49 protein-coding genes are annotated in these 55,051 nt (G+C 59.9%); 23 read left to right on the forward strand and 26 right to left on the reverse strand.

Translation table 11 applies throughout. From position 1 onward, the window contains the following. Window positions 1–204: 204 nt before the first annotated feature. Window positions 205–1,374 carry an ATP-binding protein gene (locus tag D8U60_RS24025; protein WP_130901097.1) on the forward strand — a complete coding sequence of 390 codons (1,170 nt, stop codon included), beginning with the start codon at window positions 205–207 and terminating at the stop codon, window positions 1,372–1,374. A gap of 475 nt (window positions 1,375–1,849) precedes the next feature. Here D8U60_RS24025 and D8U60_RS24030 read toward each other — a convergent pair whose 3' ends face one another. From D8U60_RS24030 to D8U60_RS24045, 4 genes are all read right to left on the reverse strand, one after another. Continuing rightward, window positions 1,850–2,227 carry a hypothetical protein gene (locus D8U60_RS24030; RefSeq protein ID WP_122699566.1) on the reverse strand — a complete coding sequence of 126 codons (378 nt, stop codon included), beginning with the start codon at window positions 2,225–2,227 and terminating at the stop codon, window positions 1,850–1,852. Next, entirely contained in the window at window positions 2,215–2,670 is a 456-nt protein-coding gene (locus D8U60_RS24035; RefSeq protein ID WP_071173469.1) for a hypothetical protein, read from the reverse strand. Before D8U60_RS24035 ends, D8U60_RS24030 begins: the two co-directional genes overlap by 13 nt. A 301-nt stretch (window positions 2,671–2,971) precedes the next feature. After that, entirely contained in the window at window positions 2,972–5,383 is a 2,412-nt protein-coding gene (locus D8U60_RS24040) for a glucose/quinate/shikimate family membrane-bound PQQ-dependent dehydrogenase (protein ID WP_130901098.1), read from the reverse strand. 222 nt (window positions 5,384–5,605) lie between these two features. Continuing rightward, window positions 5,606–6,967: a carbohydrate porin gene (locus tag D8U60_RS24045; protein WP_130901099.1), complete on the reverse strand. Its 1,362-nt coding sequence runs from the start codon at window positions 6,965–6,967 to the stop codon at window positions 5,606–5,608. A gap of 300 nt (window positions 6,968–7,267) precedes the next feature. Here D8U60_RS24045 and D8U60_RS24050 point away from each other — a divergent pair, with 300 nt between their 5' ends. Together D8U60_RS24050 and D8U60_RS24055 are read left to right on the forward strand one after the other, a co-directional pair. Further along, window positions 7,268–7,498, forward strand: a complete 231-nt coding sequence (locus D8U60_RS24050) for a VF530 family protein (RefSeq protein WP_016773359.1) — start codon at window positions 7,268–7,270, stop codon at window positions 7,496–7,498. Window position 7,499: 1 nt separating this feature from the next. Beyond that, window positions 7,500–8,129, forward strand: coding sequence for a Pr6Pr family membrane protein (locus D8U60_RS24055; protein WP_130901100.1), 630 nt, complete (start codon window positions 7,500–7,502; stop codon window positions 8,127–8,129). A gap of 93 nt (window positions 8,130–8,222) precedes the next feature. Here D8U60_RS24055 and D8U60_RS24060 read toward each other — a convergent pair whose 3' ends face one another. Continuing rightward, the gene (locus D8U60_RS24060) at window positions 8,223–9,011 is read right to left on the reverse strand and encodes a siderophore-interacting protein (protein WP_130901101.1); all 789 of its coding nucleotides are present in this window, start codon (window positions 9,009–9,011) and stop codon (window positions 8,223–8,225) included. Beyond that, window positions 9,008–9,583, reverse strand: a complete 576-nt coding sequence (locus tag D8U60_RS24065; RefSeq protein WP_016773362.1) for a PadR family transcriptional regulator — start codon at window positions 9,581–9,583, stop codon at window positions 9,008–9,010. The genes D8U60_RS24060 and D8U60_RS24065 overlap by 4 nt, the downstream gene beginning before the upstream one ends. Window positions 9,584–10,078: 495 nt before the next feature. Here D8U60_RS24065 and D8U60_RS24070 point away from each other — a divergent pair, with 495 nt between their 5' ends. From D8U60_RS24070 to D8U60_RS24090, 5 genes are all read left to right on the forward strand, one after another. Next, window positions 10,079–10,570, forward strand: a complete 492-nt coding sequence (locus D8U60_RS24070; RefSeq protein ID WP_024014183.1) for a CS1 type fimbrial major subunit — start codon at window positions 10,079–10,081, stop codon at window positions 10,568–10,570. Between the two features lie 110 nt (window positions 10,571–10,680). Then, complete coding sequence (locus tag D8U60_RS24075; protein WP_130901102.1) at window positions 10,681–13,203, forward strand: CS1-pili formation C-terminal domain-containing protein; 2,523 nt, start codon at window positions 10,681–10,683, stop codon at window positions 13,201–13,203. Window positions 13,204–13,322: 119 nt separating this feature from the next. Beyond that, window positions 13,323–14,066: a molecular chaperone gene (locus D8U60_RS24080; RefSeq protein WP_122611907.1), complete on the forward strand. Its 744-nt coding sequence runs from the start codon at window positions 13,323–13,325 to the stop codon at window positions 14,064–14,066. A 33-nt stretch (window positions 14,067–14,099) separates the two neighbouring features. Further along, the gene (locus tag D8U60_RS24085) at window positions 14,100–14,600 is read left to right on the forward strand and encodes a CS1 type fimbrial major subunit (protein ID WP_073473236.1); all 501 of its coding nucleotides are present in this window, start codon (window positions 14,100–14,102) and stop codon (window positions 14,598–14,600) included. A gap of 47 nt (window positions 14,601–14,647) precedes the next feature. Continuing rightward, window positions 14,648–15,892 carry a hypothetical protein gene (locus D8U60_RS24090; RefSeq protein WP_130901103.1) on the forward strand — a complete coding sequence of 415 codons (1,245 nt, stop codon included), beginning with the start codon at window positions 14,648–14,650 and terminating at the stop codon, window positions 15,890–15,892. 142 nt (window positions 15,893–16,034) lie between these two features. On the opposite strand, the gene D8U60_RS24095 is transcribed toward D8U60_RS24090, so the two are convergent. Next, entirely contained in the window at window positions 16,035–19,178 is a 3,144-nt protein-coding gene (locus tag D8U60_RS24095) for a transglycosylase domain-containing protein (RefSeq protein WP_130901104.1), read from the reverse strand. 1,359 nt (window positions 19,179–20,537) lie between these two features. Further along, window positions 20,538–20,996, reverse strand: coding sequence for a transposase (locus D8U60_RS24100; protein ID WP_130901105.1), 459 nt, complete (start codon window positions 20,994–20,996; stop codon window positions 20,538–20,540). A 472-nt stretch (window positions 20,997–21,468) separates the two neighbouring features. Here D8U60_RS24100 and D8U60_RS24105 point away from each other — a divergent pair, with 472 nt between their 5' ends. Continuing rightward, on the forward strand, window positions 21,469–22,890 hold the full coding sequence (locus tag D8U60_RS24105) for an amino acid permease (protein WP_130901106.1): 1,422 nt from the start codon (window positions 21,469–21,471) through the stop codon (window positions 22,888–22,890). A gap of 77 nt (window positions 22,891–22,967) precedes the next feature. On the opposite strand, the gene D8U60_RS24110 is transcribed toward D8U60_RS24105, so the two are convergent. Together D8U60_RS24110 and D8U60_RS24115 are read right to left on the reverse strand one after the other, a co-directional pair. Further along, on the reverse strand, window positions 22,968–24,587 hold the full coding sequence (locus D8U60_RS24110; RefSeq protein WP_130901107.1) for an FMN-binding glutamate synthase family protein: 1,620 nt from the start codon (window positions 24,585–24,587) through the stop codon (window positions 22,968–22,970). Between the two features lie 109 nt (window positions 24,588–24,696). Further along, on the reverse strand, window positions 24,697–25,497 hold the full coding sequence (locus tag D8U60_RS24115) for a LuxR C-terminal-related transcriptional regulator (protein ID WP_016773377.1): 801 nt from the start codon (window positions 25,495–25,497) through the stop codon (window positions 24,697–24,699). A 124-nt stretch (window positions 25,498–25,621) separates the two neighbouring features. Here D8U60_RS24115 and D8U60_RS24120 point away from each other — a divergent pair, with 124 nt between their 5' ends. From D8U60_RS24120 to D8U60_RS24140, 5 genes are all read left to right on the forward strand, one after another. After that, complete coding sequence (locus D8U60_RS24120; protein WP_130901108.1) at window positions 25,622–26,437, forward strand: carbon-nitrogen hydrolase family protein; 816 nt, start codon at window positions 25,622–25,624, stop codon at window positions 26,435–26,437. Window positions 26,438–26,624: 187 nt separating this feature from the next. Continuing rightward, the gene (locus D8U60_RS24125) at window positions 26,625–27,950 is read left to right on the forward strand and encodes an APC family permease (protein WP_130901109.1); all 1,326 of its coding nucleotides are present in this window, start codon (window positions 26,625–26,627) and stop codon (window positions 27,948–27,950) included. Window positions 27,951–28,018: 68 nt separating this feature from the next. Further along, window positions 28,019–28,429: an NUDIX domain-containing protein gene (locus tag D8U60_RS24130; RefSeq protein ID WP_130901110.1), complete on the forward strand. Its 411-nt coding sequence runs from the start codon at window positions 28,019–28,021 to the stop codon at window positions 28,427–28,429. A 23-nt stretch (window positions 28,430–28,452) separates the two neighbouring features. After that, on the forward strand, window positions 28,453–29,091 hold the full coding sequence (locus tag D8U60_RS24135) for a LysE family translocator (RefSeq protein WP_130901111.1): 639 nt from the start codon (window positions 28,453–28,455) through the stop codon (window positions 29,089–29,091). A 1-nt stretch (window position 29,092) separates the two neighbouring features. Further along, the gene (locus D8U60_RS24140; protein WP_130901112.1) at window positions 29,093–29,590 is read left to right on the forward strand and encodes a GNAT family N-acetyltransferase; all 498 of its coding nucleotides are present in this window, start codon (window positions 29,093–29,095) and stop codon (window positions 29,588–29,590) included. A 153-nt stretch (window positions 29,591–29,743) separates the two neighbouring features. Here the strand turns inward: D8U60_RS24140 and metR are convergent, their stop codons facing one another. Continuing rightward, window positions 29,744–30,661: a transcriptional regulator MetR gene (metR, locus tag D8U60_RS24145; protein WP_016773382.1), complete on the reverse strand. Its 918-nt coding sequence runs from the start codon at window positions 30,659–30,661 to the stop codon at window positions 29,744–29,746. Between the two features lie 216 nt (window positions 30,662–30,877). On the opposite strand from metR, the gene D8U60_RS24150 reads away from it, so the two are divergent. From D8U60_RS24150 to D8U60_RS24160, 3 genes are all read left to right on the forward strand, one after another. Beyond that, window positions 30,878–31,912, forward strand: a complete 1,035-nt coding sequence (locus D8U60_RS24150) for an alpha/beta hydrolase (protein WP_130901113.1) — start codon at window positions 30,878–30,880, stop codon at window positions 31,910–31,912. Window positions 31,913–32,019: 107 nt separating this feature from the next. Further along, the gene (locus tag D8U60_RS24155; RefSeq protein ID WP_024014168.1) at window positions 32,020–32,715 is read left to right on the forward strand and encodes a hypothetical protein; all 696 of its coding nucleotides are present in this window, start codon (window positions 32,020–32,022) and stop codon (window positions 32,713–32,715) included. Next, window positions 32,712–33,620 (forward strand): hypothetical protein, encoded by a 909-nt coding sequence (locus tag D8U60_RS24160; RefSeq protein ID WP_130901114.1) that lies wholly within the window; start codon window positions 32,712–32,714, stop codon window positions 33,618–33,620. The genes D8U60_RS24155 and D8U60_RS24160 overlap by 4 nt, the downstream gene beginning before the upstream one ends. Before the next feature lie 18 nt (window positions 33,621–33,638). On the opposite strand, the gene D8U60_RS24165 is transcribed toward D8U60_RS24160, so the two are convergent. From D8U60_RS24165 to D8U60_RS24215, 11 genes are all read right to left on the reverse strand, one after another. Beyond that, window positions 33,639–33,968, reverse strand: a complete 330-nt coding sequence (locus D8U60_RS24165; RefSeq protein ID WP_172834034.1) for a GlpM family protein — start codon at window positions 33,966–33,968, stop codon at window positions 33,639–33,641. 8 nt (window positions 33,969–33,976) lie between these two features. Further along, window positions 33,977–35,302, reverse strand: coding sequence for a sigma-54 dependent transcriptional regulator (locus tag D8U60_RS24170; RefSeq protein WP_024014166.1), 1,326 nt, complete (start codon window positions 35,300–35,302; stop codon window positions 33,977–33,979). After that, window positions 35,299–37,200, reverse strand: coding sequence for an ATP-binding protein (locus tag D8U60_RS24175; protein WP_056790048.1), 1,902 nt, complete (start codon window positions 37,198–37,200; stop codon window positions 35,299–35,301). Before D8U60_RS24175 ends, D8U60_RS24170 begins: the two co-directional genes overlap by 4 nt. A 228-nt stretch (window positions 37,201–37,428) precedes the next feature. After that, entirely contained in the window at window positions 37,429–38,163 is a 735-nt protein-coding gene (locus D8U60_RS24180) for an amino acid ABC transporter ATP-binding protein (RefSeq protein ID WP_016773390.1), read from the reverse strand. Further along, window positions 38,160–38,831, reverse strand: coding sequence for an ABC transporter permease subunit (locus tag D8U60_RS24185; RefSeq protein ID WP_016773391.1), 672 nt, complete (start codon window positions 38,829–38,831; stop codon window positions 38,160–38,162). The genes D8U60_RS24180 and D8U60_RS24185 overlap by 4 nt, the downstream gene beginning before the upstream one ends. Beyond that, entirely contained in the window at window positions 38,831–39,577 is a 747-nt protein-coding gene (locus D8U60_RS24190) for an amino acid ABC transporter permease (RefSeq protein ID WP_016773392.1), read from the reverse strand. The genes D8U60_RS24185 and D8U60_RS24190 overlap by 1 nt, the downstream gene beginning before the upstream one ends. Window positions 39,578–39,778: 201 nt before the next feature. Next, window positions 39,779–40,693: a glutamate/aspartate ABC transporter substrate-binding protein gene (locus D8U60_RS24195; RefSeq protein ID WP_024014164.1), complete on the reverse strand. Its 915-nt coding sequence runs from the start codon at window positions 40,691–40,693 to the stop codon at window positions 39,779–39,781. Between the two features lie 520 nt (window positions 40,694–41,213). Beyond that, window positions 41,214–42,749, reverse strand: coding sequence for a glycerol-3-phosphate dehydrogenase (gene glpD / locus D8U60_RS24200; protein WP_073473179.1), 1,536 nt, complete (start codon window positions 42,747–42,749; stop codon window positions 41,214–41,216). Between the two features lie 249 nt (window positions 42,750–42,998). Then, window positions 42,999–43,754: a DeoR/GlpR family transcriptional regulator gene (locus D8U60_RS24205; RefSeq protein ID WP_007953179.1), complete on the reverse strand. Its 756-nt coding sequence runs from the start codon at window positions 43,752–43,754 to the stop codon at window positions 42,999–43,001. A gap of 95 nt (window positions 43,755–43,849) precedes the next feature. Continuing rightward, complete coding sequence (gene glpK, locus D8U60_RS24210; RefSeq protein WP_024014162.1) at window positions 43,850–45,352, reverse strand: glycerol kinase GlpK; 1,503 nt, start codon at window positions 45,350–45,352, stop codon at window positions 43,850–43,852. Window positions 45,353–45,429: 77 nt separating this feature from the next. Beyond that, window positions 45,430–46,281, reverse strand: a complete 852-nt coding sequence (locus tag D8U60_RS24215; RefSeq protein WP_016773396.1) for an MIP/aquaporin family protein — start codon at window positions 46,279–46,281, stop codon at window positions 45,430–45,432. Between the two features lie 351 nt (window positions 46,282–46,632). Between D8U60_RS24215 and ybaK the strand changes: the two genes are divergently transcribed. Both ybaK and D8U60_RS24225 read left to right on the forward strand, forming a co-directional pair. Then, the gene (ybaK, locus tag D8U60_RS24220) at window positions 46,633–47,103 is read left to right on the forward strand and encodes a Cys-tRNA(Pro) deacylase (protein ID WP_024014161.1); all 471 of its coding nucleotides are present in this window, start codon (window positions 46,633–46,635) and stop codon (window positions 47,101–47,103) included. Between the two features lie 99 nt (window positions 47,104–47,202). Then, the gene (locus D8U60_RS24225; protein ID WP_130901115.1) at window positions 47,203–47,985 is read left to right on the forward strand and encodes a PhzF family phenazine biosynthesis protein; all 783 of its coding nucleotides are present in this window, start codon (window positions 47,203–47,205) and stop codon (window positions 47,983–47,985) included. 108 nt (window positions 47,986–48,093) lie between these two features. On the opposite strand, the gene D8U60_RS24235 is transcribed toward D8U60_RS24225, so the two are convergent. Together D8U60_RS24235 and argF are read right to left on the reverse strand one after the other, a co-directional pair. Continuing rightward, window positions 48,094–49,203, reverse strand: coding sequence for an ABC transporter ATP-binding protein (locus D8U60_RS24235; protein ID WP_039758375.1), 1,110 nt, complete (start codon window positions 49,201–49,203; stop codon window positions 48,094–48,096). Then, on the reverse strand, window positions 49,200–50,120 hold the full coding sequence (argF, locus tag D8U60_RS24240; protein WP_024014160.1) for an ornithine carbamoyltransferase: 921 nt from the start codon (window positions 50,118–50,120) through the stop codon (window positions 49,200–49,202). The genes D8U60_RS24235 and argF overlap by 4 nt, the downstream gene beginning before the upstream one ends. 405 nt (window positions 50,121–50,525) lie before the next feature. Here argF and D8U60_RS24245 point away from each other — a divergent pair, with 405 nt between their 5' ends. The 3 genes from D8U60_RS24245 to grxD all read left to right on the forward strand — a co-directional run bounded on the left by D8U60_RS24245 (window position 50,526) and on the right by grxD (window position 53,496). Next, the gene (locus D8U60_RS24245) at window positions 50,526–50,816 is read left to right on the forward strand and encodes a hypothetical protein (RefSeq protein ID WP_016773401.1); all 291 of its coding nucleotides are present in this window, start codon (window positions 50,526–50,528) and stop codon (window positions 50,814–50,816) included. 135 nt (window positions 50,817–50,951) lie between these two features. After that, a complete protein-coding gene (locus tag D8U60_RS24250) occupies window positions 50,952–53,057 on the forward strand; it encodes a molybdopterin oxidoreductase family protein (protein ID WP_130901116.1) in 2,106 nt (701 codons plus the stop codon). 97 nt (window positions 53,058–53,154) lie between these two features. Next, a complete protein-coding gene (gene grxD, locus D8U60_RS24255; protein ID WP_016773402.1) occupies window positions 53,155–53,496 on the forward strand; it encodes a Grx4 family monothiol glutaredoxin in 342 nt (113 codons plus the stop codon). A gap of 201 nt (window positions 53,497–53,697) precedes the next feature. Here the strand turns inward: grxD and bfr are convergent, their stop codons facing one another. Both bfr and D8U60_RS24265 read right to left on the reverse strand, forming a co-directional pair. Next, window positions 53,698–54,171, reverse strand: a complete 474-nt coding sequence (gene bfr, locus D8U60_RS24260; RefSeq protein ID WP_016773403.1) for a bacterioferritin — start codon at window positions 54,169–54,171, stop codon at window positions 53,698–53,700. 200 nt (window positions 54,172–54,371) lie between these two features. Beyond that, window positions 54,372–54,590, reverse strand: coding sequence for a bacterioferritin-associated ferredoxin (locus D8U60_RS24265; protein ID WP_130901117.1), 219 nt, complete (start codon window positions 54,588–54,590; stop codon window positions 54,372–54,374). 312 nt (window positions 54,591–54,902) lie between these two features. On the opposite strand from D8U60_RS24265, the gene D8U60_RS24270 reads away from it, so the two are divergent. Then, window positions 54,903–55,051 (forward strand): redoxin domain-containing protein (locus tag D8U60_RS24270; protein ID WP_130901118.1); only part of this gene is annotated, 149 nt, incomplete at its 3' end.

A 55,051-nucleotide genomic window follows, 5' to 3' on the forward strand; every position in this document is an offset into this window, starting at 1 on the left:
GTGGGGTGGTTTCAATGGGGCGGGTGTGTTTCTGCGTGTGTGTTCAGGTTTGCAAAGTTTTTGACCTTGTTAACCTTGGCGGCCTTTGGGCGGTGGCGAGATCCTTCAGGTCGGCACGGGTGCCTATTGGAATCTAACAATGTCTTTGCATAAATAGCGAAAAACGCTAGTGTTGGTTAGCTTTAACTATTAAATGGTGTTGTGATGGATCCCTATCGTAATCCGTTCGCCCCCGGGGCTGGTTTTCCACCACCGGAGCTTGCTGGCCGAGACCCTGTTCTCGAAATGGCTCGGATTTCCTGCGGCCGAGCAGTGAGGGGCAAACCTGCACGGTCGCTGATGCTCCTTGGCCTTCGAGGAGTCGGCAAGACGGTACTCCTGAATGAGATCGGCAATATCGCCAGACAAGAGGGGCTGCTCGTTTCCCAGCTCGAAGCTCCGGAGAAAAATACACTTTCCACTCTTCTTTACCCTGAACTGCGACGCGTAATGCGTTCACTGTCGGGATTCGAAGGAGCAAAGCAAATTGCCAGCCGGGGTATGAGCGCCCTGCGCAATTTTGCCTCGATATTCAAAATCGATATCGGTGGCGTTGAGGTGGGCGTTGAGGGTGCTGAACCTGGGCTGGCTGATAGCGGCGATCTGCAACATGATCTTCCAGACCTGTTCGGTGTGATTGGCGAGGGCGCTAAAGCCGCTGGCAAGGGATGGGTGCTGCTCATCGACGAGGTTCAGTACCTCTCGGAAGGCGATCTGTCGGCACTTATCGTTGCGATGCATCGAATGGCCCAGCGCGGGTTGCCTGTGGTTTTGGTTGGGGCAGGACTACCACAGGTTGCCAAATTGGCTGGTGAGGCGAAGTCCTATGCAGAGCGACTTTTCCTCTACCCGCCTGTAGGCGCGCTGGACGAAGAAGCAGCAAAACTTGCTGTTCGAAAACCCGTCGAGGAGGAGGAGCAGACGATCGAAGACGCTGCCCTCCAAGCGATTGTCGCGCGAACGAGGGGCTATCCGTTTTTTCTGCAGGAATGGGGTTCAACTTCATGGGATGTTGCTGCCGGCCCCATGATCACGCTCGCTGATGTCGAACGCGCTTATCCAGAGACTATCGCCGGACTCGATGCCGGCTTCTTCAAGGTTCGTTATGACCGGCTTACCAAAGCCGAGATCCAGTTTGTGATGGCGATGGCCGCCCTTGGTGATGGGCCCTATCCTATGGCAGGTATCGCCAAGGTGATGGAGCGTGATCAATCATCGTTAGGCCCGGCCCGGGCCAATATCATTTCCAAAGGTATGATCTACAGCACCGACCATGGTTACCTTGATTTCACCGTTCCTCTTTTCGCGGAATACCTTCGTCGTCGTGGCGAATGAAAATCAGTGGTAGCGCCTTATGTAATCAGCCGCCGAATTCTTTCCGAAAGTTCTGCCCCGCTTACCTGCCGGTACGCATGGATCAAGAGCATGGGCAGTACTCGATCTTGCGCTCATTGTGGAGCTGCCGAAGGCTGCGATCTTTTGATTTTGATTTTCTGTGGGAGCGAGCCTGCTCGCGAAGGCGGCCTGAATTTGACTAGGTTCCTGGAGTGAATGTAGGTTCTGACCAACGGTTGTATTGATGTCGTATATAGCCCGATCAGGATTCGGATTCGAGAAAGCTCATACCCGGGACGGTAATTTCACTATTGATTTTGATACGCAAGCTGATCATTACAAGATGTCTTTCCATGCGGTTGTTAATGATCCAGTCGCCGGCGACATAGACATTCTCGGGAGTTTTGACCTGCGTATGTAGTAGATATCCTGCAGCCTCGATGTATTGCAACCCGTGGCAGACGTCACTCCTCTATCAATACGCTCCGCTCGGAGTGTTCCTCGTGCTTGAGGTGTATTGGCAACTGACGATCCTTGACTCGCTGTATCGATACAAGGCGGCCAGTCTGGATTTTTCGCAAACATCCATGACCTGCTCAAATTGCTCGGCAGTTGCCTCGACGCGCCACTGTAGTGTTTGGCCTGTCTGACAATTGGATGCGCCAGGCGTGATGTTCATGGATTTCAATTCATTGAGCGCTGCACTACAGTCTTTTGCCTGCTCTGCGTTATTGTCAGCCTGCGCAGGGAGCCAGGCACTGAGTGCGAATATGGCAGCCGGCAGGGCGATACGCAGTTTCGAATAAAGGCTCATACAGAAGGTCCCCACAACCAGCGTTGTCAGATCGGCCACGTCAGTCCCTGAACCACAAAGAATCCATTACAGGTGAGTTCCCGCGTGTCATTCGTGTGCTGTGCTTTGCCGGAAAATTTGTAATCTTTGAGGTCGTATCGGTACACGAAGTTACTGATTTGGGTTACCGCGATAATTGAAGAAGTTGTCGTTTCAAATTCATAGGGACGAGGATCGGCTCGGTCTATGACAATCGTTTCTGAATAGCGCAAAGGGGAAGGATCCTGCGGGTAGCGAAGCGAGATGGAGATGATTCGCGCGCCCGACAAGCCGTCGTTGTGGCGGAAAGAAAAGTCGTATCCCCCTAACGCGTTGATGGAAATGGATGTGCTTGAAGTGCTGTAGCTGGTCAAGTCCAGATAATTACCGCTGATGGTGCCTTTGACATCAGTTTCAATAGAGCCGAACGCGAAGACGGCGTTGGGTACGTTTGGGTTTGCCATGAGAGCTGCCTCTGTATGATCCGAATAATGAAGAGGCAAGTCTGGGTAAAAGCGTGAAAGCTGTGAACTGTAATACCTGACAGTTTTTTATTCTTGTTCGCGATAGTTATTCAGGCCCAGCGCATTTTCCGAACGCTACCGACCCGCCTGTCGGAAAACTCCGGCGCATTGATCAGCGCCTGCAGGACGAACCTGTTCACAGCCGCTTCCACAGGTTTATTCATTGCCTGCCAAGTTGCGCTCACAAAAAAAGGCGATGTCCCTCACGGAACATCGCCTTTTCATTACCGCCAGCTAACGCTTATTCCGGCAGTTTGTACGCAATGATGTAGTCACCCATCTTGGTACCCAGCGAGCCGTGACCGCCAACAACGAGCAGCACGTATTGCTTGCCGTCCTTGCCGGTGTAGGTCATCGGAGTCGCTTGGCCGCCTGCTGGCAGGCGCGATTTCCACAGCTCTTTACCGGTATTCACGTCATAGGCGCGCAGGTACTGGTCGAGGGTGCCGCTGAGGAAGCCGACGCCGCCGGCGGTAACCATCGAACCGCCCATGCTCGGTACGCCGAGGGTGAAGCCGATCGGGATTGGCGAGCTGTCGCGGCTGGTGCCGTTCTTGCGTTTCCACACGACTTTGCCGGTGGTCAGGTCGATACCGGCGACGTAGCCCCAGGCCGGGGCCTGGCACGGTACGCCCAGTGGCGACATGAACGGGTGCATGATCACCGCGTATGGCGCGCCGGTGTTTGGCTGCACGCCCGAGGTTTCGCTCTCGCGTTTGCTGCCGGCTTCGACTTGCTCGCGTGGCACCATTTTCGAGACGAAGGCCATGTAGTTCGGGCTGGTGAACAGCAGCTGGCGAACCGGATCGACCGAGACGCCGCCCCAGTTGAACACGCCGACGTTACCCGGATAGATCAGGCTGCCCTGTTCCGATGGCGGGGTGTACTGGCCTTCGTAACGCAGTTCCTTGAACTGGATACGGCACAGCATCTGGTCGAACGGGCTGGCGCCCCACATGGCTTTTTCGGTCAGTTCCGGGGCCAGCAGGTTGAGGTCCGAACGGGCCTGGGTCGGTGCGGTGTGGTCGCCTTTGACAGCGCCTTGCGGTACCGGGATTTCCTTGATCGGAATGATCGGCGTGCCGTCACGACGGTCGAGGACGTACAGGCTGCCCTGTTTGGTCGGGGCGATCAGCGCAGGTTTCACGCCGTCGGCGGTTTTCATGTCGAGCAGGGTTGGCTGACTGCCCACGTCCATGTCCCACAGGTCATGGTGGGTGAACTGGTAGTTCCAGCGCACTTTACCGGTGGCCAGGTCCAGGGCAACCAGGCCGGCGCTGAATTTTTCCGCGCCCGGGGTGCGGTTGCCGCCCCATTGGTCCGGGGTCTGGTTGCCCAGTGGCAGGTAGACCATGCCGAGTTTTTCATCGACGCTGGCCAGCGACCACATGTTCGCCGAGTTGCGGCTGTAGGTTTCGCCCGGGGCCAGAGGCTCGGTGGCGTCCGGCTTGTCGCTGTCCCAGTTCCACACCAGGTGACCGTCGCGCACGTCGAAGGCGCGGATCACGCCCGATGGCTCATTGGTCGATTCGTTGTCGGTAACGTGACCGCCCATGATCACCAGATCACGGGTAATCGCCGCTGGCGAGGTGGAGTAGTAGCCACCAGCGGTGAACGGGCCGATGCCTTGGGTCAGGTCGACCACGCCGTTGTTGCCGAAGCCTTCGCAGATCTTGCCGGTGTCGGCGTTCAACGCAATCAGGCGCGCATCAGCGGTTGGCAGGTACAGACGACGCGGACAGGCCTGAGCAACGGCCTGGCCGGCTTCGGAGATGACCGCGGAACCGGCGTTTTCAGACTTGGCATAGGCGGCTTCGTCGTAATACGAAACGCCACGGCAGGTCATGTGGGCGAAGCCCTTGAAGCCGACCGGGCTCTTGATCTGTGGATCGAAGCGCCAGATTTCCTTGCCGGTGTCCGGGTCCAGCGCCAGCACTTTGCTGTGCGCGGTGCAGGCGTAGACCATGCCGTTGGCTTTGAGCGGGGTGTTTTCGTTGGTCAGCTCGACCGGGTCATCGGCGGTTGGCAGGTCGCCGGTCTGGATGCGCCAGGCTTCTTGCAGCTTGCCGACGTTTTCCGGGGTGATCTGCTTGAGCGGCGAGTAGCGGTCACCGAACTCGGTGCGACCGTACGCTTGCCAGTCGCCATCCGGCATGGCCGGTGCGGTGCTGGTCATGTCCGCGCTGTCGCGGCCCAGTTCGCCGAAGGTCTCGCCCGGGTGGGTGAAGAGGCTGGCCAGAGCGGTAACGCCGGCCAGGATCACAGCGACGGTCAGGCCGCCAGTGCCGATTTTCGCCGGGCCGTTGAGCAGCAGCGGACGACGGAACCACGGCAGCAGCATCACGAAGCCGAGGACAAACCACAGCGCCAGACGCGGCACCAGTTGCCACCAGTCCAGACCGACTTCCCACAATGCCCACACGGTGCTGGCAAACAGCACGATGGCGTACAGGCCCAGCGCCGCGCGGCGACGCATCAGCAGCAGGATGCCGCTCAAAGCGATGCCGATACCGGCCAGCAGATAGTAAAGCGAGCCGCCGAGCATGCTCAGCTTGACTCCCCCGGCCAGCATGGCCAGGCCCATCAGTAGAAGCAGGATGCCGAGCAGGCCCGGTAGCAGACGGCCCCGACTCGAAGCACTTTCGGTGCTCATAGTGTGATTCTCCGTGACGTTTATGTAGTCCCGCGCTGTAGTCACTTTAGATGACGATTTGGCGCAGGCATGGTTCAGATAAAAACTTGTTCGGCTAACGAATTTCATGGATCCCTGTGGGAGCTGGCTTGCCAGCGATGGCGATTGCACATCCAACAATGAAATTGCCAGACAGATTGCTATCGCTGGCAAGCCAGCTCCCACAGGGCCTTGTGGCGTTTTTTAGAACGACGACTGGATCTTGATCCCGCCAATCAAGGCGTCATCGACGTCGTTCACGCCACCGGGGTGGCGGATGTATTGCAGGTTCGGGCGCACGGTCAGCCAGTTGGCCACGTGCACGCCGTAATACAGCTCGGCGCTGTATTCGGTGTCCTGCGGTGGCAGGAACGCCGGATTGTCGTAGTCGTAGACGGCGTTGGCGCGGTTGGTCATTTCGGCGTTCTTGCGATAGGCCGGGTTGACGTGCACACGAGCGAGGGCAAAACCGATGTCGTCCTTGGCGCGAGCATCGAACGGACCTTTGTAGGTCAGGCCGGCCTGCACGTAGTTGTCGATGGCATTGGTTTTCTTGTCATGCATCGTCGCGTTGGCAAACAGGCTCAAGCCGCGCGAGTGGTCGCTGGCGATGCTGGTCACCTGTTGCTGCACGCCCAGCCATACGCCGTGCTTGCTCGACGCGCTGCGGTAGGCTTCGCCGCTCAGCGCTGCCGGTTGGCCGTTCTGGTCTTTATAAACGTCAGAGGCCTTGGCATTGCTGTAGTAGTAACCGGCGCGGTATTCGCCCGGCAGGCCGTTGAGCTTCGGCGTCCACACCAGTTCGACCGGCAGGATCGCGCCCTGGGTGCCGCTGCCGCTGAGTTTGAAACCGTTGCCGCGATCAAGGTTCGACGGGTTCTGCTCGTAGGCGCCGACCTGCGCGTACAGCTCGGGCGTCAGGTGATATTTGACCCGCAGCGCCCATTGGCTGACCGGCCAGTTGTACCAGATGCCGCCGACCCAGTTGCCGACCTGCGAGCCGCAGAACGCGAGGTTCTGGAAGTCACAAGGGAAGCTGTTGAAGTCTTCGCCTTCGCCGAAGCGGCCGACCTTGATGTCGAGTTTCTGATCGAAGAATTTCTGCTGGTACCACATCTGCGTCAGGCGCGTGGTCTGGCCACGACCCCAGACTTCCTGGGCGGAGGTGAAGCCGCCAACGCGTGGGTCATTGATGCGGTCGTTGCTGATGTTGTTGCCGCTGCGCTTGGTGATGGTCAGCTGAAATTCAGCGTCGTTCCAACCGAGGATCTTTTGCAGATCCAGATGGGTGCCGAGGCCGAACTGGTCGCTGTAGCGGGCAGTGCGGTCGTGATCGTAACCGCCGTGCAGATTGCTGCCCATTTCGCCGGTGTAATCGAGTTTGAAGTCGTAGCCTTTTTCCGCAAGTTCTGTGCGCGTGCCGTTCCAGTCACCGAGCATGTACGGTGATTCACTGTCGAAGGCCGGCGCCGCGTGGGCACAGGTAGCCAGGCCAAGGGCGGTGCAGCCGCCAAGGGTGCGCAGGGCAGAGATAGCGCTGTCTCGGGAGAAAGAAAAGTCAGGCATGAAGAAGTCTTTTTTTGATGTTTTTTCGAGTGCAGGCCGAGCGCTTCAGATTGTCGCAGGCAGTGAAGCGTTTCAGCGGAAGGGCGGCAGGATAATGATCTGTAACAAATTGAGAAAGGGCTTTTGCAGACATGCAGCATTTCGGATTCGGTAACAGTGCGGCAAACGGGCGCATTGTGAGTCGGGCCACAGCCTGCGATCTTCCCGGGTTGGCCTACATTTGCAGGAAGGCCTTCCACCCGCTCTGCCCCTCGGCTAAGGTGCGCGGCTTCTGCACATCACTTCGCCCAAAGGCCCGGCATGAACGAACAATCCCCCGATCCGCTGCACGGCGTGACCCTCGAACAGATCCTCAATGCACTGGTGACTCACTACGAATGGTCGGGGCTGGCCGAGCGTATCGACATCCGTTGTTTCAAGAGCGATCCGAGCATCAAGTCGAGCCTGACCTTCCTGCGTAAAACCCCGTGGGCGCGGGAGAAGGTCGAACGCCTGTACGTGAAGCTGATGCGCACCAAGCGACCGCTCTGAGATGGACAGCGCGAGGCGCCGACGCCTGATCACCGGCCTGGCCGTGTTGGGTTGGGCCGGATTGACGATTCAGCTGTACCTGATCTTCTTCGCACGATTGAGCATCGGCGCCAGCCTGCTGGGCGGACTGGTGAGTTTCTTCAGCTACTTCACCATATTGACCAACACCCTGGTGGCGACGGTGCTGACCTGCGCGGTCACCGAGCGCGAATCCGCCGCGCGGCGCTGGTTTCTGCAACCGTGGGTCAGCAGCGGGATCGCGGTGAGCATCGCCGTCGTCGGTCTGGCCTACAGCATCCTGCTGCGGCACTTGTGGCACCCCGAAGGCTGGCAGTTTGTTGCCGATGAGTTGCTCCACGACGTCATGCCATTGCTGTTTCTTGGCTATTGGTGGTGCTGCGTCCCCAAAGGCACGTTGCGCTTGTGGCACTTGCCGCTGTGGCTGACCTATCCGCTGGTGTATTTCATCTACGCCTTGCTGCGCGGGCATCTGCTTGGCGCCTATGCGTATCCGTTCATTGATGTGGCGGTGTTGGGATATCCACAGGTGCTGGCGAATGCCGGGGGGATATTGGTGGGGTTTGTGTTGGTGGGGTTGCTAGTGATTGGTCTGGATCGATTTCGGCCGTAACGATCAAAAGATCGCAGCCTTCGGCAGCTCCTACATTTGGAATGCATTCCCCTGTAGGAGCTGCCGAAGGCTGCGATCTTTTGCTTCTCGGATTTACTCTTCCTCGGAAGAGCCTTCCGCGCGCCAGTAGCCAACTGCCTTGATGAACTGTTCATCGAGCCCATGCTCATCGATCAGCACCCGGCGGATCTGCCGTGAGACCTTGGTTTCGGTCGCCACCCACGCGTACAGATTGCCCTTGGGCACCTGCAATTGCTTGACGGTAGCCAGCAGGTTGTCCTTGCCACCTTCACGCAGCACCCAGATCACATTGAACTGCGCCGCGCTTTCCAGCACTTGCTGCTCGGCACCGTTTTCCACTTCGATCACCACGAGTGCCCGGCGATTTGCCGCCAGACCCTCGAGGCGGCGGGCGATGGCGGGGAGGGCGGTTTCGTCGCCGATCAGCAGGTAGCTGTCGAAGATGTCCGGCACGATCATCGACCCGCGTGGCCCGCCGATGTGCAGGAACTGCCCCGGTTGTGCCTGCTCGGCCCAGGTCGAGGCAGGGCCGTCGCCGTGCAGGACGAAATCGATGTCCAGTTCCATTTTTTCCAGGTCGTAACGACGCGGCGTGTAGTCGCGCATCTCGGGCATCGGCCCGTTGTCCTTGCCGGCGCCCAGTTGCATCGTCTCCAGCGCCGCCGCTTGTTCGGCGTTCTGCGGGAACAGCAGTTTGACGTGATCGTCCGTGCCCAAGCTGATGAATCCGGCCAGTTCCGGCCCGCCGAGGGTGATGCGGCGCATGCGCGGGGTCAGGTCGGTGACGCGCAGCACTTCAAGCTTGCGCCGTTTGATTTCGTGCATCACGCGGTGAATGGTTTGGTTATCGACTGCAGTCATTCGGCTTTCTCCGTGGCAGGTTGAACGGCAGGGCCGTCGACGATGGCTTTGGCGGTGTCGTTGAGCAGGTCACGCACGCGCAGGATTTCTTCGGCGCTCCAGCGCCCATGGTGCAGCTGCAAGGCATGGCGCAGGTTGTGCACCGCTTCGTGGATTTCCGGCGGGCGATCATGGCCGCGCAGCGAGCGCTTGCTGACGTCGATGCGCATGCGTACACCGTCGAGCGCCACCGCTTGTTCACTTAAAGACAAACGACCGGCGTCGGTGACGCTGTAACGCTTTTTGCCGGCCTCGGCATCACCGGCGATCAGGTCGCTCTCTTCCAGAAACGTCAGCGTCGGGTAGATCACCCCGGGGCTGGGGCTGTAGGCGCCGTCGAACATGCCTTCTATCTGGCGGATCAGGTCGTAACCGTGGCAGGGCTGTTCGGCGATCAGCGCCAGCAACAGCAATTTCAAGTCGCCGGGGGCAAAGACTCGCGGACCGCGGCCGCCGCGTTCGCGACCGGGGCGCTTCTCGAAGCCGTCGCGGCCATCGCCATGCTCGCGGTGGGGGGAATGATGGTCTCTCATTTCGCTTCTCTCTCGTCGTATTTAGATACAACTTAAGATATATCTTAAGCGCTGTGCAAGACGTTTTTAGCCTCTGGCGACGCTCGACGGACGAGCGGTCAGCGTGAAAAAAGCCACAAAACTCTTTCCGATCAAAAATAAAAAGGCGTGACCTTAAAGTTAAAGTTATCGCTCTAGTTGTGCTTGAGTATATATTCTAATTTCTCGCAAGTTGCCGCGTTAAAGCGGTTAAGTTGCTGTATGGTTTTTTGCCTGTAACTGTGTGTAGGGCGCAACTTACAGCGAATGTTGCAAGTATCTGTTTTTTGTTCTTTTTTCTGGCGGGGTGTGGGGTTGTTTAACTACGAGTTTGTCGGAAGTTGCCTGCTTACATTCCAGAGGCAACAGTCGATGATGCCCGGCATTGAAAGTTCAAGTTGCTTCAGCGGTCGACGAGCAAAAGGTTTATGAACTTTCAATGACACCCCCTTATATAAAGCAAACAGGTACTGAACGATGTTCAAGAAAATCGCAATCGCTGCTCCACTGGCTCTTCTGGCAATGTCCTCCACGGCCTTCGCGGCGAATGAAGCGTCGCACTCCATCAGTCTTGTCGCCACAGTGCCAACCACCAGCTTCTATGTGGTGCCGGTCGACCCTGATCTGGTCAACAAAGACCAGGACATGAGCTACAACCCTGCCACCGGCAAGATGACCGAGGTCAAAGGTTACTTTGACGTACGTAACACTGACGGCTCCGTTCACGCCAGCCTCAATGGCATCCCTATGCTGCAATCGGGTGTCGATCAGATTGCCCTGGACGTTGAATTCAACGGCAAGATTCTTACCCAAGTGCCACAAATGGTTGTGGGTGAAGATGAATCCGACAGTACCTACCGCGCATTGCTGAAAATCGCTCCGCGTGCCAGCTCCACATACGCGCCGGGTGATTACACCGGAACTATTGCAATGGTTTTCGATGCGGTACCTCCGGTCGGTTCGCGCTGATCGCATGATCGCCTGCTAGACGCCCACCTTCGCCGTGGGTTTGACCGCGGGGCAAACATCCGTGTTTGCCCCGACGGACTTTCATTGTCTGAAAATCAGAGTACGAGTTCATGTTCCCGATGACACCCATCGCGGCTGCGCTTGCGCTGTTGTTCTGTGCCAGCGCAGTCATGGCTTCCGACGCCACCGGTACCACGCCACGCAGTTTGCTGGCGCAGGCCAAAGGCTTGCCGGCGGATTTCGAGGAGCATTTTTTCGATGTACCGCTGGCGGTGCGGGTCGAAGTCGATCAGCAGCCGCTGGGCGAAGCCATGGTGGTGCTGTCGCGAGATGACCGCATCACGCTTCTCGAATTCACCGATACCAGCGAAAACCGCTTTGGCCCGGCCGAGCGGGAAAAGTGGGCGAGCTACCTCAAACCCGGTGTGCCTCTGGGCGCGTGCCGCGGTTCGTGTCCCGATCAGTTTCTGGCGGTGCACTACAACCTGCAAAGTTCGCTGGTTTCGATCCTCACTGAAAATGCCGAGCGCGATGTTCAGGCCAAGCGTTATTACGAGCAACCCGACGGCGGCAGTCGTGGCCTGATGGTGCGCAATCAACTCAATCTCAATGGCGGCCAGGATCAGGATCTGGGTGGGCGCTTCGGCCTGGAAGCCAGTTCCAGTCTGGGCAACTGGAGCCAGACCCTCAACCTGCAAATGGCCCGGCTCGGCGGTCCTGATACCAAGCTGTATCACGCCGTGCATGAGCTGCACACCCAGCGCGAACTGCAAGGCAGTTTCTTTCGCCTGGGCTATTTCACCCCCAATTCCGAAGGGCTGATGCGTCAGCCGCGCACGTTCGGCACCAGCCCCGACACCGCTGTAGGCCTCATGTATGGCAGTTCCGACAGTCTGGCGATCAACACGCCGATGCCGAGCGTGTATCCGATCTACGTGACCGCCAATCGTCAGGGGGCGGTGGAAATCTGGCGCAATGGTTTGCTGATCAACACGCAATCGGTACCCGCCGGTCTGCAGTCGCTCGATACGCGGCCGCTGCCGGGTGGCATTTACGAAGTGGAGGTTCGCCTGATCGAGGACGGCCAGATCACCTCCACCACGCAGGAACTGGTCTACAAGCCGAGCAACTGGCGCAACCTCGATGAGCGCTGGCGCTACAACCTATTTGCCGGCGAAGAAAGCAAACTGTTGAGTAATTGGGACAAGCAAAGCAGTGGCAGCCCGACCGCCGGTGCATCGCTCAACTATCTGTTGCATCCGCGGGTGATTCTCGGCGCCTCGGCGCGGCAGATTCGCGAAAAGCTGCAGTACGGCACATCCATCGACTGGACGCTGGCCAACCACCTCAGCCTGTATGCCAATGTCTACAAGACCGAGGATTACGGCACCGGTCTGGATCTGCAAAGCCTTTACAACTACGGCGCGGGCAGTCTGGTGATCAGCCACAACCGCAGCTGGCTCGACACCACCAACACCTACGAAACGCTGCCCGACGGCACACGCGTTCGTCCGCGTAACGTGTTCGTCGGCCAGACCAGCAATTCATCGCTGGCGCTCAATCATCGGGTGAGCAGCAAGAGTTCGGTCAATGCCCGGGTTTCGCACAGCGAAGGCAATGTCGAAGGCATGGGCCTGGATCTGGGTTGGACCCAGCGCACGGTGCTGCTGGGCAGTGATGCCAGTTGGCGCCTGTCGGTCTTTGATCGTCCGGGCAGTTTCAGCAGCGGCGATGCGCGCAACCGCGGGATCGATCTGAGCATCAATCTGGCGCTCGGCGCGCCCGGTCAACAGCTCACCGGCAGCATCGGCTCACGCACCGCCCGTGATGGCAAACGCGACAACAACGCCTCGCTCGGCTGGCGCAAGGATTTCAAGGATCACGTGCTGCAAAGCGTCTCGGTCACGGCGCTCACCGATACCTACGGCCTCGGCATGTCGAGCCTGGCCAATTTCCGCACCGATGCGGTCAACGGCGATGGCTTTATTCAACGCTCGTCCTACAACGGCAATTTCACCGGCGGCCTCAACCTCGACAGCACGCTGGTGGTCGGTGGCGAGCAGATGCTCATGACCAATCACAGCGAAGTGCGCGGCGCCGGGATGATCGTCGATGTCGAATCGGACATCGACGACATCGTCCTGCGTGCCGACGACTATAGCGGGAGCAGCGCTGCCTTGAAGCCGGGGCGCAATTTCATCCCGATCACGGCCTATCAGAACAGCTCAGTGAGCTTCGACTTCGAGGGCAACAACGTGCCCGCAGCGACCATCGAGCCGGCGCGCACTCGCTATCACCTGAACAAGGGCGGGGTGGAGTACCGCAAGATCCGTGTGATGAAAACCCTGACAGTGCTCGGTCGCCTGATCGATGAAGCAGGGCGGCCGCTCAAGGGCCATCATGTGATCAACCATGCCAGCCGTGGCGTCACCGAGGTCGACGGGTTCTTTTCAATGGAGATGAACGCCGGTTCGCCGACCCTCGAAATCCGTCGCGATAATCGCTTGCTGTGTCAGTTCCGCCTCGATGCCAACCAGTACCGCAGTGAAAACAACGTCCTGATGATAGGCGATCTGCGCTGCACGCCAGACACCGTGGCCGACGTCGGTGTCACCGCGCAGAAGGCGGGCTGAACCGATGACCAGGTCCACATTTGGGCGACACGCGCACCAGCAATATCAGCGCTATCCGGGAAGCCGACGTATGAACGTGCACGCCGGCGCCTTGTTCCTTTTTTCATGGAGTTGAAGTGATGAACCGTGGTTTTTTGCTGGGCGTGCTCAGCGTGTTTTGCCTGACGGCGCAGGCCGGGCCGCAGATCAATGTCGGTACGGTGTACGACTATATGGATGGCGACAAGAGCACCTATCTGAAACGGGTGTTCAACAGCGGCGATGCCACCGCGTTCGTCAAGGTAAACGTTCTGGAGATTGTCTACGACGCCGACGGCACGCCGAAGGAAATCCCGGTTGAGAACGCTGCCGACGGCGCTTCGCGCAACGGCCTGATGGCCAGCCCGGCGCGGCTGATCGTCCCGGCCGAGGGCATGCAGGGCACCCGCTTGCTGTACATGGGTGAACGCGATCGCGAGCGTTACTTCCGCGTGCGCTTCGTGCCGGTGGTGCCGGAAAAGGAAGACGAGTTCGCTGTCAGCCAGGAAGAACGGGAAGACTACAAAAAGGCACTGACGGCCGGGGTCAACGTGATGACCGGTTTCGGCACGGTGTTCTTCGTACGGCCCAGGGAAACCCGGTTTGCCACGACGATCAATGAAACCGACAGCCGCTACGAACTGCGCAATGACGGCAACACCGTGGTGATTGTCGACGAGTTCAGAGACTGCTCGTTGAGCGACGAAACCGACTGCGGTGTGACCACCAAACACCATGTGCTGGCGGGCAAGACGTTCGCTTTCGACAAGGAGAAGGGTCGTGGGTACCGCTTCTTCCTGATCGAAGGCAGCGAGAAGAAGAACCTGACGGTCAGCAGCCGCTAGGTCTGCTTTTCATTGACGCAACGGGTAACCAACATGATCAAGCAATGCTCCGTCGTCGCGCTGATAGCCGCGGCGGCTCTGGCCAGCGATGCGGCCTGGGCGGCTCGGGAAGCACACACGTTCGAAGTGACAGTGGAAGTGCCGAACCGATCGTTCTACATCATTCCCGCGGTGCCGGACTGGATCCACCGACCGCAGCGGCTCGACTGGAATCACTCGACCTCAAGCCTGAGCAGTGTGCGCAAGTACTTTGATGTGCGTCACGACACCAGTGCGATTGAAGCGCGGCTGGAGTCCGCGCCCTACCTTTCGAACGGTCGGCCGGCAGACGATATCAGTCTGCGCGTGACCTTTAACAAGGTGGAGCTGAGCGCCGAGATGGCCCCGCGTGAGGTGGTGTCGCAGGCCGAGGCCGCTGCGGGGACACGGGTGCTGTTGCAGATCGACCCGATCAGCCCGGAGGGCGGCTACCGCCCCGGGGATTACGCCGGCAACGTGCTGTTGCTGTTCAGTGCCCGAGCGCCTGGCGAGTGAGATGGCTCGCGCAATGCTGGTATCGAAGTATTTTCTGGAGACCACCCATGATTTTTTCTAGCGCCCCGGGCATCCGCCCATGGATCGGATTGCTGTTGACGTTGTTCAGCGCTGCGGCAGTGGCCGAAGTGCACAACATTGATGCCACCTTCGAGCCGGACTTTGCCAATCCGCAAAAAAATCAGTTCAAGAATCAGACCCCATCCGAGGGTTTCTGCCGTCAGGTACCGGCAACGTGCGAGTCTTTGGGGCTGTTCAGCCTGGTCGCGCGCATCCCGTTCGCCGCCAATGCGCCGATTCAGGCCAACCACGCCGATCCGCGCCAGGGTGGCATGGCCAAGGTGCCGTCCGACTGGAGGACTGTTTCGGTGACCAACGCTGCCGGTGATAGCCACGTTGTCGAGGTGAGAATTGCCGGTGTTGGTCACGAGGCGGGCTTCCCGTTGTCGGTCGTCGAGTTGACCGGAGGCGGCTGGTGGGATGACTTGTGGGAAGGCGGCGGCTGGGCCTACGCTCCGCCACCATGTCTGAGTGTCGGTACCCATACAGCGGGATATTATGGTTACAACAGTTTCTGGAGAGTTCCGGAAGGGGCGGGGGTCTGCGCCAAGAAAGCTCTGTTCGATATCCCGCTTGGCATGAACTATCAGTTTTTCGTCTACGCCTACGAACTGCGCACGCCGGATCCGCTGAAAATGGATGCTGGCGACTACACCGGTGCCATTACCTACACCGTCGGTCCGAACATGGATTTCGACATGGGCGATGTGATGATCCCGAACGACTCGATTCTGACCCTCAATTTCAATCTGAGGGTTACGCACACTATGAAGGTCGATATTCCTCCCGGCGGCAACCGCGTGGCGCTGCAACCGGTGGGCGGTTGGCAGTCGTGGCTGAACGAGGGCCGCAAGCCGACCCGGCTGATGCGTGACCAGACGTTCAATATCTCGGCCTCGAGCCGCTTCAAGATGAACATCGAGTGCCAGTACTTCTTCGTCAACGACTGCTTGATACGGGAACCGGGCACCGGCCATGCGGTACCACTGGAAGTCAGCGTCAGCCTGCCCAACGGGCTGACCGATGGCGCCGGACAAGCGGTCAATCGCCGGCGATTGCTGCGCGATGGCACGGGCACCGAGTTGTTTCAGCCGAGCTTTTATCTGGACCGCAAGGTGGGCACGCTGCATTTCGAAGTGGCCCGCGATGCGGTGGAAAGAATGATCAGGGAAGGGGAGGCGCGCACCTATTCGGGCAATGTCACGGTGATCTGGGATTCAGAGGTAGGTTAAGCGCGATTCCGGCCAAGCAGCCCATGCCAGTCTGGCTGCGTTCAGACGCCCGATCGGGCCCCAGCGTCTTGCGCGGCTGCACGGGGCCAGCCTGGCAGGACTCCTCGCGGTCTTTGCGACAAGCAAGAGCAGTAATGCGCTGTCATCCGGACAGGATTGCCAACTGCGCCGGCCCGGTGGTAACCACGGGGGGATTTTCCGCCGGACGACATTGCGAGTCACTGCCCGGTTGCAGATACGGCGTGAGAATCGGCGCCATGCCCTTGAGCACCTGCGTGGGCAGGGCCGAGGTGAACTTGAAGTTCTCCGCCGAGCGCCCCGGGACGAATGCGGTGAGGGTGCCGAAATGGTGATCGCCGATGTAGAACACGAAGGTCGCCGTGCGGTTGATCGACTTCGAACTGATGATCCGCCCGCCGGAGCCGATCGCCGCAATGCGGTTGTCGCCGGTGCCGGTCTTGCCGCCCATGGCCAGCGGCGTGCCGTCGGGCAGTTTGAAACTGCCCGACAACCGTTTGGCGGTACCGGCATCGACCACTTGCGACAACGCCTCGCGCATGGCTCTGGCCACTTCCACCGGCATCACGCGTTTACCCACGTGCGGGTCGTTGACCAGTCTGGTTTCGTACGGCGTATCGGCGGCGAAATGCAGGCTGTCGATGCGCAGCGTCGGCATGCGTACGCCGTCGTTGAGGATGGTGCCGATCAGCTCGGCGAGCGCGGCGGGACGGTCGCCGGAACTGCCAATGGCGGTGGCCAGTGACGGCACCAGGTGATCGAACGGGTAGCCGACTTTCTGCCAGCGCTGATGAATGTCGAGGAACGCTTCGATCTCGAGCATGGTGCGAATGCGGCTGTCGCGCGCGCCTTTGTGCCGGCTCTTGAACAGCCAGCTGTAGACTTCCTGGCGCTCGAAATGGCTGGCCTTGACGATCTCGCTGAAGGTCGCTTCCGGGTGATGCAGCAGATAACCCATCATCCACAGATCCAGCGGATGCACCTTGGCGATGAAGCCCTGATCAGGCAAATCGTAACTGCCGGGGCCATAGGAATCGTAGAGGCGGATCAGGCGGTCATCGGTGAGTTTCTCCTTGAGTTTGGCGCCTTTGAGGTGGGCGCGAACAAAGCTGTTGAAGTCTTCCTGGCTGGCATCCGGCAACAGATAACGGTGCACCGCCGCCATGCGAATCGGCGTCGGGCGGATGCTGTCGAGGAAAGTTTCCAGGCGCGCCTGGGTGTCCTTGTTCTTGTACTTCTTCCAGAACTTGAGCAGGAATGAGGTGCCTTCGCGGTCGGCGAAACTGGCCAGGTATTCCTGGCGGCGGGGGTCGCGGTCATCCTTAAGCAATTCGCCGTTGGGGCCTGAGTAGGTGGTGTAACGGACGATGTCGCGCATCAGCCGAATGAACGGCAGGTTGATCGACTCGCGCAGTGAATCGCGCAGGGTCGGCAGGCGACCGTTGTCCTCTTTGCGGAAGTTGTTGAATCTGTGCAGGCCGCCGCCGGTGAAAAACGCCTCGCCGGGGCTGGCCGAGTATTTGCGATCCAGCGCGGCGCCGAGCAGCTTCGACAGATCGTGATCCTTGTTCTGGATCAGGTAGTCGATGACCCAGCGGCTGAGGCGGTCCTGATCGGGCACTTCGACTTTTTTCAATTCTGGCCCGCTCATCGCGCCGTATTTTTCGTGCAGCTCGGCGACGATTTGCAGGTACGTGGTCAGCACACGCATTTTCGCCGTGGAGCCGAGTTCAAGCTTGCTGCCTTCGTTGATGTCGAACGGCTGATCGGTGCTGTCGGTCTGCACGCGTACGCGCGAGCCGTCCGGGGTCAGTTCGAACAGGGTGAAGCTGTAGCGCACTTGCGTGGTGCTGGTCGGCGTCAGCAGGCGTTCGCCGAGCAGGCCGATTTCGGCAGCGTAGACCGGATCGGCGAGTTTTTTCAGATAAGCCGTGGCCTGCGTTTGCAGGTCGCCCTGCAGGGTGCTGGTGGCTGACAGGTCGAGACGATCGAGGTCGTAAAGCGGCCGGTTGAGCATGCTTGCCAGGCGGCTGCGGGCAACGCTGATGCCTTTGTTGGTTTCAATCGGCTGCATCGTTGGCTGGGTCTGCCAGTCGCGGTAGGACACGGTGCTTGCCAGCGCGGCGTCGGCCAGAGCGCTGTCGATCACGCCGTTCTGCTTGAGCAGGCGCAGGTGGCTGTCGGTGAGGCTCGCCAATTCCTCGCGGCCCTTGGTCAGGTAATGCGAAGGACGGCGCTGGGCGATCATCAGCGAGAGCATTTCACGCAAGGCCAGGCCTTTGGCGGCCATGGTCTGCGGATCGGTCTTCGGGCTGTTCAGTTGCTCGTTGGCCTTGTTGAAATCACTGCCGTACCAGACTCGCAAACCTTCGGCCATGCCGTGCACTTCACCGTGGCCGGGTACCGCCGAGAGCGGCACGCTGTTGAGATAGTCGCGCACGATGTTCTGCCGCGAACCGAGGGTCTGCGGGCCATCCTGATAGGCGCGCACGCTGGCGGAAACCATCTGGCGGATCTTCTCCGCGCCCGACACGGTCAGGCCATCGGGCGAGTGGCGATACTTTTCCAGTTGCGTTGCCAGGGTACTGCCGCCGGCCGATTGCCCGGGCAGGCGCAGCAGTTTCGCCACTTGCGACCACGCCGCCATGCCGAAGCGCGGCCAGTCGACCGCCGGGTTGGCCAGCGGTTGTTTCGGGTCGAGGAGAAAGCGGTTTTCGATGAACAGCAAACTGCTGACCACTACCGGCGGAATCGCCGCGAAGTCGGCATACAGTTGCTGCGGATAGTTGTATCGATACAGCGGCGCGCCTCGGCAATCGGTGATCGACAGCCCGGCCTGAATCTTTTCCGAATACGGCACGAACAGGCCTTTGTCGGTGTAACCGAGCAGGGCAGGGGAGAAGCGTGTCTGCTCGGTGATCACGTAATTGCGCTTGAGCAGGCGCGGCAGGAATTCGTCCAGAGAGCTGTAACCCAGGCGCAGATCGAACGGCCCGTTGCCCGGATAACGAATCGCTTCGCTGGGGCCGGGTTCAAGTTTGTAGGTCAGCGAAGCGGCGTACTGGCTCAGCTCCCGCGCCTGGAAACGCGAGGTGCGCATTTCCTTGGACGCAGCGAGTCCCACCACCACCGCAATGATCAAAAACAGCAACCAGAAAGCCTTCCACCCGTGCCGGTTGCGACGGGGTTTTTCAGGGACAGGCGCTTCATTCACACTTTCAGTCTGAACCACGGTTTTACTCGAATCGGTTTGCCACAAAGCGCCCATAGTCGACTGATCCATTCACGCAGATTGATCGGACTTGTCTGAAGCTTAGACGGTGGTTGAAGCCGGTGAAAAAAATGTGAAGAGCGGAGCCGGTGCTTTATCTGAATAAAACTGGAACAAACACTGTGGCGAGGGGATTCATCCCCGTTGGGCTGCTAGCAGCCCCAAAACCTGCCACCACAGTTTCTACAGGCCCACCGCATGTGAGCAAATTGCGCCTGCTGCGCAGCCGAGCGGGGACTCCCTGTGGCGAGGGGATTCATCCCCGCTGGGCTGCAAAGCAACCCCAAAACCTGCCACCACAGTTTCTACAGGCCCACCGCATGTGAGGAAGTTGCGACTGCTGCGCAGCCGAGCGGGGATAAATCCCCTCACCACAAGGATGCTGTGCACATCCCGGGATGTTGTCTGTGTGAGGAAAGGACTCCCTGTGGCTAGCAGATTTATCAGTCATGCAGGGATTCCTTGTGGCGAGGGGATTCATCCCCGTTGGGCTGCAAAGCAGCCCCAAAACCTGCCACCACAGTTTCTACAGGCACACCGCGTGTAAGGAAGTTGCGCCTGCTGCGCAGCCGAGCGGGGACTCCCTGTGGCGAGGGGATTCATCCCCGCTGGGCTGCAAAGCAACCCCAAAACCTGCCACCACAGTTTCTACAGGCCCACCGCATGTGAGGAAGTTGCGACTGCTGCGCAGCCGAGCGGGGATAAATCCCCTCACCACAAGGATGCTGTGCACATCCCGGGATGTTGTCTGTGTGAGGAAAGGACTCCCTGTGGCTAGCAGATTTATCAGTCATGCAGGGATTCCTTGTGGCGAGGGGATTCATCCCCGTTGGGCTGCAAAGCAGCCCCAAAACCTGCCACCACAGTTTCTACAGGCACACCGCGTGTAAGGAAGTTGCGCCTGCTGCGCAGCCGAGCGGGGATAAATCCCCTCACCACAAAGATACTGTTCACATCCCGGGATGTTGTCTGTGTTTAGGGAAGGATTCCTGGGGCTAGCAGATTTATCAGTCATGCAGGGATTCCCTGTGGCGAGGGGATTCATCCCCGTTGGGCTGCAAAGCAGCCCCAAAACCTGCCTCCACAGTTTCTCCAGGCACACCGCATGTCAGCAAGTTGCGCCTGCTTCGCAGCCGAGCGGGGGACTCCCTGTGGCGAGGGGATTTATCCCCGCTGGGCTGCGAAGCAGCCCCAAAACCTGCCACCACAGTTTCTACAGGCCCACCGCATGTGAGGAAATTGCGACTGCTGCGCAGTCGAGCGGGGATAAATCCCCTCGCCACAAAGAGGCTGTTCACATCCCGGGAGTTTGTCTGTGTGAGGAAGAAATCCACCTATTCCATAGAACTATTGTGCTCAGAGCCAGTAGGCATCCCAAAGCGGGTAATCACCGAGGTTATCGACCAGCCCGGCTCGCAAAGGATTATTGATGATGTAGCGGGCGAAGGGCTCCAGGTCCTCGCCGTCACGGATCGCACGGTCGTGGTAGCCGGTTTGCCACAGCGGTCCGTGACGTCCGGTTTTTCTGTTAACCGCATGCGCACAGCGAGCCTTTACACCGCCAATGACTTCACCAAGTGAGCCGCGTTGCAATTGCATCAGCCAATGAAAGTGGTCAGGCATGACAACCCAGGCGATGGATTGCGCGACTCCTTGCTCATGAGCCCGGCGCAGTTCGGCAACCAGTAATCGGCCGGCCTGCCAATCTGCAAATACGGGCTGGCGTTCGTGGATGACGGCGGTGATGAAATAGGCACGACCGTTTTCCGAGAAACGACCTTGGCGCAGACGGTGGGAGTTGGGACGGACTGGCATGTGAGCTTCCTTGCATGTGCTCCTGGCTTTTTCAAAGGTTAGTGGTTGGCCGCCCCGGTCGGCGCTGCAACTGTTGAGCGAAATTTCTGAATCCGTCGGGCGATTTATCCGTGATCAAGCGAGGCGAGACATCACACAGTGGATCAAATGCCCTAGGGCTGAAACATGACGCTGCACCATCGCTGTGCAATACTTCGCGGCTTTTTCAGTGGCGACTTTTCCTACGTAATGCAGGTAATGCCTCTCCGCGGAACCCACTATTGCCGAGAGTTGTCGCTGAATGTTGTGACTTTTAGAGTGAAAAATCCTGCCCTGAGCTTTTTATACTGCACGCCCCGCTGATCTTTCAGGCCCGCCCTGCAAGACGCGTCAGCCCATGAAGCAGACGCGGTTTCCTGCCCAGCCAAGGCCTATCGGCCGACGCTTCGAAACCCGGTGGTCATATCCAATAACAAGACGAGGTTGTACCCCTATGCCAGTTGGCAATCCTCTGCCGCACGGCGACACCGCTTCGGGCGGTCCGCTCAAACGAGAACTCGGCGAACGGCATATCCGCCTGATGGCGCTCGGTGCCTGTATCGGCGTCGGCCTGTTTCTCGGCTCGGCCAAAGCCATCCAGATGGCCGGTCCGGCGATCATGCTTTCCTACATCCTTGGCGGTCTGGCGATCCTGGTGATCATGCGCGCACTCGGCGAAATGGCCGTGCATAACCCGGTGGCCGGTTCGTTCAGCCGCTACGCGCAGGACTATCTCGGTCCGCTGGCAGGCTTTCTCACCGGTTGGAATTACTGGTTTCTGTGGCTGGTCACCTGCGTCGCGGAAATCACTGCGGTGGCGGTGTACATGGGTATCTGGTTCCCGGATGTACCGCGCTGGATCTGGGCCCTGGCGGCGTTGATCAGCATGGGCTCGATCAACCTGATCGCGGTGAAAGCCTTCGGCGAGTTCGAATTCTGGTTCGCCCTGATCAAGATCGTCACCATCATCGCCATGGTCATCGGCGGCGTCGGCATCATCGCCTTCGGTTTCGGCAATGATGGCGTGGCGCTGGGCATTTCCAACCTGTGGGCCCACGGCGGTTTCATGCCCAACGGCGTGACCGGTGTGCTGATGTCGCTGCAAATGGTCATGTTCGCCTACCTCGGTGTCGAGATGATCGGCCTCACCGCCGGTGAAGCGAAGAATCCACAGAAGACCATTCCTGACGCAATCGGCTCGGTGTTCTGGCGGATTCTGCTGTTCTACGTCGGCGCGCTGTTCGTGATTCTGTCGATCTACCCGTGGAACGAAATCGGCACCCAGGGCAGCCCGTTCGTGATGACCTTCGAGCGGCTGGGCATCAAGACCGCCGCCGGTATCATCAACTTCGTGGTGATTGCTGCGGCGCTGTCGTCGTGCAACGGCGGCATCTTCAGCACCGGGCGCATGCTCTACAGCCTGGCGCAGAACGGCCAGGCCCCGGCCGGTTTCGCCAAGACCTCGAACAACGGCGTGCCGCGTCGGGCGCTGTTGCTGTCGATCGCGGTGTTGCTGCTGGGCGTAGTGCTCAACTATCTGGTGCCGGAAAAGGTCTTCGTCTGGGTCACCTCGATTGCCACCTTCGGTGCGATCTGGACCTGGGTGATGATCCTTCTCGCCCAGCTGAAATTCCGCAAAGGCCTGAGCGCCAGCGAACGTGCCGGCCTCAAGTACAAGATGTGGCTGTACCCGGTCAGTTCATATTTCGCCCTGGCGTTTCTGGTACTGGTGGTCGGCCTGATGGCGTACTTCCCGGATACCCGCGTGGCGCTGTATGTCGGGCCGGCGTTTCTGGTGTTGCTGACGGTGTTGTTTTACGTGTTCAAGTTGCAGCCGAACCAGGTTTCGCAAGACGCGGTGCGTTCGATTTCGTAAGTTCAAGCCGCTGAAAAAAACAAAGCCCCGGTCGCAAGATCGGGGCTTTTTTGGTTCACGCGAGCTGATCGCCAGTCTTAGGCCGCTACCACTTCCTGCGGCTCAAAACTGTCCGCCCGCGCCATCTGCCACATCCGCGAATAGAACTCGCCATTCACTTCGCCGGTAAGCAGTTCCCCCGGTTTCAGAAACACATGCAACTGCGAGAACAGTTTGATCTCGGTTGCCGACATGCGCCGCACCAGATGCTTGGCCGACAGTTGCGATGGATGATCGAGCCCGGCGGCAGCGAGCATCTCCGCCAGCGCTTTGAGCGTGCTGCGATGGAAGTTGTAGACGCGCTGGGCCTTGTCCGGCACCACCAGAGCGCGTTGGCGCAGGGCGTCCTGGGTGGCGACGCCGGTCGGGCATTTGTTGGTGTGGCACGACTGTGACTGGATGCAGCCGATGGCGAACATGAAGCCGCGCGCCGAGTTGGCCCAGTCGGCGCCAATGGCCAATACGCTGGCGATGTCGAAGGCGCTGACGATCTTGCCGCTGGCGCCGAGTTTGATCTTGTCGCGCAGGTTCAGGCCGACCAGCGTGTTGTGCACGAACAGCAAGCCTTCGCGCATCGGCACGCCGATGTGGTCGGTGAACTCGACAGGCGCTGCGCCAGTGCCGCCTTCCTTGCCATCGACGACGATGAAGTCGGGAAGAATGCCGGTTTCCAGCATGGCCTTGGCAATGCCCATGAATTCCCACGGATGGCCGAGGCAGAACTTGAAGCCCACCGGCTTGCCACCGGACAGTTCGCGCAGTTGCTGGATGAACTGCATCATCTCGATCGGCGTGGAAAACGCACTGTGGCGCGACGGCGAAACGCAGTCTTCGCCCATCAGGATGCCGCGGGTTTCAGCAATCTCTTTGGTGACCTTGTGCTTGGGCAGGATCCCGCCGTGGCCGGGTTTGGCGCCCTGGCTCATCTTGATTTCAATCATGCGCACTTGCGGATTCTGTGCCTGTACGGCGAAGCGCTCCGGGTCGAAACGGCCGTCGCTGGTGCGGCAGCCGAAGTAGCCGCTGCCCAGCTCCCAGGTCAGATCACCACCGTGTTCGCGGTGATACGGGCTGATGCTGCCTTCACCGGTGTCGTGGGCGAAGTTGCCGAGTTTCGCGCCCTGGTTCAAGGCGCGGATGGCGTTGGCGCTGAGCGAGCCGAAGCTCATTGCCGAGATATTGAAGATCGACGCCGAGTACGGCTGCGTGCACTGCGGACCACCGACAGTGACGCGGAAACCGTTCGGGTCACTCAACGGCGCCGGGCGCATCGAGTGGCCGATGAATTCGAAGCCGGACTGGTAGACGTCGATCAGCGTGCCGAACGGTTTGTCGGCGGTTTCGTTTTTCGCTCGCGAGTACACTAGCGAACGCTGCGCGCGGGAGAAGGGCAGGGCGTCGCTGTCGGACTCGAGCAGATACTGGCGAATCTCCGGGCGGATACCTTCGACCAGATAACGGATGTTGCCCAGAATCGGATAATTGCGGCGCACTGCATGGCGCGTCTGCAACAGGTCGAACACGCCGAGCAGGCTCAGCACCGCGGTGACGGCGCTGATCGGCCACAGCCAGTCATGTTCGAGAAAGGGCAGGCTGGCGAGGGTGAAAATCACGCAGACGGCAAAGAAGGCGTAGCGGCTCAGCAAAGACAGGCTCATACGGGTTCCTTGGTTCGGAATTCAAATTCAAAAGATCGCAGCCTTCGGCAGCTCCTACAAAGACAATTCATGCACTGATCTGTAGGAGCTGCCGGAGGCTGCGATCTTTTCAGGCGTTCTGCGCCTGCAGAAAAATCGAAAACAGCTCGGACTGGGATTTGATCCCCAGCTTGCTGTACATGTGTTTCTTATGGACTTTCACGGTTTCCACGGAGATTTCCAGCTTGCGGGCGATTTCCTTACTGGAACAACCGCTGAGCATCAAACGCCCGACATCCAGTTCCCGCGCGGTCAGTTGGGCGCCCTTGAGCTGTTGCACCGACGCTTCCAGTTGCACCCGCCAGTCTGCCTGCGCAGGTGCGACGGCGAGGGCCACGGTTTCGTTGATTTCGTAGGGCAGGCGCTGGCGTAGCAGGCCCAGCACCCACGGTTGAATCAAAGACAGCAAAGCGATCTGTTCGCCAGTGAAACGTTTTTCACTGCCCAGCGACAGGCACAGCGTGCGCTCGCCTTCGAGCTGGCAATTGAACTGGATTTCGTCGGCCACCACATTCAGACGAAAGTATCGCTGGTAGTACTCGGTCAGCTCGAAATGCTCCGGCGCGACTTCCGAGAGGCGATACAGGCCGGTGCGCGACTGCTCGCGGCAGGCAATGTAGAACGGATCGAGCAGATACAGCCCGCGCAGATAATCCTGGAACAACGGGTCCGGGCTGCCGTCCTCGCCGGGGCATTCGGCGAAGACTTGCGGATGCTGATCGGCGCTGAACAGCAGCACCACCCAGCTATCGAACGCCACGTACTGCTCAAGCAGGCGCACCAGTTGCGCCCAGAAATTCGGCTTGTCGAGCGCGTCGATCAATTGCCCGACGGCGCGGTGCCAAGTGATGTCATTCAACGAAAGTGTCATCGATCTACCCCTATCGGGTTACCCCGGCCGCGTGATTCCCTGGCCGGTTGCTTGCTGCGCATACTGGCCCACAGACAGGCACCGGGCAATCTTTCCGGGCCGGGCCACATAACAAGGGATAACCATGAAAGTCGAACTCGCCCAACTGGCGGGCCGTGACAACGACACGGCTTACAACCTGCAACGCGCACTGGCGGCGATTGCTGCCTGCGCGGCCGACACGCAGATGATCGTGTTCCCGGAAACCCACCTGATGGGCTTCCCCAACGCCGAAACCGTGGCGCAGATCGCCGAACCGCTCGACGGCCCGACCGTCAGCGCCGTGCTCGCAGCAGCGCGTGAGCGTGACATCGCTGTGGTGATCGGCATGGCCGAAAACGACAACGGCCGCTTCTACAACACCACGCTGCTGATCACCCCCGAAGGCATCGCCCTGAAATACCGCAAGACCCACTTGTGGGCTTCGGATCGCGGCGTGTTCGAAGCCGGCGACCGTTACGCCACCTGCGTGTGGAACGGTGCGCGCGTGGGCCTGTTGATCTGCTACGACATCGAGTTCCCGGAAACCGCCCGCGCCCTGGCGCAACTGGGCGCGGAATTGCTCATCGTCACCAACGGCAACATGGACCCGTACGGCCCGACCCACCGCACCGCGATCATGGCCCGCGCCCAGGAAAACCAGGCGTTTGCGCTGATGGTCAATCGCGTTGATGCAGGGGATGACGGTCTGGTGTTTGCCGGCGGCAGCGCGCTGGTCGATCCGTTGGGTGCGCTGCTGTTCGAGGCCGGACGCGAAGAAGGGCAGTTCAGGGTCGAGCTGGATTTCACGCAACTGGAGATTGCGCGCAAGGATTATCGCTATCTGGATGATCAGCGTTTGAAGTTGCCGGGGGAGGTGGTGGAGCAGGCTTCTGGTCTGCGCGAGCTGCTGATTCCTTGACCTGCTGTACCTGATCGTTCCCACGCTCTGCGTGGGAACGCAGCCCGGGACGCTCCGCGTCCCAAGAGCGGACGCAGAGCGTCCATTGAGGCATTCCCACGCAGAGCGTGGGAACGATCAGCCACACCCGAATTTTCGCCGAACCCGGCTCTGCCATAAATCCAATAACATTCGGAGTAAGTCGCCCATGGCTCGTTTGCAACGCACCCTTTCGCTAGGGTCGGTGGTGCTGTTCGGCATCGCCTACATGACGCCGATCATTGTCCTCGGCACTTTCGGCATCCTCGCCCAGTCCACCGCCGGCATGGTGCCGGCCGCCTACCTGGCCGCGCTGGTGGCGATGTTCTTCACCGCCATGAGTTACGGACGCATGGCCGCCGCTTTCCCGGTCGCCGGTTCGGCTTACAGCTACGTGCGCAAGGCAATCAGCCCGAAACTCGGTTTCATTGCCGGCTGGGCGGTGTTGCTCGATTATCTGTTTCTACCGATGGCGATCTGGCTGATCGGCGCCGCTTATCTGGCTTCGGCATTTCCGTCGATCCCGCAATGGATCTGGGTGCTGGCGTTCATCGGCATCACCAGTGCGATCAACATCGTCGGGCTGAAACTGGCCAACGGCATCAACGCCTTGCTGATGCTGGTGCAGTTCCTCGTGTTGATTGCCTTCGTTGCGCTGTGCGTGCACTACATCGGCGGCGATGCGAGCACGCCGCTGTGGTCAGTCAAACCGTTCTTCAACGGCGACATGCAGATGCCGCTGATCATGAGCGGCGCGGCGATTGCCTGCTATTCATTCCTTGGCTTCGACGCTGTGAGCACCCTGACCGAAGAGACCCGCGATCCACGCCGCACCATTCCCCGGGCGATCATGCTGATCACCCTGATTGGCGGCCTGATCTTCGTCGGCGTTTCGTACTTCGTGCAGATCGCTCATCCATCGTTCCAGTTCGACAGCGTCGACTCGGCAGCCTATGAAATTGCGCGCAATATCGGTGGCGACCTGTTCGTGTCGATCTTCCTGATCGGCCTGATCGTCGGCCAGTTCGCCTCGGGGCTGTCGGCCCAGGCCAGCGGTTCGCGACTGTTGTTCGCCATGGGCCGCGACGGCGTCTTGCCCAAATCGTTTTTCGGCACCTTGCATGCGCGCTTCGGCACACCGGTCAACAGCATTCTGTTGTGCGCGGCGGTGGCGTTGCTGGCGCTGAAACTCGACGTCACCACCTCGACCTCGTTCATCAACTTCGGCGCGTTCCTGGCGTTCAGCCTGGTCAACCTGTCGGTGATCTTCCATTACTGGATCGGCGGCGAGAAAAAAGGTCCGCGCGAGCTGCTGCTGTTTCTGCTCTGCCCGCTGATCGGTCTGGTCGCCGACCTGTGGCTGATGGTCAGCCTTGATCATCTGGCGGTGTGGCTGGGGCTGAGCTGGCTGGCGATTGGTGTGGTGTACCTTGCCGTGCTGACCGGTGGTTTCCGCCGCCAGCCGCCGGAACTGGATTTTCAGGAAGCGACCTGAGCTTCGTGGCTTGGCTTCACTCTGACGGGCATGGGATCCTTGGCGCTTTTGCGCCAAGGGAGTCCTTTATGTCGACCATTCATATCGCCGCTGCGCTGCTGCTCAACCCGCAAGGCCAGACTCTGCTGGTGCGCAAGCGCGGCACCACGGCCTTCATGCAACCGGGTGGCAAGATTGAAGCCCACGAGTTGCCAGTACACGCATTGGCCCGTGAGCTGGAAGAAGAACTCGGGCTGCAGATCGACCCGGCGCAGGCGATTTTCCTCAACAGTTTTTCCGCCCCCGCCGCCAACGAGCCGGGCTTCATCGTGCACGCGGAGATCTTCCAATTGACCATCGATACTTACGTGTGTCCGGCGGCGGAAATCGAGGAAGTCATCTGGGTCGATCCGGCCACTGATCCGGCGCTCGAGCTGGCGCCATTGACACGCGAGCACATCCTGCCGTTTTATCGCCGTTCACTGACTGCACTCGCCTGATCATTCCCGCAAAGGACGTTGCCATGATCCCGCTGCAAGACCTGCTGATCTTCGCCGCCGCTGCATTGCTGATGGTGCTGACGCCGGGGCCGAACATGATCTATCTGATCTCGCGTTCGATCTGTCAGGGGCGCCGCGCGGGGGTGACTTCGCTACTCGGCGTGGTCGGCGGATTCTTCGTGCATATGTTCGCCGCGGCGGCGGGTTTGACGGCAGTGTTTCTTGCCGTGCCGATGGCTTATGAAGTGTTGAAATGGGCCGGTGCGTTGTACCTGCTGTGGCTGGCCTGGCAAGCGCTGAAGCCCGGCGCACGTTCGCCGTTCGAAGCGCAGCAATTGCCGCCGGACTCGTCGCGCAAATTGATCACCATGGGTTTTCTCACCAGCGCACTGAACCCGAAAATCGCCGTGTTCTATCTGTCGGTGTTTCCGCAATTCATCAGCCCTGAGCACGGCTCGGTGTTCACCCAAAGCATCATCCTCGGCCTGACGCAGATCAGCGTCAGCTTCAGCGTCAATCTGTTGATCGCGCTGTTCGCCGCAGGCATCGCCTCGTGGTTTGTGCGCAACCCGACGTGGCTGGCGATGCAGCGTTATTTCATGGGCATGGTGCTCGGCGGCCTCGCCGTACGGCTGATGCTCGAACAACGGCGGACTGCCTGACATGTGGATCGAACGGCTGGACGCCAGTCACGCCCTGGTCTACCGCGAACTGATGCTTGAAGCCTATGACCGGCATCCGCAGGCCTTCACTTCCAGCGTGCGCGAACGCGCAGTGATGCCGTTGAGTTGGTGGGAAGGGCGCCTGACCAGCAAGCTCGATGTGGTGCTGGGGGCATTCGATGCCGGGACGTTGGCCGGGATTGTCGGCTTGGCGTTCGAACCGCGCGAGAAGGCACGACACAAGGCCACGCTGTTCGGCATGTATGTCTCGGCGGATTTTCGTCGCAAGGGTCTGGGCTTTGATCTGGTGCAGGCGGCATTGGCCGAAGCGCAAAAGCATCCGGCGTTGAAACTGCTGCAGCTCACCGTGACTGCCGGCAATGACGCGGCTTTCCAGTTGTACCAGCGTTGCGGCTTCATTCAGTACGGCCTCGAACCGCTCGCCGTACGAGTGGGCGAAGAGTATTTCGACAAGATCCACATGTGGCGCCAGCTCTGACCCAGCGATAATTTCCGCCTGCTGATCGTTCCCACGCTCTGCGTGGGAATGCAGCCCCCGGGACGCTCTGCGTCCCATCCAAAGCCGAACGCAGAGCGTCCGTTGAGGCATTCCCACGCAGAGCGTGGGAACGATCATCTCCTGCACAGCAGATCAGCGTACGGCGCTGACACCATCCAGGGTCGAAAACGAGGTGTCCTTGGCGGTCAGCAGGAAATCGCGCATGTACGGCGCATCAAGCATGTCCGTGCGAATCGCCGCGTACAGCGTCGCGAACAAGCCCTTTTCACCCAACCGTTTGCCCTTCACATAACCGCGCGAGCTGTATTCATGCAGCGCCCAGTGCGGCATTCCGCAGACGCCACGGCCGCTGGCGACCAGTTGCATCATCATCACCGTCAGCTCAGAAGTGCGCACCTGCGCCGGTTCGATGTCGGCCGGTTCGAGGAAGCGGGTGAAGATGTCCAGGCGATCACGCTCGACCGGGTAGGTGATCAGCGTTTCGGTCAACAAGTCTTCGGGAACGATGTACGGCTTGCTCGCCAGTGCATGCTGGTTGGCCACGGCGAGCATGGCTTCGTAAGTGAACAGCGGCACGTAAGTGATGCCGGCAATTTCCAGCGGATCGGAGGTCACCACCAGATCCAGATCGCCACGGGCCAGTGCCGGCAGCGGGGCGAAAGCAAAACCCGAAGCCAGGTCCAGCTCGACTTCCGGCCAGGCATCGCGGAACTGGTCGATGGTCGGCATCAGCCACTGGAAGCAGCTGTGGCATTCGATCGCCATGTGCAGACGCCCGGCGGTGCCACCGGCCAGCCGACCAATGTCCCGTTCCGCAGCACGCAACAGCGGCAGAGTGGCATCGGCCAGTTGCAGCAGGCGCAGACCGGCGCTGGTGAAGCGCACCGGTTTGGTCTTGCGCACGAACAACTGCATGCCCATGCGCTCTTCCAGCTCTTTGAATTGGTGCGACAGTGCTGACTGTGTCAGATGCAAACGGTCGGCGGCGTCGACCAGGCTGTCGGCCTCGCGCAGGGCATGCAGGGTTTTCAGATGTCGGATTTCAAGCACCGGCGGGCTCCATGAAGAAAACTTGTGACGAATGCGGGGAAGGTGAGTTTGTCTCATGACGTTGGCTTTGTCGATCTGCCGGCCAGGTTCCGGCGATGCAATCGACAGCCGACCGCTCGGCACTCTTCATCAAACTGTCATGCAACTGTGGCAGCGCGCTCGCACGAACTTCATCAGACTCGCGCTCTACTGGGGTGCTGCGTTTTGGTGTTTTTCATGTTCAAGAGATTGTTTTCAGTCGCGGCCGCGTTGGCCGCGCTTTTGTTCGGGGCCGGCTCGTTTGCAGCCGGACGCTGCGATGTCAACGTGCCGACCGAGCACGCCGAGCTGGCGCAGGTCAGTCTTGCCTATCAGAGTATCGGCCGTGCGTCAGACCCGGCGCTGTTGCTGGTCATGGGCCTGGGTGGGCAGTTGATCCACTGGCCGGACGAAGTGGTTGTCGCTTTGTGCCAGCAGGGTTTCCGGGTGATCCGCTATGACAACCGCGACGTCGGATTGTCGACTTGGCGGCAGGCACCGATCGAGGCCAATCTGACCTTCGAAGTGCTGCGTTACAAACTCGGTCTGCCGGTGTCGGCACCTTATAGCCTGACTGACATGGCTGACGATGCGCTGGGTTTGATGACCGCGCTGAAGGTCGAGCAATTCCACGTGCTCGGCGCGAGCATGGGCGGAATGATCGCCCAGCACATGGCGGCGATGGCGCCGCAGCGGGTGGAAAGCCTGACGCTGATCATGACCACTTCCGGCGCTGAAGGCCTGCCGGCGCCGAGTGCGGCGCTGGTGCAGTTGCTCTCGCGCCGAGGCGCGCCGAACCGCGAAGTGGCGCTGGAGCAACAGGCCGATCTGCTCGCGGCACTCGGTAGCCCGGCGGTAACCGATGATCGTCAGGCCTTGCTGCAACAGGCGGCGGCGTCCTACGACCGTGCATTCAACCCCGAAGGCGTCAAACGGCAAATCATGGCGATACTTGCCGAACCCAGTCGCGTGGCTTTGCTCAATCAACTGCGCGTGCCGACCCTGGTGGTGCATGGCACGGCAGATCCGCTGCTGCCGGTGATGCACGGCGTGCATCTGGCGGCGCACATTCAGGGCAGTCAGTTGAAACTGATTCCGGGACTCGCGCATCGCTTTCAGGAGGCGTTCAAGGAACCGTTGCTGGCGGCGGTGCTGCCGTATCTGCAGGCGCATCGCGAGGACACTTCGCATTGGGCTCGGGTCGATCCGGCGGCGCCGAACAATCTGCTGTAAGAGTGCGCCAGCATCCTGTCGCCAAAAAAATATCAATGTGCCGCTATTGTTTGCCGCGTTGTTGCCGATAAGGCGCAGGAACGTTTTCAGACATAGGGACTTGATCCATGATTTTTCGCGCTACACGTCAATGGGCCGCGCTGGCTCTGCTCGCCGTACTGACTCTCACCGGCTGCGCCCATGTGCAACCGCCCGTGGCCCTGGACAAACAGTTCTGGGATGCCAAAGAGCCGACCATCGGTGTGGCCATTACCGTCGTACCGTCGCCAGTGCTGGCGCTGACCGGCAATCAGGGCATCCTCGATTACGCCATTAATGCCGGCGTCAACAGCAAGCTCAGCGCCAACGTCGAAACCTGGCAAGTGCGCGATCTGGAAACCCTGCCCGACGCCATCGTCGCCAAGCTGCAAGCCAAGGGCTACAAGGCCAAGCGCATTGATGAAAAGGTCGATCTGAAGACCTTCAAGGAAGTCGATTTCCGCGAGGGCTACATGACCAAGGACCTGTCGCCGATGAAAGCTGCCCACGGCATCGACCGTCTGTTGCTGGTGTCGATTTATGCCACCGGTGCGACCCGCAGCTACTACAGCATCGTGCCCACCAGCGTGCCGATGGCCCAGGTCGGCGGCCAGGGCATGGTGATCGATCTGTCGGACAACAAACTCTTGTGGTACCAGCCATTCGCCGCTGTGCAAGCCGCGCAAGGTGAGTGGGACGAGCCGTCCTACACCAACCTGTCCAACGCGTTTTATCAGGCGATGGATAACAGCCGGCAGCAAATGATCGCCCCGTTCGCGCAATGAAACGTCTGGCGCTGACCATTGCGGTGATCTCGCTGCTGGCGTTGCCTGGCTGTGCGCAGAAACCGGCACCCGAGGCCGGTTTCAAGGATCAGGCCGCCATGAGCTATGTGCAGGCTCACGGGCTCAAGGTCGACGTGCAACTGCCGGCGGAATTCGTCGGCGCCAGCACGGTGATCGACAGCAAGGCGGCAGTGAACGCGGCCAATTCCAGCTACACACTGGTGTCGAGCTCCGGCGCGGGCGCCGGGTTGGCGGGGATTCTGGTGGCCAGCCTGATCAACACGCAAATGGGTTCCGGTACGTTGCAGCGCGATGCCGAAAAAGCCGCGCTGAACGAATCGCGGCCGCTGGCCGACCTGCTTGCTGGCGTGCCGTTGCAGGAGCGCTTGCAACAGCGTTTTCAGGCGGCGTCGCAGGTGTCCGGATTCAAGCAGGGGGAGGGTGCGGTGACGGCACGCTTGCTGATTGAACCGAAGCTGATGCTGACGCCCGATCGCGGCAGTTTCGTGCTGGTCAATCAGGTGCAATTGCAGGATATCGCCGGCTCGCCGCTGTACCGCATGCGCATCGAAGTGGCCAGTCAGCCGATCCGTCGTTGCGGCAAGCAATGCATCGATGACGGCGCCCTTGACCTGGCCAAGGTCACCGCCGCGCTGGATGAATGCATTGACGAATCCATGCGCGTATTGAGCGCCGACCTGATGCAACCGACGCCACCGCCCGCCGCGCAGGAAACCCTGCGTTACGTGCTCGACGGCCAGCGCGTGGTCGAGCGCGGTTATCAACTGGCGCAAAACGGCAACTACTGGCGCTACCGCAATCTCTACGGTGCGGTGAAGTCAGTGCCAGTGCCGTTCGAGGATGCTCTGTCGTCCGCGCAACTGGCCAGAGTCTACGGTCGCTAGAGGCTGATGCGCGTGGGTTCAGGCATGCAGCCGGACCCACACGCTCACCAATACCGTCGCCGCTATCAGCCACGCCACCGCCGCCACCGCCAATGACGCTTCCAGGCGCATGCGGTCGACCATCACATACAGCGTCGCCAGATACACGAAGTAGGGAATGATCGACCACATCCCGAACACGATCGTGGTCTTCAGATCGTCGACCGAACGGCCCTTGCCGACGATGTAGTGCGCAATCAGGGCAAAGGTCGGGAACAGCGGCACCAGACCGGCGATGTAGTAATTTCTGGTCTTGGACAGTGCCGCGAGGATCAGCACCACTGCGGCGCCGATCGCGGCTTTGAGAATCAGATCCATCAGTGGCTCAGCCCGTACTTTTTGACTTTGTCGAACAGCGTGGTCTTGGCCATGCCCAGTTCCTGGCTGGCCTGGGTCAGGTTGCCGCCGCTGCGTTGCAAGGCGTCGACCAGCAGATTGCGCTCGAACGCTTCCACCGCTTCGGCAAACGCCAGACCCTGGCCGGCGCTGGCCCCGGATTTCTTGAAAGCCGGCAGGCCGAGGGCGAAGCGTTCGGCGACGTTGCGCAGTTCGCGCACGTTGCCCGGCCAGTCGTGGCTCATCAGGTTCGACAGGGTCTGGTTGTCCAGCTCCGGCAGCGCGCGGTCGAAGCGCAGCGCCGATTGCTGGGTGAAGTGTTCGAACAGTTGCAGGATGTCTTCGCGGCGTTCGCGCAGCGGCGGCAATTCCAGGGTCACGACGTTGAGGCGGTAGTACAGGTCGCTGCGAAACTCGCCGGCCTTGCTCGACTCATCGAGGTCGGATTTGGTCGCCGCAATCACCCGGCAATCCACTGCCACGCTCTGGTTCGAGCCGAGCCGTTCGAGGGTGCGTTCCTGCAATACGCGCAGCAACTTGATCTGCAACGGCAGCGGCATGCTTTCCACTTCGTCGAGGAACAGCGTACCGCCGTCGGCGTGCTCGATCTTGCCGATGCGGCGTTTGCCGGCGCCAGTGAAGGCGTTGGCTTCGTGGCCGAAGATCTCGCTTTCAAAAAGGTTTTCCGGCAGGCCGCCGCAGTTCAGCGCGACGAACTGTTTGCTGTGGCGCCGACTGAAATCGTGCAGGCAACGAGCGACCAGTTCCTTGCCGGTGCCGGTCTCGCCTTCGATCAAGACGTTGGCCGAAGTGTCGGCGACGTTGGCGATCAGTTCGCGCAGGTTCTGCATCGCTGGTGAACGGCCGATGATCCGCCCTTCAAGGGAGTCGCGTTCAGCCAGTTGTCGACGCAACGAGGAAACCTCGCGGGCGAGGCTGCGTTGCTCCAGCGCCCGTCGCGCGACATCGACCAAGCGTTCCGGCGAGAAAGGTTTTTCCATGAAATCGTAGGCGCCTTTCTGCATCGCGCCGACAGCCATGGAAATGTCGCCGTGGCCGGTGATCAGCACTACCGGCAGGCTGCGATCACGCTGCTTGAGGCGGGTGAGCAATTCCAGGCCATCGATGCCCGGCAGGCGGATGTCGCTGATGACGATGCCGGCAAAGTTGTCGCCGACCTGCGCTAGCGCTTCTTCGGCACTGCCGACGCCGATGCACGGAATGTCTTCGAGGGTCAGCGCCTGTTGGCAGCCGAGCAGCACATGGGGGTCGTCTTCGACAATCAGCACACTGAGTTCGGGGTTCATATTGGCTCGGCAGAAAGAGGGCTTACCAACGGTAAACTGAGGACGAAAGTGGTGCCACCGCCGGCCGGGTGTTCAACACCCAGGTGCCCGCCGGTAGCGGCGGCGAGGCTGGCGGACAGGGTCAGGCCCAGGCCCAGGCCTTGCTCGCCGGGTTTGGTGGTGAAGAACGGTTCGAACAGATGCTTGCGCGCTTCGGCGTCGATGCCGTGGCCATTGTCGCGCACCCGCAGGCGATACTTGCCGTTGAATTCTTCACCCTCCAGCCACAGCTGCGGCTGCGGTTGCGCGTGCATGGCGTCGAGGGCGTTGCCGATCAGGTTGACGAGGATCTGTTCGAGGCGGGTCTGATCGATCAGCAATTGCACATCGGCAAACTGCCGGTGAATCTGCAGCGCGGTGTTTTCCACGCGCGCGCCGAGCACTTGCAAGGCGGCGTCGACGGCTTTGCCGAGACTGGCCTGACCCTTGTTGTCGCCGCGCCGGGCAAACGAACGCAGGCTGGCGGTGATCCGGCCCATGCGGTCGATCAGGTCGTTGATGGTCTTGAGGTTGGTGCTGGCGACGTCGAGCTGGCCGCGCTCGAGAAAGCGCACGGTGTTGCCCGACAGCGTGCGCATCGCCGCCAGCGGCTGGTTCAGTTCATGGGCAATGCTGGTCGACATCTGGCCGATGGCGGCGAGTTTGCCGGCCTGCACCAGTTCATCCTGAGCGCGGCGCAACGTCTCTTCGGCCTGGCGGCGCTCGCGGATCTGACTCTTCAGGCGTTCGTTGCTGGCGCGCAGATCGGCGGTGCGTTCGGTAATCCGACGTTCGAGTTGGCTGTTGGCTTCCTGCAACGCTTCGCGGGCGGCGAGGCGGGTGGCGAGGACTTTGCGCCGCTCGTTCCAGGCAATCAGCAGGAAGGCGAACAGGGCAAACGCAACGGCCACCAGAATGCCTTGGTTGATCGCTTCGCGGCGCAGGTCCTGCAACGGCGTGAGCAGGGTGAAATTCCACGGCGTGTCACTCAGCAGTCGGGTTTGCGCCAGATAGCTGATGTCGTCTTCGTCGGGCTGCAATTCGCTGTTGGCCGGGAAGGTCAGTTTCTCCACGCCTTCGGCCAGTGTCTCGCGGGCCAGCGGTTGCAGTTCGTTGAGTGGAAACCAGTAGTACTGCAGGCTGCGAGCGAGTTTTTCCTTGACCTCGTCGCTCAGCGGAATCACCGATTTCAACCGTCTGGCCGGGTCGCTGGAGAGAATGATGATGCCGTTCTCGTCGCTGACGAACGCCTCCAGACGCGCGCGCTGCCAGCGCTCTTCCATGGCTTCCAGACGCACCTTGACCACCGCGACACCGATGATCTTGCCGTGCTCTTCGAGGCCGTGGGCAAGGTAGTAACCGGGTTCGCCGTTGGTGCTGCCGATGCCATAGAAGCGCCCGGGCTGGCCGCGCACGGCGTCCTTGAAATAGGCGCGGAAGGACAAGTCTTCACCCAGATAACTGTCGACATCGCGCCAGTTGCTGGTGGCCATGACCCGGCCGGTGGTGTCCATGACGTAGATGGCCCGGCTGCGGCTGCGGCGGTTCAGGCCTTCGAGGTAATCGTTGACCGTCTGCCGGTGCTCCGGGGTCGGGTCGGCCAGCAACTGCGGCACACTGGTTTCGAGTTCCAGCAGACTGGGCAGGTAGGTGTATTTGCTGATCTCGCTTTCGACCGCGCGGGCGTGCAGTTCCAGCTGACGCTGGCCGTTCTCGCCGAGGCTGCGGATGCCGAAGTGTTCACTGGTCCAGAAGCCGATAAAACCCAGCCCGACCATCAGGGCGATGATCAGTGGCGGCAAGAACAGATGACGGATCAGACGGGGCTTCACGGCAAGTGATGGCTCTGCAGCGCGATAAAGAGTGGGGTCGCATTTCATCACAGATGCCTTGGGTCAACCACAACACTTGTTTGTGCCTGTGGCGAGGGGATTTATCCCCGTTGGGCCGCGAAGCGGCCCCAAAACCATCACTGCGGTTTAACTGAAAGACCGCATGCACAGGTTTTACGACTGCTGCGCAGCCGGACGGGGATAAATACCCTCGCCACAGGTGATCTCATTGTCAGGCTGCCCGCACCCCACAGACAGGGTGCGGGTGCGTTGCTTTTAGTGCTGCAGGATTTTCTCGAGGAAGTGCTGCGCGCGTTCGGAGCGGGCGCTGATGTCGCCGAAGAATTCCTCTTTCGGGCAGTCTTCGATGATCTTGCCCTGGTCCATGAAGATCACCCGGTCGGCCACTTTACGGGCGAAGCCCATTTCGTGGGTCACGCACATCATGGTCATGCCTTCGTGAGCCAGTTGCACCATGACGTCGAGCACTTCGTTGACCATTTCCGGGTCGAGCGCCGAGGTCGGTTCGTCGAACAGCATGACGATCGGGTCCATCGCCAGCGCACGGGCAATCGCCACACGCTGTTGCTGACCGCCGGACAGTTGCCCCGGATGCTTGTGGGCGTGCGCCGACAAACCTACGCGCTCGAGCAGTTGCAGGCCTTTTTTGGTCGCCTCTTCCTTGCTGCGGCCAAGCACCTTGATCTGCGCGATGGTCAGGTTTTCGGTGATGGTCAGGTGCGGGAACAGTTCGAAATGCTGGAACACCATGCCGACGCGCGAACGCAGTTTCGGCAGGTTGGTTTTCGGGTCGGCGATCGACGTGCCGTCAACCACCACGTCACCTTTCTGGAACGGCTCCAGGGCGTTGACGCACTTGATCAGCGTCGACTTGCCGGAACCCGACGGGCCGCAGACCACGATCACTTCGCCTTTCTTGACCTCGGTGCTGCAATCAGTCAGCACCTGGAAGTCCCCATACCACTTGTTGATGTTTTTGATAGAGATCATACGGCGAACCTTTTTTGCAGACGCTTGACCAACCGCGAGGCGGCGAAGCTGATGATGAAGTACACGAGACCGGCGAAAATCAGGAACTCATTGGAGCGGCCGATGATGTCGCCGCTGGCGCGCGAGGCGTTGAGGAAATCCACCAGGCCCACGGTGTAGACCAGCGAGGTGTCCTGGAACAGGATGATGCTCTGCTGCAGCAGCAGCGGGGTCATCTTGCGGAACGCCTGCGGCAGGATGATCAGGCGCATCATCTGCCCGTAGTTCATGCCCAGCGCTTGCGCGGCACCCATCTGGCCCTTGGAAATCGACTGCACACCGGCCCGGACGATTTCGCAGAAGTACGCCGCTTCGAACATCATGAACGCCACGACGCAGGAGGTGAACGCACCGATCGGCGTGTCTTCGCCGGTGATCCAGCGCAGCACGAACGGCACCGCCAGGTAGAACCAGGTGATCACCAGCAGCAGCGGAATCGAGCGGAAATAATTGACGTAGGCGCCGGCAATGCTCGACAGCAGCTTGTTGTGCGACAGACGGCACAGCGCGAGGATCGTGCCGAGAATCATCCCGCCGATCACGCCCATGGCCATCAGCTTGAGGGTCATCACCATGCCGTTCCACAAACCGGGAATGGCCGGGACGATGCCACTGAAATCGAATTCCATTATTTACCCCCCACGGAGATCAGGCCGGGCACCGCGACTTTCTTCTCGACCAGGCGCATCAGCAGCATCAGGCTCATGTTGAGGGTGAAATAGATCAGGGTTGCCAGGGTGAACGCTTCGAACAGGTTGGCCGAGAACTCGGCGGTCTGTTTGGTCTGCGCCAGCAACTCCATCAAACCGATCAAGGACGCCACGGAGGAGTTCTTGAACACGTTGAGGAATTCCGAGGTGAGCGGCGGAATGATGATCCGGTAGGCCTGGGGCAGCAGCACGTTCCAGTAGATCTGGGGCAGTTTGAAACCCATCGCGCGGGCGGCGGATTCCTGGCCACGAGGCAACGCCTGGATACCGGTGCGCACTTGCTCGCAGACACGGGCGGCGGTGAACAGACCCAGGCAGACGACAACGCTCAGGTAGGCCGAGGTTGTCGGATTGAGGTCCTGCTTGTACCACTCCTGCAGATCCGGCGGCAGCAGATCGGGCACCAGGAAGTACCAGATGAACAGCTGCACCAGCAGCGGCACGTTACGGAACAGCTCGACGTAGCAGGTCGCGATGCCCGATACGATGCGGTTCGGCACGGTGCGCATGATGCCCAGCAGCGAGCCGAGCAGCAGGGCAATGATCCACGCCACGATGGCGATGGCGATGGTCCAGCCCAGACCGGAGATGAACCAGTCGAGATAGGTCTCGCTGCCCACGCCGGTGGACTTGAAGAACACGCCCCAGTCCCAGTTGTAATTCATTAGGGTCTCCCCTCGATTCGATCGATGTACAAGTGCCCGCCTGGGGAACTCCGTTCCCTCCCCAGTCTTTTTTCAAAGACCGGGCACACGCGATCGGCTCGACAGCCACCGGTTCGAGTGTTTCCAGAAAAAATGCCAGCAGGGAGTGACCATCCCCTGAAAAGGCAGGCGCCTCCTCAGGGGATAAGGTTAGTCAGAAAATCAGGACTTCTTGTCGTCAGCCGCTTTGTCGGTCGGATTGGCGATCAGCGCCTTGAGCTCGTCGCTCATCGGGAAGTTCAGGTTCAGGCCTTTTGGCGGAATCGGCTGCATGAACCACTTCTCGTAGATCTTGTTGATGTCGCCCGAAGCGTAGGTGGCCTTGATCGCGTCATCCACAGCCTTTTTGAACGGCTCGTCGCCTTTGCGCATCATGCAGCCGTAGATTTCGTACGACTGTGGCGTGCCGGTCACTTCCCAATCGGCAGCTTTCTTGGCCTTGGCGGCTTCGCCGGCCAGCAGTGCGTCATCCATCATGAAGGCAACGGCACGGCCCGATTCCAGCATCTGGAAGGACTCGCCGTGGTCTTTGGCGGAGATGACGTTCATGCCCATCTGCTTGTCGGCGTTCATCGCCTTGAGGATGCGCTCGGAAGTGGTACCGGCGGTGGTCACGACGTTCTTGCCTTTCAGATCGTCGAAATCCTTGTACTTGGAGTCTTTCTTGGACAGCAGACGGGTACCGATTTCGAAGATGCCGACGGAGAAGTCGACCTGCTGCTGACGCTCGACGTTGTTGGTGGTCGAACCGCACTCGACGTCCACGGTGCCGTTCTGCACCAGCGGGATACGGGTCTGCGAGGTAACGAGGTTGTATTTGACTTGCAGGTTCGGCAGGTCGAGGTCTTTCTTGATCGCTTCGACGATGGCCAGCTGGATGTCGTGCGAGTAGCCGACCGGTTTGCCGGATGCATCAGCGATGTAGGAGAACGGAATGGAGGCGTCACGGTGGCCCAGGGTGATGACACCGGACTCTTTGATTTTCTTCAGGGTGCCGGTGAGCTCGGCGGCGAAAACTGGCGTGCTGATCAGAGCGGCAGCAATGGCTGCGCCCAGGATATGGGGAACGATGCGCATCAAATTTTCCTCGACATTGTTTTTTTTATGGAGCCAGTTTGTCGGCCCTTTTTGTGCTTCGAATGCCTGACGGCTCCTGAAGTGTCGGCACAGCAGGCATTCGTCGAGAGAGTGTAGAGCATGACTCGTGCCAGAGCAGTCGAAGTCCGTTAAGCGATTGTTTTATAACGTTATTAAAGTTTTATGGCGGTAATTTTATGAAGGTATGATCCGGTTAACCGAATCGACTGTGGAGTCGCGTTCGGAAAACCGAACGATCAAAAGCCCCTCACCCTAACCCTCTCCCAGAGGGAGAGGGGACTGACTGCGGTGGATGGTCGAGTTACGGCGACGTGAGATACCGAGTCGACCTTGGATTTTGGAATCCACGGAGATCGGCTCCCTTCCCCCTCTCCCCCCTGGGGGAGAGGGCTGGGGTGAGGGGGAAAAGATCCAACTGCCCCAATCAGGTTCAACAAAGTCCACATAACAAAAAGCCCCTGAATCTCTCGATTCAGGGGCTTTCATTTGAACGGTGAGATCAAGCCGCTTCGATCTTCCGATTCTGCTCAACCTTGCCCAGATACGTCGCGAGCTTCTGCTGCTCCTCCGCCGTGGTGAACAAGCCAAGCTTGGTGCGGCGCCACAGGATGTCGTGCGCCGTAGTGGCCCACTCTTCGCTGCACAAATAATCGACTTCGCGGGTGTAGAGCCCGCCGCCGATGTGCTCACCCATGTCGGCCAGGCTTTCCACGCCTTCGAGCATGCGCCAGGTGCGGCTGCCGTAGGTGACGGCCCAGCGCCGGGCGATTTCGGTCGGGACGAAATCGAATTTGTCGCGAATTCGCGCGCTCAGCGCCTCTGGCGTGGTCATGTCTTCGCCGCCGGGCAGGGTGGCGGTCGCGGTCCAGCTCGGGCGCATCTGGGTGAAGAACGGCATCAACTGCGCCATCGCCGACTCGGCGAGCTTGCGGTAAGTGGTGAGCTTGCCACCGAACACCGACAGCAACGGCGCTTCTTCGGCACTGCCCGACAGCGCCAGAGTGTAATCGCGGGTCACTGCCGACGGGTTGTCGGATTCGTCGTTGCACAGCGGCCGAACGCCCGAGTAACTGTGCAGGATGTCTTCGCGGCTGAGCTGCTTCTTGAAGTGGGCGTTGACCACTTTCAGCACGTAATCGGTTTCGCCTTCGGTGATCGCCACTTTCGCCGGGTCGCCGGTGTACTCGCGGTCGGTGGTGCCGATCAGGGTGAAGTGGTTCAGGTACGGAATGGTGAAAACGATGCGCTGATCTTCGTTTTGCAGAATGTGCGCATGTTCGCCTTCGTACAGTTTCGGCACGATGATGTGGCTGCCCTGGATCAGGCGAATGCCGTACGGCGATTCCATCTTCAGGTCGTCACGGATGAACTTCGCCACCCACGGACCGGCGGCGTTGACCAGGGCTTTGGCGGTGATCGAAAACAGGCTGCCGTCGGCGCGCTCCAGATGCAGATGCCACAAACCTTTTGTGCGGCGGGCACTGACGCAGCGGGTCTGGGTGTGCACATGCGCACCTTTTTCCCGGGCGGCCATGGCGTTCAGGACCACGAGGCGGGCGTCATCGACCCAGCAGTCGGAGTATTCGAAGCCTTTCTTGATTTCGCTTTTCAGCGCGCTGTCGGCGCCGAACTTCAGGCTTTTCGAACCCGGCAATTTTTCGCGCTTGCCGAGGTTGTCGTAAAGGAACAGGCCGGCACGAATCATCCACGCTGGACGCAGGTGCGGGCGGTGCGGCAGGACGAAACGCATCGGTTTGACGATGTGCGGCGCTTTCGCCAGCAGCACTTCGCGCTCGGCCAGCGCTTCGCGCACCAGACGGAATTCGTAATGTTCCAGGTAGCGCAGGCCACCGTGGATCAGCTTGCTGCTGGCCGAGGAGGTGTGGCTGGCCAAGTCGTCTTTTTCGCAAAGGAACACCGAAAGACCGCGACCGGCGGCATCCGCTGCGATCCCTACGCCGTTGATCCCGCCGCCAATCACGGCAACGTCATAGATCTCGGAGAGAGGGGGCGTACGCAAGGTAGAGGTGGACATCGGCTGGCCTCGGTTCTTTTGGTTTTATGTCTTGGAAATCGAACATTAATGTTCATTTGCGAAAATGGTAGCCCATAAACACGCGCACAGCCAGTCGCGTTCGATTGAAAAAACTCATCGAAGGGCCGAGAAAGGAAAATATCCGAACATTAAAAGCAAAAGATCGCAGCCTTCGGCAGCTCCTACAGGAGGAATGCATTCCAGATGTAGGAGCTGCCGAAGGCTGCGATCTTTTGATGCCTGGAAGCGTTAAACGACTTCCAGCCGAATCTTGTGCTGACTCAACAACTGCGCCAGCGCCGGTACCGGCTGCTGATCGGTGACCAGGCAATCGATCAGGCTGATCGGCCCCAGTCGAATCATCGCGTTACGCCCGAACTTGCTCGAGTCCGCCGCCAGAATCACCTGCCGCGCATTGGCAATAATCGCTTGGGAAACGCGAACTTCCTGATAATCGAAGTCGAGCAGGCTGCCGTCCTCATCGATGCCGCTGATCCCGACCAAGGCGAAATCGACCTTGAACTGATTGATGAAATCCACACTCGCCTGACCGACCACACCGCCGTCCCGCCTCACATTGCCGCCGGTCAGCAGCACATCGAAATCATCCTTGGCGCTGAGCATCGAGGCGACGTGCAGGTTGTTGGTGATGATTTTCAGGTGACTGTGATTGAGCAGGGCGCGGGCGATCGATTCGGTGGTGGTACCGATATTGATGAACAGCGAGGCGTGATCGGGGATTTGTGCGGCGATGGCTTCGCCGATGCGTTGCTTTTCGTCGCGCATCTGATCGGCGCGCATCGCATACGCGGTGTTTTCGACACTGGAATCGTACGCGGCGCCACCGTGGTAGCGACGCAGCAGATTGGCTTCCGCGAGCTGATTGATGTCGCGGCGGATGGTTTGCGGGGTGACAACGAACAGCGTGGCCATTTCCTCGATGCTCACATAGCCGCGTTCGCGGACCAGCTCGAGGATTTGCTGCTGACGGGGAGGCAGATTCATGGGGCTTCCTTTGGGCTGCCGTGCAAAATTTGCCCATGATGCCGCAGGAATCCGCTCCCGACCAGTTAGATACCTATGTGCAACTCAAGGCTGGCTTATTCAGCGTCCTCGCGCGCCCAGTCACGGGTGCGGCTGACGGCTTTCTTCCAGCCTTTGTAGAGTTTCTCTTTCTCGGTTTCGTCAAGGCTCGGTTCGAACTCGCGCTCGATCACTGCTTTGCCGCGCAGTTCTTCCAGGCTGCCCCAGAAACCGCAGGCCAGACCGGCCAGATAGGCAGCGCCGAGTGCGGTAGTTTCGCGCATTTGCGGGCGCTCCACCTGAGTGCCGAGGATGTCGGCCTGGAACTGCATGAGGAAGTTGTTCGCCACCGCGCCGCCGTCCACACGCAGGGCCTTGAGGCGTTCGCCGGAGTCCTGTTGCATGGCGTCGAGTACGTCGCGGGTCTGGTAGGCGATCGATTCCAGCGCGGCGCGGATGATGTGATCCACACGTACGCCACGCGTCAGGCCGAACAGCGCGCCACGGGCATACGGGTCCCAGTACGGTGCGCCGAGACCGGTAAACGCCGGCACCAGATACACGCCGTTGCTGTCCTTGACCTTGTTGGCAAAGTATTCGGTGTCGTGGGCGTCGTTGACGATTTTCAGTTCATCGCGCAGCCATTGCACGGTCGAACCGCCGTTGAACACGGCGCCTTCCAGAGCATAAGCCACTTCGCCGCGTGGGCCGCAGGCGATGGTGGTGAGCATGCCGTGCTGGGATTTCACTGCTTTGTCGCCGGTGTTCATCAGCAGGAAGCAACCGGTGCCGTAGGTGTTTTTCGCTTGGCCCGGCTCCACACACATCTGGCCGAACAGTGCTGCCTGCTGGTCGCCGGCGATACCGCCGATGGCGATGCCGCTCTTGGTACGACCGTAGATTTCCGAGGAGGCTTTGACTTCCGGGAGCATCTCGCGGGGGATGTCGAGGATCTCCAGCATCTTCGAATCCCACTCCAGCGAGTGAATGTTGAAGAGCATGGTGCGCGAGGCGTTGGTGTAGTCGGTGACGTGCACCTTGCCGCCGGTGAATTTCCAGATCAGCCAGCTATCGACGGTGCCGAACAGCAACTCGCCGTTGCGCGCGCGCTCACGGCTGCCTTCGACGTTGTCGAGGATCCACTTCAGTTTGGTGCCGGAGAAGTACGGGTCGGTGACCAGGCCGGTGGTGTCGCGGATGTAGTCTTCGTGACCATCGCGCTTGAGCTGCTGGCAGATCTCGGTGCTGCGGCGGCACTGCCAGACGATCGCGTTATACACGGGACGGCCAGTGGTCTTGTCCCAGACCACGGTGGTTTCACGCTGATTGGTGATACCGATGGCGGCGACCTGGTCGTGATGCAGGCCGGCCTGGGCCAGCGCCTCAACCATCACCGCGCTCTGGGTGGCGAAAATTTCCATCGGGTCATGCTCGACCCAACCGGCCTGCGGATAGTGCTGAACGAATTCGCGCTGCGCGGTGCAGACCACGTTCGCGTCGCGGTCGAAGATGATCGCGCGCGAGCTGGTCGTACCCTGATCAAGGGCAATGATGTAGTTCTTGTTCTGAATGTCGGTCATGTCGATTGCCTTGGACGAAAAAAACGAGAGTGGGCCGTGGCGCAGGCTCGGATGGGCAGGAGCCGGCGCCGACTGTTTCAAGAAGTTCTTGGTTTGCCGTCAATGGCCGGTTCTGCATCCTTTGTAGCAGGTGTGGCGCCGGTCAGGTGACGGGCAATCAGCCCGCGATACCCGGCAGCGCCGAGGCAGGCACCGACAATCGGTGCAAAAATCGGAATCAGGAAATACGGAATATCTCGGCCGCCAGTGAAGGAAATTTCACCCCAACCGGTAAAGAAAGTCATCAGTTTCGGACCGAAGTCACGCGCAGGGTTCATGGCGAAACCGGTCAGCGGACCCATCGCACTGCCGATCACGGCGATCAGCAAACCGATCAGCAGCGGCGCCATCGGGCCGCGTGGCAGGCCGTTGTTGTCATCGGTCAGGGCCATGATCACGCCCATCAGGATCGCGGTGATGATCATCTCGACCAGAAAGGCCTGGGCCGTCGACAGTACCGGGTTCGGGTAGGTCGAGAACACCGACGCCAATTCCAGGCTGGCGGCCGAGCCACGAACCATCTGGTGGGTTTGTTCGTAATCGAAGAACAGATTGCTGTAGAGCGTGTAGACCAGCAATGCGCCGCAGAAGGCGCCGGCAATTTGCGAAAGGATGTAGAACGGCAGTTTGCGCTTTTCGAAGTCAGCGAAGATTGCCAGAGCGATGCTCACGGCCGGGTTCAGGTGCGCGCCGGAAACCCCGGCGGTGAGGTAGATCGCCATGCTCACGCCGACGCCCCAGATGATGCTGATTTCCCACAGGCCGAAGCTGGCGCCCGCGACTTTGAGCGCGGCGACACAACCGGTGCCGAAGAAGATCAGAAGGGCGGTGCCCAGGAATTCGGCCATGCATTGGCCGGAAAGCGATGGTTGCGGTAAAGCAGCTGTCATTGAAAACCTCGGTTCTTTTTCTTGTGTAGCGCCTTGCCAACGGAGCAGGGCGCGATCTTCACCGGGTCGGAATCCCCATTCGGTTCCCGGGTTACTGCTGGGTACTGCGCGGAGCATGATTCTTACATTATTCAGATTCGAAAAAATATAGACAAGAAACAAACCTGTCAAAGGTCGAAAGTGAACCGTCGGTCACAATAAAACTATTCGCCGCGTGAATGATCTGCGCCGCGATGAGCTTGAATGCAGCGCGAAGCCACGGGATTCGCGGCCTGGAATAGAGCCTTTTGCCCAACGATGACCTAGAATCCGCCGCAGGTTTTTTCAAAGACTGCCGAACCCGGAGCTGCCATGACCCCAGCGTTGGACTTGTTGAAAAAAGTTCGTGCCGAACATCGCGTGCACAGTTACGAACATGATCCGAAGGCCGCGTCCTACGGGCTGGAGGCAGCAGAGAAGCTCGGGCTCGCACCGGCGCAAGTGTTCAAAACCCTACTGGCCGCCAGTGAAAAAGGCGAACTTCTGGTGGCCGTAGTGCCGGTCGTCGGAACGCTCGACCTCAAGGGCCTGGCCCATGCTGCTGGAGTGAAGAAAGCCGAAATGGCTGATCCCGCCGCCGCGCAACGCTCCACTGGCTACCTGTTGGGCGGCATCAGCCCGCTCGGGCAGAAGAAACGCCTGCGCACCTTCATCGACAATTCCGCTCAGGAGTTTGCGACTATCTATGTGAGCGCCGGGCGGCGAGGACTGGAAGTGGAACTGGCGCCTGCGGTGCTGGCCGAGCACACCCAGGCGCAGTTCGCCGATATCGGCCGGGCGTAATAGTCGCGCCGGCTGTATGAAGAAAAAATTGCGCTTCTGTCACTGGCACTGATCCGGCCCGCCGTTGCATGCTCGGTCGACCAATTCAGGGAGAAAATCATGCAGCTTGCGTTTCATCAGGTCGACGCGTTCAGTGATCGGCCGTTCAGTGGCAACCCGGCGATGGTCTATCGGCTCGACAGCTGGCTGGCCGATGACTTGATGCAGAAGATCGCCGCCGAACACAACCTGGCGGAGACTGCGTTTCTGGTGCGCGAAGGCCAGGCCTGGCATATCCGCTGGTTCACCCCGACCACCGAAGTGCCGCTGTGCGGGCATGCGACGTTGGCCAGCGCGTTTGTACTGTTCGAAATCTATAAGGAAAGTGCCGAGCGCATCGACTTCACCTGCAAGTCCGGGCCGTTGAGTGTCAGCCGCGAAGGCGACCGCTTGTGGCTGGATTTCCCGACGATCGTGCCGTCGGAAATCGGCGTGACGCTGGATGTCGAGCGGGCGCTCGGTGTCGAGGCGGTTGATGTGCTCGGCTCCAACGAGCTGTTCGTGGTGCTGGACTCGGAACAGGCCGTGCTCGACTGCCAACCGGACATGGCGGCGCTGGCGAAACTGCCATGGCTGGGCGCAATCGTCACCGCGCATGGCAACCAGCATGACTTCGTCTCGCGCTATTTCGCCCCGGCCATCGGTATCAATGAAGACCCGGTGACCGGCTCGACCCATTGCAGCCTGATTCCGTACTGGGCCAAACGTCTGGGCAAATCGAACCTGACCGCGTGCCAGCGCTCGGCGCGGGGCGGGGAGTTGTTCTGTCGGCTGGAAGGTGAGCGGGTGAAGATTGGCGGCAATGCGACGCTGGTGGCCAGCGGTACCCTTCATCTGAGCTGATCGCAATCCTTCCCGTAGGAGCTGCCGAAGGCTGCGATCTTTTGATCTTGATCTTTAAAGTCAAAAGATCGCAGCCTCCGGCAGCTCCTACACGGGAATGGTGTTCGATCAGAGGCTGGTGCTGAATCGACGGACGCCGTTTTCCACCGCCGGAATCTGTGCCGCAGTGCTCCCCGAAGCCTGGAACAGCACCAGGTGATCCGCCGCTACGCGAATCCCGACCTGCGCGCCAACCAGGTGATCGGCATGGCTCGGAAAGATCGATTCCAGTTGTGCACCGGTCGGCAGTTGCAGGCGATACAAGGTCGCCGCGCCGAGGAATGTCTTGCCGACGATCTGCGCCTGCAATGCGCTGTCCGGTGCATAAACAATGTCATCCGGACGCAACAGCACATCCACCGCGCCGCCAATCGGCCAGGTGTAGGCGCGATTGCCGCGCAGTTCACCGAGTTCGGTCTGCACCGACTCCGGACTGACGAGTTGGCCGCGAATGAAATAACCCTGACCGATGAAACTGGCGACATAAGGCGTCGCCGGTTCGTGGTAGAGGTTGTAGGGCGTGTCCCACTGTTCCAGCCGACCTTCCTTGAATACGCCAACGTGATCGCTGACGGCAAAGGCTTCTTCCTGATCGTGGGTGACCAGAATCGCGCTGGTACCACGGGCCTTGAGGATGTCGCGCACCTCATGGCTGAGCTTGCGGCGCAGTTCGCCATCTAGGTTGGAGAACGGCTCGTCGAGCAGCAACAGCTGCGGTTCCGGCGCCAGGGCGCGGGCGAGGGCGACCCGCTGTTGCTGGCCGCCGGACAGCTCGTGGGGGAAGCGCTTGCCGAGGTTTTTCAGGTTGACCAGTTCCAGCAGCTCTTCGACCACGCGCGCCTTGTTCGGGTGCTTGCGAATGCCGAAGGCGATGTTGTCGGCCACGCTCAGGTGCGGGAACAGCGCGTAGTCCTGAAACACCATGCCGATCCGGCGTTTCTCCGGCGCCAGGGTGAAACCGGCGCTGGAGAGGGTTTCGCCACCGAGGGTGATTTCGCCTTCGTGCACCGGTTCGAAACCGGCGATGGCGCGCAGGGTGGTGGTCTTGCCGCAACCGGACGAGCCGAGCAGGCAGCCGATGTCGCCGGCGTTGAGGTGCAGATTGAGGTTCTGCACTACGCGTTGATCTTGATAGCCGCAAGCGAGGTTGCGCAGGTTCAGCAGTAATTCATGGCTCATGCGTGGTGATATGCCGGTTCGACGAGGAACTCGAGCAGGGCCTTCTGTGCGTGGAGACGGTTTTCTGCCTGATCCCAGGCGACGGAGCGCGGGTCATCGAGCAGGTCGAGACTGATTTCTTCGCCACGGTGCGCCGGCAGGCAGTGCATGAACAGCACGTCCTCGGCAGCGAGGTCGAGCAAGGCACGGTTGACCTGGAACGGCGCGAACAGCTTGAGGCGCTTGGCAGTTTCCTCTTCCTGACCCATCGAAGTCCAGACGTCGGTGCTGACCAGATGCGCGCCACGCACGGCGTCTTGCGGATCGCGGACGATGGTCACGCGATCACCAGCCTGGGCGACGAATTCCGGGTTCGGCTCGTAGCCCTCCGGGCAGGCAACGCGCAGCTGGAAGTCGAACTGGATCGCCGCTTCTATATAGCTGTTGCACATGTTGTTGCCGTCACCGATCCAGGCCACGGTCTTGCCCTGGATCGAGCCACGGTGTTCGAGGAAGGTCTGCATGTCGGCGAGCAACTGGCACGGGTGCAGATCATCGGACAGGCCGTTGATCACCGGCACGCGCGAGTTGGCGGCGAATTCGGTGAGGGTGCTATGGGCGAAGGTACGGATCATCACCGCATCGAGCATGCTCGACATGACGATGGCGCAATCGCTGATCGGCTCGCCACGGCCCAGTTGGGTATCGCGCGGGGACAGGAAAATCGCCTGGCCGCCGAGCTGGATCATGCCGGCCTCGAAGGAGATCCGGGTGCGGGTCGAGGATTTTTCGAAGATCATCCCCAGCACGCGGTTTTTCAGAGGCTCGAACAGTACGCCGCGGTTACGCAGGTCCTTGAGCTCAACGCCTCGACGGATCACGCTGACCAGCTCTTCGGGCGTGCAATCCATCAGGGAGAGAAAGTGCCTTGCGCTCATCATTGACTACCTTTTTGCTACAGACCGCAGATGCTCAAAGCCTTGTTTAACGGAACAACGGGCGAGACCTGCGGCGTAAGCCGCACGGGGCGACGAAATAGGGGAAGGCGCGATATTGACACTAAATGTCGCGTTATGCCAATAGGGTACTTTTTCAGCGGGATTCGGAGCGCGGACCGAGCATTTCGATCACGCATGTTGAAGCCGGATTCAGTACAGCGGTGAGCCTCTTTGTACACTGGCGCCGTCGCGCTTGGCAATGCGCCGCGACGGCAACGCAGCGGTCCTGGTCGGTTTACGAACGCGGCGCCACCGATTCGCTTGGTCGGATGTTCAGACTGAAACATTTGCTAAAGCAAAGTGCTGGGTTATAAATAAGTTTCGAGCGACGCAGGAAGCCTCCGCATGGAATCGAAAGAACAACTGTTAATGGAACTGCTGGGCCACACGGCTCGCTCCCTGACCCATCTCACCGCGTCCGTCACCTCGATGTCTTTCGAGTTGCTGCGCAGTGACGACGAAGTGGTCAAATCCGCCGGTCGACACATGATCGATCGCATGGCCACCATCAGCGCCGGGCTTGATGAGCACTGGCGGTTGATCGGCGAGCTCACCGGCGTACATGTCGCCCACGAGCAGATCGAAACCATCCAGGAAATCCAGCTGGCGGCACCGCCGCAGTTGCCGCCGAACTGATCGCGGCGATTCATCGGCTGTCCTGATAACCGTCGATTCACAAGACGAACGTCGCTGGCGCCGTCTCTGCGCACGGGCCATAGTTTTGTTCCCGCGGGCGTGATTGCCTGCTCCCGAACAAGACAGAGACTGGCCATGACCAAGACTCTTCACCACCGTGCATGCCACCTGTGCGAAGCCATTTGCGGGCTGACCATCGAAACCACGGAAACCGATGGCAACGTCGCGATCACCTCGATCAAGGGTGATGCCCTCGACACCTTCAGCCGCGGCCATATCTGCCCGAAAGCCGTGGCCCTGCAAGATATTCAGAACGATCCCGATCGCCTGCGTCAGCCGATGCGCCGCGTCGGCAGCGAATGGCTGCCGATCGAATGGGATGAGGCGTTTGCGCTGGTGGCCGAGAAACTGGCGGCGATCCAGGAACGTCACGGGCAGAACGCCGTTGCGGTGTATCAGGGCAATCCGAGCGTGCACAACTACGGCCTGATGACCCACAGCAATTACTTCCTGGGGTTGCTGAAAACCCGCAATCGCTACTCGGCAACGTCGGTCGATCAACTGCCGCACCACCTCAGCAGCTATCTGATGTATGGCCACGGTTTGCTATTGCCGATTCCGGACATCGATCACACCGATTTCATGCTGATCCTCGGCGGCAATCCGCTGGCGTCCAACGGCAGCATCATGACCGTGCCGGACGTCGAGAAGCGCCTGAAGGCGATTCAGTCGCGCGGCGGCAAAGTGGTGGTAGTCGATCCGCGCCGCAGCGAAACCGCAGCGATGGCCGATCAGCACGTGTTCGTCCGCCCGGGCGGCGATGCGGCGTTGCTGTTCGGCATGCTCAATACGCTGTTCAGCGAAGGCCTGACCCGCGACAGCCATTTGCCGGTCGATGGCCTCGACGAAGTGCGAAACGCCGCGGCTGAATTCAGCGCCGAAGCGATGAGCCCGCTCTGCGCGGTGCCTGCCGAACAGATCCGCCAACTGGCGCGCGACTTCGCTGCCGCACCGAGTGCCGTCTGCTATGGGCGTATGGGCGTCTCGACCCAGGCCTTCGGCACCCTCTGTCACTGGGTGGTGCAGTTGATCAATCTGGTCACCGACAACCTCGACCGCGTTGGCGGTGCTCTTTGCACCGAGCCGGCGGTGGATCTGGTGGCGTCGACCTCGGGCGGGCATTTCAACAAATGGCAGAGCCGGGTTTCCGGTCGTCCGGAATACGGCGGCGAGTTGCCGGTCTCGGCACTGGCCGAAGAGATGCTCACGGAGGGCGAGGGGCAGATCCGCGCGCTGATCACCGTGGCCGGCAACCCGGTGTTGTCGACACCCAACGGCCGGCAGTTGGAGCAGGCGCTGGACGGCCTCGACTTCATGCTCAGCATCGACCTGTACATCAACGAAACCACGCGCTATGCCGATCTGATCCTGCCGTCGACCTCGGCGCTGGAAAACGACCACTACGACACCACTTTCAACCTGTTCGCGGTGCGTAACGTGACCCGCTTCAATCGCGCCATCCTCGGCAAGCCCGAGGGGGCTTTGCATGATTGGGAGATCTTCGTCGGGCTGGCCAAGGCCTTCGCCGAGAAAACCGGTAAAGAACTGAAACCGACGATGCCGCCGGCGAAGATGATCGACATGGGCCTGCGCATGGGCCGCTACGGCGATGCGTCCGAGCACAAGCTGTCGCTGGCGACGCTGTTCGATCATCCGCACGGTATTGATCTGGGGGCGCTGAAGCCGAATCTGGCGTCACGTCTGAAAACGCCGAATCAGCGTATCCAGGCTGCACCGCCGGAAATTCTCGCCGACCTCGCACGCTTTGCCGCGTTGCAGGCGCCGGCAGCCGATGAATTGTTGATGATCGGTCGCCGCCATGTACGCAGCAACAATTCGTGGATGCACAATTTTCATCGGCTGGTGAAAGGCAAGCCACGGCATCAGTTGCTGATGCACCCGGATGACCTGGCCAGCCGTGGTCTGGCTGATGGGCAACGGGTTCGGGTGAGTTCGCGGGTCGGCCAGATCGAGGTGGAAGTGCTCGCCAGTCTCGACATGATGAAAGGCGTGGTCAGCCTGCCGCACGGCTGGGGCCATGCGCGCCCGGGCGTGCAGATGGCGATCGCCAGCGGCCAGCCGGGATCGAGCGCCAACGACCTGACCGACGAGTGTCAGCTTGACGAACTGTCGGGCAACGCGGCGTTGAACGGTGTGCCGGTGACCGTGGCGGCGGCTTGAGCGGGTCTGTCGGGGAGACCGAGCATGGCGCTCGGGATTCCGTTACAATGCGCCACCGTGCCGACCTCTGAGTCGGAAAGTTCAGCCGAGGTGCTCCATGGATATCATCGAAACGATTAAAGAGCAGATTGCCAACAACACCATTCTGCTTTACATGAAAGGCTCGCCGAATGCCCCGCAGTGCGGCTTTTCCGCAAAGGCTGCGCAGGCTGTGATGGCCTGTGGTGAAAAGTTCGCGTACGTGGACATCCTGCAGAACCCGGAAATCCGCGCCAACCTGCCGAAGTACGCCAACTGGCCGACTTTCCCGCAACTGTGGGTCGGCGGTGAGTTGGTCGGCGGCAGCGACATCATGACCGAGATGGCTGCAGACGGTTCGCTGCAAAGCACCATCAAGGCGGCTGTGGAAGCGGCAGCGGCGAACAAGTCCGAAGCCTGATTCTACGTTCATAGAGTTTCGCTCGACGACGCGTCTCCTGTAGGAGCTGTCGAGTGAAACGAGGCTGCGATCTTTTGATCTTCGGCCAGCAAAAAGCCCCGCACCTCGAAAGAGGGCGGGGCTTTTTGTTGGTTATACGAGTTGACTGAGTATCAAGGCTGAAATCGATAAAGATCGCAGCCTCGTTTCACTCGACAGCTCCTACTCTTCGCCCATCTGCGACTGCAGATAGTTTTCCAGGCCGATCTTGTCGATCAGGCCGAGCTGGGTTTCCAGCCAGTCGATGTGTTCTTCTTCCGACTCGAGAATGTCTTCGAGCAGTTCACGGCTGCCGAAGTCGCCAACGGTTTCGCAATGGGCGATGGCGGCTTTCAGATCGGCGTGGCCGGTCTTTTCGATGCGCAGGTCGCATTCGAGCATCTCGCGGGTGTGTTCGCCGATGTGCAGCTTGCCCAGGTCCTGGACGTTCGGCAGGCCTTCAAGGAACAGGATGCGCTTGATCAGCTTGTCCGCGTGTTTCATCTCGTCGATGGATTCGTGGTATTCGTGCTTGCCGAGCTTGTTCAGACCCCAATCTTCATACATGCGCGCATGCAGGAAGTACTGATTGATCGCGACCAGCTCATTGGCGAGGATCTTGTTGAGATGCTGGATGACTGTAATGTCGCCTTTCATGATCGGAGTCCTGCCCTGTATTAACCGTATATAAAGCGGAGTTTGAGCTTGGCAGTTATAAGTGTCAAACCTAAGTTATTGAATAATAAATGAAAATTAATCGGAATAAGAATGTTTGTGTTCCGCGTCTGGACGCTAAGCAATTGATTTTCAGGCATAAAAAAACCGGACATCTAGTCCGGTTCTTTGAAATGGGGCATTTACGCAGCAGTAAATTCTACCGGGTAAGGGATCGCGGCCTGGGCGGTTTGCAGCTTGGTCAGGGTTTCGCGCACCACTTCCTTGGCAAGGCAGGCGCATTTGCCACACTGGCTGGCGACGCCGGTGGTCTGGCGAACTTCTTTGTAGCTGCAGCAACCTTCATAGATCGCTTCGCGGATCTGTCCGTCGGTGACGCCAGTGCAGAGGCAAACATACATAAGTAAGAACCGTCGCTGGTTGTGACTCAATTGCGATGGATCTTAATGTTAACGAGAATGATTGTCAAAGTGCTTTCGGAACGCTTCGCAGCCAATTTCCCAGCGACTGACGAACGGTATTTTCCAAATGCGCGTCTGACCCCATGAATACGCAGTGGATAACCGAACAGGGAAAATCCGTTACGGACAGGCCAAACACGCAGTGTATGATGGTCGTCCCTTGCGAAGAGGGTTCGTGTCACAGGGCTGTCGCCTGAGGGTGACAGGCTGGCCCGGACCCTGAACTTCAAGTTTCTACACCAGGAGATATCAATGAGCGTACTCGTAGGCAAACAAGCCCCAGACTTCACCGTCCCGGCCGTACTCGGCAATGGCGAGATCGTTGACAGCTTCACCCTGTCCTCGGCCATCAAAGGCAAATACGGCCTGGTGTTCTTCTACCCGCTGGACTTCACCTTCGT

The organism is Pseudomonas sp. Sample_11 (genome assembly GCF_004307505.1).
GTDB classification, from domain to species: Bacteria; Pseudomonadota; Gammaproteobacteria; order Pseudomonadales; family Pseudomonadaceae; genus Aquipseudomonas; species Aquipseudomonas atacamensis.

What these genes read in the sequence shown, in the direction of transcription:
- D8U60_RS24025 (WP_130901097.1), top strand. Translation starts at nt 205, where the DNA reads ATGGATCCCTATCGTAATCCGTTCGCCCCCGGGGCTGGTTTTCCACCA.
- D8U60_RS24035 (WP_071173469.1), bottom strand. Translation starts at nt 2,670, where the DNA reads ATGGCAAACCCAAACGTACCCAACGCCGTCTTCGCGTTCGGCTCTATT.
- D8U60_RS24040 (WP_130901098.1), bottom strand. Translation starts at nt 5,383, where the DNA reads ATGAGCACCGAAAGTGCTTCGAGTCGGGGCCGTCTGCTACCGGGCCTG.
- D8U60_RS24045 (WP_130901099.1), bottom strand. Translation starts at nt 6,967, where the DNA reads ATGCCTGACTTTTCTTTCTCCCGAGACAGCGCTATCTCTGCCCTGCGC.
- D8U60_RS24050 (WP_016773359.1), top strand. Translation starts at nt 7,268, where the DNA reads ATGAACGAACAATCCCCCGATCCGCTGCACGGCGTGACCCTCGAACAG.
- D8U60_RS24055 (WP_130901100.1), top strand. Translation starts at nt 7,500, where the DNA reads ATGGACAGCGCGAGGCGCCGACGCCTGATCACCGGCCTGGCCGTGTTG.
- D8U60_RS24060 (WP_130901101.1), bottom strand. Translation starts at nt 9,011, where the DNA reads ATGACTGCAGTCGATAACCAAACCATTCACCGCGTGATGCACGAAATC.
- D8U60_RS24065 (WP_016773362.1), bottom strand. Translation starts at nt 9,583, where the DNA reads ATGAGAGACCATCATTCCCCCCACCGCGAGCATGGCGATGGCCGCGAC.
- D8U60_RS24070 (WP_024014183.1), top strand. Translation starts at nt 10,079, where the DNA reads ATGTTCAAGAAAATCGCAATCGCTGCTCCACTGGCTCTTCTGGCAATG.
- D8U60_RS24075 (WP_130901102.1), top strand. Translation starts at nt 10,681, where the DNA reads ATGTTCCCGATGACACCCATCGCGGCTGCGCTTGCGCTGTTGTTCTGT.
- D8U60_RS24080 (WP_122611907.1), top strand. Translation starts at nt 13,323, where the DNA reads ATGAACCGTGGTTTTTTGCTGGGCGTGCTCAGCGTGTTTTGCCTGACG.
- D8U60_RS24085 (WP_073473236.1), top strand. Translation starts at nt 14,100, where the DNA reads ATGATCAAGCAATGCTCCGTCGTCGCGCTGATAGCCGCGGCGGCTCTG.
- D8U60_RS24090 (WP_130901103.1), top strand. Translation starts at nt 14,648, where the DNA reads ATGATTTTTTCTAGCGCCCCGGGCATCCGCCCATGGATCGGATTGCTG.
- D8U60_RS24095 (WP_130901104.1), bottom strand. Translation starts at nt 19,178, where the DNA reads ATGGGCGCTTTGTGGCAAACCGATTCGAGTAAAACCGTGGTTCAGACT.
- D8U60_RS24100 (WP_130901105.1), bottom strand. Translation starts at nt 20,996, where the DNA reads ATGCCAGTCCGTCCCAACTCCCACCGTCTGCGCCAAGGTCGTTTCTCG.
- D8U60_RS24105 (WP_130901106.1), top strand. Translation starts at nt 21,469, where the DNA reads ATGCCAGTTGGCAATCCTCTGCCGCACGGCGACACCGCTTCGGGCGGT.
- D8U60_RS24110 (WP_130901107.1), bottom strand. Translation starts at nt 24,587, where the DNA reads ATGAGCCTGTCTTTGCTGAGCCGCTACGCCTTCTTTGCCGTCTGCGTG.
- D8U60_RS24115 (WP_016773377.1), bottom strand. Translation starts at nt 25,497, where the DNA reads ATGACACTTTCGTTGAATGACATCACTTGGCACCGCGCCGTCGGGCAA.
- D8U60_RS24120 (WP_130901108.1), top strand. Translation starts at nt 25,622, where the DNA reads ATGAAAGTCGAACTCGCCCAACTGGCGGGCCGTGACAACGACACGGCT.
- D8U60_RS24125 (WP_130901109.1), top strand. Translation starts at nt 26,625, where the DNA reads ATGGCTCGTTTGCAACGCACCCTTTCGCTAGGGTCGGTGGTGCTGTTC.
- D8U60_RS24130 (WP_130901110.1), top strand. Translation starts at nt 28,019, where the DNA reads ATGTCGACCATTCATATCGCCGCTGCGCTGCTGCTCAACCCGCAAGGC.
- D8U60_RS24135 (WP_130901111.1), top strand. Translation starts at nt 28,453, where the DNA reads ATGATCCCGCTGCAAGACCTGCTGATCTTCGCCGCCGCTGCATTGCTG.
- D8U60_RS24140 (WP_130901112.1), top strand. Translation starts at nt 29,093, where the DNA reads ATGTGGATCGAACGGCTGGACGCCAGTCACGCCCTGGTCTACCGCGAA.
- D8U60_RS24150 (WP_130901113.1), top strand. Translation starts at nt 30,878, where the DNA reads ATGTTCAAGAGATTGTTTTCAGTCGCGGCCGCGTTGGCCGCGCTTTTG.
- D8U60_RS24155 (WP_024014168.1), top strand. Translation starts at nt 32,020, where the DNA reads ATGATTTTTCGCGCTACACGTCAATGGGCCGCGCTGGCTCTGCTCGCC.
- D8U60_RS24160 (WP_130901114.1), top strand. Translation starts at nt 32,712, where the DNA reads ATGAAACGTCTGGCGCTGACCATTGCGGTGATCTCGCTGCTGGCGTTG.
- D8U60_RS24170 (WP_024014166.1), bottom strand. Translation starts at nt 35,302, where the DNA reads ATGAACCCCGAACTCAGTGTGCTGATTGTCGAAGACGACCCCCATGTG.
- D8U60_RS24175 (WP_056790048.1), bottom strand. Translation starts at nt 37,200, where the DNA reads ATGAAATGCGACCCCACTCTTTATCGCGCTGCAGAGCCATCACTTGCC.
- D8U60_RS24180 (WP_016773390.1), bottom strand. Translation starts at nt 38,163, where the DNA reads ATGATCTCTATCAAAAACATCAACAAGTGGTATGGGGACTTCCAGGTG.
- D8U60_RS24185 (WP_016773391.1), bottom strand. Translation starts at nt 38,831, where the DNA reads ATGGAATTCGATTTCAGTGGCATCGTCCCGGCCATTCCCGGTTTGTGG.
- D8U60_RS24190 (WP_016773392.1), bottom strand. Translation starts at nt 39,577, where the DNA reads ATGAATTACAACTGGGACTGGGGCGTGTTCTTCAAGTCCACCGGCGTG.
- D8U60_RS24195 (WP_024014164.1), bottom strand. Translation starts at nt 40,693, where the DNA reads ATGCGCATCGTTCCCCATATCCTGGGCGCAGCCATTGCTGCCGCTCTG.
- glpD (WP_073473179.1), bottom strand. Translation starts at nt 42,749, where the DNA reads ATGTCCACCTCTACCTTGCGTACGCCCCCTCTCTCCGAGATCTATGAC.
- D8U60_RS24205 (WP_007953179.1), bottom strand. Translation starts at nt 43,754, where the DNA reads ATGAATCTGCCTCCCCGTCAGCAGCAAATCCTCGAGCTGGTCCGCGAA.
- glpK (WP_024014162.1), bottom strand. Translation starts at nt 45,352, where the DNA reads ATGACCGACATTCAGAACAAGAACTACATCATTGCCCTTGATCAGGGT.
- D8U60_RS24215 (WP_016773396.1), bottom strand. Translation starts at nt 46,281, where the DNA reads ATGACAGCTGCTTTACCGCAACCATCGCTTTCCGGCCAATGCATGGCC.
- ybaK (WP_024014161.1), top strand. Translation starts at nt 46,633, where the DNA reads ATGACCCCAGCGTTGGACTTGTTGAAAAAAGTTCGTGCCGAACATCGC.
- D8U60_RS24225 (WP_130901115.1), top strand. Translation starts at nt 47,203, where the DNA reads ATGCAGCTTGCGTTTCATCAGGTCGACGCGTTCAGTGATCGGCCGTTC.
- D8U60_RS24235 (WP_039758375.1), bottom strand. Translation starts at nt 49,203, where the DNA reads ATGAGCCATGAATTACTGCTGAACCTGCGCAACCTCGCTTGCGGCTAT.
- argF (WP_024014160.1), bottom strand. Translation starts at nt 50,120, where the DNA reads ATGAGCGCAAGGCACTTTCTCTCCCTGATGGATTGCACGCCCGAAGAG.
- D8U60_RS24245 (WP_016773401.1), top strand. Translation starts at nt 50,526, where the DNA reads ATGGAATCGAAAGAACAACTGTTAATGGAACTGCTGGGCCACACGGCT.
- D8U60_RS24250 (WP_130901116.1), top strand. Translation starts at nt 50,952, where the DNA reads ATGACCAAGACTCTTCACCACCGTGCATGCCACCTGTGCGAAGCCATT.
- grxD (WP_016773402.1), top strand. Translation starts at nt 53,155, where the DNA reads ATGGATATCATCGAAACGATTAAAGAGCAGATTGCCAACAACACCATT.
- bfr (WP_016773403.1), bottom strand. Translation starts at nt 54,171, where the DNA reads ATGAAAGGCGACATTACAGTCATCCAGCATCTCAACAAGATCCTCGCC.
- D8U60_RS24265 (WP_130901117.1), bottom strand. Translation starts at nt 54,590, where the DNA reads ATGTATGTTTGCCTCTGCACTGGCGTCACCGACGGACAGATCCGCGAA.